Annotated in this window: 53 protein-coding genes, 1 tRNA gene and 1 pseudogene (2 of these 55 only partly in view); 20 read left to right on the forward strand and 35 right to left on the reverse strand. The window is 71.7% G+C overall.

Going from position 1 to position 55,692, the window contains the following annotated elements; translation table 11 throughout:
• Positions 1-155 carry the start of a M15 family metallopeptidase gene (locus C7S10_RS02440; RefSeq protein WP_108342797.1) on the reverse strand. The gene continues 355 nt to the left of window position 1, outside the view, so 155 of the gene's 510 nt are visible here — the first part of the coding sequence; its start codon is at positions 153-155; its stop codon lies beyond the left edge, outside the window.
• A 154-nt stretch (positions 156-309) separates the two neighbouring features.
• On the opposite strand from C7S10_RS02440, the gene C7S10_RS02445 reads away from it, so the two are divergent.
• A complete protein-coding gene (locus tag C7S10_RS02445) occupies positions 310-975 on the forward strand; it encodes a response regulator transcription factor (protein ID WP_108342798.1) in 666 nt (221 codons plus the stop codon).
• A complete protein-coding gene (locus tag C7S10_RS02450) occupies positions 972-2,054 on the forward strand; it encodes a sensor histidine kinase (protein ID WP_108342799.1) in 1,083 nt (360 codons plus the stop codon). Before C7S10_RS02445 ends, C7S10_RS02450 begins: the two co-directional genes overlap by 4 nt.
• A gap of 73 nt (positions 2,055-2,127) precedes the next feature.
• Here C7S10_RS02450 and C7S10_RS02455 read toward each other — a convergent pair whose 3' ends face one another.
• Positions 2,128-3,330, reverse strand: coding sequence for a homogentisate 1,2-dioxygenase (locus tag C7S10_RS02455; protein ID WP_108342800.1), 1,203 nt, complete (start codon positions 3,328-3,330; stop codon positions 2,128-2,130).
• A gap of 63 nt (positions 3,331-3,393) precedes the next feature.
• On the opposite strand from C7S10_RS02455, the gene C7S10_RS02460 reads away from it, so the two are divergent.
• A complete protein-coding gene (locus C7S10_RS02460; protein ID WP_243395156.1) occupies positions 3,394-4,257 on the forward strand; it encodes a hypothetical protein in 864 nt (287 codons plus the stop codon).
• The gene (gene fahA, locus C7S10_RS02465) at positions 4,254-5,474 is read left to right on the forward strand and encodes a fumarylacetoacetase (protein ID WP_165807026.1); all 1,221 of its coding nucleotides are present in this window, start codon (positions 4,254-4,256) and stop codon (positions 5,472-5,474) included. Before C7S10_RS02460 ends, fahA begins: the two co-directional genes overlap by 4 nt.
• A gap of 32 nt (positions 5,475-5,506) precedes the next feature.
• Here the strand turns inward: fahA and mptB are convergent.
• Positions 5,507-6,904 (reverse strand): annotated as a pseudogene (gene mptB / locus C7S10_RS22690) (polyprenol phosphomannose-dependent alpha 1,6 mannosyltransferase MptB); the annotation flags it as partial.
• A 79-nt stretch (positions 6,905-6,983) separates the two neighbouring features.
• Between mptB and C7S10_RS02475 the strand changes: the two are divergent.
• On the forward strand, positions 6,984-7,913 hold the full coding sequence (locus tag C7S10_RS02475) for a phosphodiesterase (protein ID WP_108342803.1): 930 nt from the start codon (positions 6,984-6,986) through the stop codon (positions 7,911-7,913).
• A 24-nt stretch (positions 7,914-7,937) separates the two neighbouring features.
• Here the strand turns inward: C7S10_RS02475 and C7S10_RS02480 are convergent, their stop codons facing one another.
• From C7S10_RS02480 to C7S10_RS02490, 3 genes are all read right to left on the reverse strand, one after another.
• Positions 7,938-8,681 (reverse strand): hypothetical protein, encoded by a 744-nt coding sequence (locus C7S10_RS02480; protein ID WP_133176410.1) that lies wholly within the window; start codon positions 8,679-8,681, stop codon positions 7,938-7,940.
• 84 nt (positions 8,682-8,765) lie between these two features.
• Complete coding sequence (locus C7S10_RS02485; RefSeq protein ID WP_108342805.1) at positions 8,766-10,106, reverse strand: MFS transporter; 1,341 nt, start codon at positions 10,104-10,106, stop codon at positions 8,766-8,768.
• A 64-nt stretch (positions 10,107-10,170) separates the two neighbouring features.
• A complete protein-coding gene (locus tag C7S10_RS02490) occupies positions 10,171-10,788 on the reverse strand; it encodes a TetR/AcrR family transcriptional regulator (RefSeq protein WP_108342806.1) in 618 nt (205 codons plus the stop codon).
• A gap of 105 nt (positions 10,789-10,893) precedes the next feature.
• Between C7S10_RS02490 and C7S10_RS02495 the strand changes: the two genes are divergently transcribed.
• Genes C7S10_RS02495 through C7S10_RS02505 form a run of 3 tightly spaced genes read left to right on the forward strand, consistent with a single transcriptional unit; the run spans position 10,894 to position 13,870 of the window.
• Positions 10,894-11,256 (forward strand): carboxymuconolactone decarboxylase family protein, encoded by a 363-nt coding sequence (locus C7S10_RS02495; RefSeq protein WP_243395157.1) that lies wholly within the window; start codon positions 10,894-10,896, stop codon positions 11,254-11,256.
• A gap of 45 nt (positions 11,257-11,301) precedes the next feature.
• Positions 11,302-12,771, forward strand: a complete 1,470-nt coding sequence (locus tag C7S10_RS02500; protein WP_108342807.1) for an aldehyde dehydrogenase family protein — start codon at positions 11,302-11,304, stop codon at positions 12,769-12,771.
• 28 nt (positions 12,772-12,799) lie between these two features.
• Positions 12,800-13,870: a zinc-binding dehydrogenase gene (locus C7S10_RS02505; RefSeq protein ID WP_108342808.1), complete on the forward strand. Its 1,071-nt coding sequence runs from the start codon at positions 12,800-12,802 to the stop codon at positions 13,868-13,870.
• A gap of 78 nt (positions 13,871-13,948) precedes the next feature.
• Here the strand turns inward: C7S10_RS02505 and C7S10_RS02510 are convergent, their stop codons facing one another.
• The 10 genes from C7S10_RS02510 to C7S10_RS02555 all read right to left on the reverse strand — a co-directional run bounded on the left by C7S10_RS02510 (position 13,949) and on the right by C7S10_RS02555 (position 23,053).
• Complete coding sequence (locus C7S10_RS02510) at positions 13,949-14,506, reverse strand: cysteine dioxygenase family protein (RefSeq protein WP_108342809.1); 558 nt, start codon at positions 14,504-14,506, stop codon at positions 13,949-13,951.
• Positions 14,503-15,264, reverse strand: a complete 762-nt coding sequence (locus tag C7S10_RS02515) for an enoyl-CoA hydratase/isomerase family protein (RefSeq protein ID WP_108342810.1) — start codon at positions 15,262-15,264, stop codon at positions 14,503-14,505. Before C7S10_RS02515 ends, C7S10_RS02510 begins: the two co-directional genes overlap by 4 nt.
• Positions 15,252-16,424, reverse strand: a complete 1,173-nt coding sequence (locus tag C7S10_RS02520; protein WP_108342811.1) for a CaiB/BaiF CoA transferase family protein — start codon at positions 16,422-16,424, stop codon at positions 15,252-15,254. Before C7S10_RS02520 ends, C7S10_RS02515 begins: the two co-directional genes overlap by 13 nt.
• A gap of 23 nt (positions 16,425-16,447) precedes the next feature.
• A complete protein-coding gene (locus tag C7S10_RS02525; RefSeq protein ID WP_108342812.1) occupies positions 16,448-17,188 on the reverse strand; it encodes an enoyl-CoA hydratase/isomerase family protein in 741 nt (246 codons plus the stop codon).
• Positions 17,185-18,390 (reverse strand): CaiB/BaiF CoA transferase family protein, encoded by a 1,206-nt coding sequence (locus C7S10_RS02530; RefSeq protein ID WP_108342813.1) that lies wholly within the window; start codon positions 18,388-18,390, stop codon positions 17,185-17,187. Before C7S10_RS02530 ends, C7S10_RS02525 begins: the two co-directional genes overlap by 4 nt.
• The gene (locus C7S10_RS02535) at positions 18,387-19,349 is read right to left on the reverse strand and encodes a CoA transferase (RefSeq protein ID WP_108342814.1); all 963 of its coding nucleotides are present in this window, start codon (positions 19,347-19,349) and stop codon (positions 18,387-18,389) included. The genes C7S10_RS02530 and C7S10_RS02535 overlap by 4 nt, the downstream gene beginning before the upstream one ends.
• Positions 19,346-20,194, reverse strand: a complete 849-nt coding sequence (locus C7S10_RS02540; protein WP_108342815.1) for an ABC transporter permease — start codon at positions 20,192-20,194, stop codon at positions 19,346-19,348. Before C7S10_RS02540 ends, C7S10_RS02535 begins: the two co-directional genes overlap by 4 nt.
• Entirely contained in the window at positions 20,191-21,012 is an 822-nt protein-coding gene (locus C7S10_RS02545) for an ABC transporter ATP-binding protein (protein ID WP_165807027.1), read from the reverse strand. Before C7S10_RS02545 ends, C7S10_RS02540 begins: the two co-directional genes overlap by 4 nt.
• An 8-nt stretch (positions 21,013-21,020) precedes the next feature.
• Entirely contained in the window at positions 21,021-21,806 is a 786-nt protein-coding gene (locus tag C7S10_RS02550; protein WP_108342817.1) for an IclR family transcriptional regulator, read from the reverse strand.
• Positions 21,807-21,943: 137 nt separating this feature from the next.
• A complete protein-coding gene (locus C7S10_RS02555) occupies positions 21,944-23,053 on the reverse strand; it encodes an ABC transporter substrate-binding protein (RefSeq protein ID WP_108342818.1) in 1,110 nt (369 codons plus the stop codon).
• A gap of 162 nt (positions 23,054-23,215) precedes the next feature.
• On the opposite strand from C7S10_RS02555, the gene C7S10_RS02560 reads away from it, so the two are divergent.
• Together C7S10_RS02560 and C7S10_RS02565 are read left to right on the forward strand one after the other, a co-directional pair.
• Positions 23,216-24,865: a thiamine pyrophosphate-binding protein gene (locus C7S10_RS02560; protein WP_108342819.1), complete on the forward strand. Its 1,650-nt coding sequence runs from the start codon at positions 23,216-23,218 to the stop codon at positions 24,863-24,865.
• A gap of 1 nt (position 24,866) precedes the next feature.
• Positions 24,867-26,243, forward strand: coding sequence for an FAD-binding oxidoreductase (locus C7S10_RS02565; protein ID WP_108342820.1), 1,377 nt, complete (start codon positions 24,867-24,869; stop codon positions 26,241-26,243).
• Here C7S10_RS02565 and C7S10_RS21995 read toward each other — a convergent pair.
• Complete coding sequence (locus C7S10_RS21995; protein ID WP_133176411.1) at positions 26,221-27,144, reverse strand: LysR family transcriptional regulator; 924 nt, start codon at positions 27,142-27,144, stop codon at positions 26,221-26,223. The genes C7S10_RS02565 and C7S10_RS21995 overlap by 23 nt on opposite strands.
• A 70-nt stretch (positions 27,145-27,214) precedes the next feature.
• On the opposite strand from C7S10_RS21995, the gene C7S10_RS22000 reads away from it, so the two are divergent.
• Positions 27,215-28,237 (forward strand): YeiH family protein, encoded by a 1,023-nt coding sequence (locus tag C7S10_RS22000; RefSeq protein ID WP_165807028.1) that lies wholly within the window; start codon positions 27,215-27,217, stop codon positions 28,235-28,237.
• Positions 28,238-28,291: 54 nt separating this feature from the next.
• On the opposite strand, the gene C7S10_RS02575 is transcribed toward C7S10_RS22000, so the two are convergent.
• A tRNA-Tyr gene (locus C7S10_RS02575) sits at positions 28,292-28,374 on the reverse strand.
• Between the two features lie 95 nt (positions 28,375-28,469).
• Between C7S10_RS02575 and C7S10_RS02580 the strand changes: the two genes are divergently transcribed.
• Positions 28,470-28,961 (forward strand): YajQ family cyclic di-GMP-binding protein, encoded by a 492-nt coding sequence (locus tag C7S10_RS02580; protein ID WP_108342822.1) that lies wholly within the window; start codon positions 28,470-28,472, stop codon positions 28,959-28,961.
• A gap of 51 nt (positions 28,962-29,012) precedes the next feature.
• Here C7S10_RS02580 and uvrA read toward each other — a convergent pair whose 3' ends face one another.
• Together uvrA and C7S10_RS02590 are read right to left on the reverse strand one after the other, a co-directional pair.
• Complete coding sequence (uvrA, locus tag C7S10_RS02585) at positions 29,013-31,463, reverse strand: excinuclease ABC subunit UvrA (RefSeq protein ID WP_108342823.1); 2,451 nt, start codon at positions 31,461-31,463, stop codon at positions 29,013-29,015.
• Positions 31,464-31,586: 123 nt separating this feature from the next.
• Positions 31,587-32,552, reverse strand: a complete 966-nt coding sequence (locus C7S10_RS02590) for a diacylglycerol/lipid kinase family protein (RefSeq protein ID WP_207769198.1) — start codon at positions 32,550-32,552, stop codon at positions 31,587-31,589.
• Positions 32,553-32,628: 76 nt separating this feature from the next.
• On the opposite strand from C7S10_RS02590, the gene C7S10_RS02595 reads away from it, so the two are divergent.
• Complete coding sequence (locus tag C7S10_RS02595; RefSeq protein ID WP_207769199.1) at positions 32,629-33,444, forward strand: DUF1206 domain-containing protein; 816 nt, start codon at positions 32,629-32,631, stop codon at positions 33,442-33,444.
• Here C7S10_RS02595 and C7S10_RS02600 read toward each other — a convergent pair.
• Together C7S10_RS02600 and C7S10_RS02605 are read right to left on the reverse strand one after the other, a co-directional pair.
• Positions 33,429-34,148, reverse strand: coding sequence for a phosphatase PAP2 family protein (locus C7S10_RS02600; RefSeq protein WP_108342826.1), 720 nt, complete (start codon positions 34,146-34,148; stop codon positions 33,429-33,431). The two genes, C7S10_RS02595 and C7S10_RS02600, sit on opposite strands and share 16 nt — an antisense overlap.
• Positions 34,148-34,837 carry a phosphatase PAP2 family protein gene (locus C7S10_RS02605; protein ID WP_165807029.1) on the reverse strand — a complete coding sequence of 230 codons (690 nt, stop codon included), beginning with the start codon at positions 34,835-34,837 and terminating at the stop codon, positions 34,148-34,150. Before C7S10_RS02605 ends, C7S10_RS02600 begins: the two co-directional genes overlap by 1 nt.
• A 77-nt stretch (positions 34,838-34,914) precedes the next feature.
• On the opposite strand from C7S10_RS02605, the gene C7S10_RS02610 reads away from it, so the two are divergent.
• Positions 34,915-36,651 (forward strand): phospholipase D family protein, encoded by a 1,737-nt coding sequence (locus C7S10_RS02610; RefSeq protein ID WP_108342828.1) that lies wholly within the window; start codon positions 34,915-34,917, stop codon positions 36,649-36,651.
• 4 nt (positions 36,652-36,655) lie between these two features.
• Positions 36,656-37,771 (forward strand): PPK2 family polyphosphate kinase, encoded by a 1,116-nt coding sequence (locus C7S10_RS02615; RefSeq protein WP_207769200.1) that lies wholly within the window; start codon positions 36,656-36,658, stop codon positions 37,769-37,771.
• A gap of 10 nt (positions 37,772-37,781) precedes the next feature.
• Here the strand turns inward: C7S10_RS02615 and C7S10_RS02620 are convergent, their stop codons facing one another.
• The 6 genes from C7S10_RS02620 to C7S10_RS02645 form a co-directional block, all read right to left on the reverse strand.
• The gene (locus C7S10_RS02620; protein WP_108342829.1) at positions 37,782-38,432 is read right to left on the reverse strand and encodes a cobalamin B12-binding domain-containing protein; all 651 of its coding nucleotides are present in this window, start codon (positions 38,430-38,432) and stop codon (positions 37,782-37,784) included.
• 59 nt (positions 38,433-38,491) lie between these two features.
• Complete coding sequence (locus C7S10_RS02625; RefSeq protein ID WP_108342830.1) at positions 38,492-39,130, reverse strand: cobalamin B12-binding domain-containing protein; 639 nt, start codon at positions 39,128-39,130, stop codon at positions 38,492-38,494.
• 81 nt (positions 39,131-39,211) lie between these two features.
• Complete coding sequence (locus tag C7S10_RS02630; RefSeq protein ID WP_108342831.1) at positions 39,212-40,195, reverse strand: sulfate/molybdate ABC transporter ATP-binding protein; 984 nt, start codon at positions 40,193-40,195, stop codon at positions 39,212-39,214.
• A gap of 9 nt (positions 40,196-40,204) precedes the next feature.
• Entirely contained in the window at positions 40,205-41,014 is an 810-nt protein-coding gene (locus C7S10_RS02635) for a sulfate ABC transporter permease (protein WP_108342832.1), read from the reverse strand.
• Entirely contained in the window at positions 41,007-41,888 is an 882-nt protein-coding gene (gene cysT / locus C7S10_RS02640; RefSeq protein WP_108342833.1) for a sulfate ABC transporter permease subunit CysT, read from the reverse strand. Before cysT ends, C7S10_RS02635 begins: the two co-directional genes overlap by 8 nt.
• Positions 41,889-42,947: a sulfate ABC transporter substrate-binding protein gene (locus tag C7S10_RS02645; protein ID WP_108342834.1), complete on the reverse strand. Its 1,059-nt coding sequence runs from the start codon at positions 42,945-42,947 to the stop codon at positions 41,889-41,891.
• Positions 42,948-43,146: 199 nt separating this feature from the next.
• Between C7S10_RS02645 and C7S10_RS02650 the strand changes: the two genes are divergently transcribed.
• Together C7S10_RS02650 and C7S10_RS02655 are read left to right on the forward strand one after the other, a co-directional pair.
• Positions 43,147-45,066, forward strand: coding sequence for a 2-oxoacid:acceptor oxidoreductase subunit alpha (locus tag C7S10_RS02650; protein WP_243395158.1), 1,920 nt, complete (start codon positions 43,147-43,149; stop codon positions 45,064-45,066).
• The gene (locus tag C7S10_RS02655; protein WP_108342836.1) at positions 45,063-46,157 is read left to right on the forward strand and encodes a 2-oxoacid:ferredoxin oxidoreductase subunit beta; all 1,095 of its coding nucleotides are present in this window, start codon (positions 45,063-45,065) and stop codon (positions 46,155-46,157) included. Before C7S10_RS02650 ends, C7S10_RS02655 begins: the two co-directional genes overlap by 4 nt.
• Positions 46,158-46,166: 9 nt before the next feature.
• On the opposite strand, the gene C7S10_RS02660 is transcribed toward C7S10_RS02655, so the two are convergent.
• The gene (locus tag C7S10_RS02660) at positions 46,167-46,592 is read right to left on the reverse strand and encodes a hypothetical protein (protein ID WP_108342837.1); all 426 of its coding nucleotides are present in this window, start codon (positions 46,590-46,592) and stop codon (positions 46,167-46,169) included.
• Between the two features lie 92 nt (positions 46,593-46,684).
• On the opposite strand from C7S10_RS02660, the gene rarD reads away from it, so the two are divergent.
• Positions 46,685-47,593: an EamA family transporter RarD gene (gene rarD / locus C7S10_RS02665; protein ID WP_207769201.1), complete on the forward strand. Its 909-nt coding sequence runs from the start codon at positions 46,685-46,687 to the stop codon at positions 47,591-47,593.
• Here the strand turns inward: rarD and C7S10_RS02670 are convergent.
• Positions 47,590-47,871 (reverse strand): hypothetical protein, encoded by a 282-nt coding sequence (locus tag C7S10_RS02670; RefSeq protein ID WP_108342838.1) that lies wholly within the window; start codon positions 47,869-47,871, stop codon positions 47,590-47,592. The genes rarD and C7S10_RS02670 overlap by 4 nt on opposite strands.
• Positions 47,872-47,935: 64 nt before the next feature.
• On the opposite strand from C7S10_RS02670, the gene C7S10_RS02675 reads away from it, so the two are divergent.
• Positions 47,936-48,979 (forward strand): hypothetical protein, encoded by a 1,044-nt coding sequence (locus C7S10_RS02675; RefSeq protein ID WP_108342839.1) that lies wholly within the window; start codon positions 47,936-47,938, stop codon positions 48,977-48,979.
• Positions 48,980-48,982: 3 nt separating this feature from the next.
• Entirely contained in the window at positions 48,983-49,363 is a 381-nt protein-coding gene (locus tag C7S10_RS02680; RefSeq protein WP_108342840.1) for a hypothetical protein, read from the forward strand.
• A 126-nt stretch (positions 49,364-49,489) separates the two neighbouring features.
• Here C7S10_RS02680 and C7S10_RS02685 read toward each other — a convergent pair whose 3' ends face one another.
• The 5 genes from C7S10_RS02685 to nuoK form a co-directional block, all read right to left on the reverse strand.
• The gene (locus C7S10_RS02685) at positions 49,490-50,497 is read right to left on the reverse strand and encodes a polyprenyl synthetase family protein (RefSeq protein ID WP_243395159.1); all 1,008 of its coding nucleotides are present in this window, start codon (positions 50,495-50,497) and stop codon (positions 49,490-49,492) included.
• The gene (gene nuoN / locus C7S10_RS02690) at positions 50,494-52,086 is read right to left on the reverse strand and encodes an NADH-quinone oxidoreductase subunit NuoN (protein ID WP_108342841.1); all 1,593 of its coding nucleotides are present in this window, start codon (positions 52,084-52,086) and stop codon (positions 50,494-50,496) included. The genes C7S10_RS02685 and nuoN overlap by 4 nt, the downstream gene beginning before the upstream one ends.
• Positions 52,083-53,600 carry an NADH-quinone oxidoreductase subunit M gene (locus tag C7S10_RS02695; RefSeq protein WP_108342842.1) on the reverse strand — a complete coding sequence of 506 codons (1,518 nt, stop codon included), beginning with the start codon at positions 53,598-53,600 and terminating at the stop codon, positions 52,083-52,085. The genes nuoN and C7S10_RS02695 overlap by 4 nt, the downstream gene beginning before the upstream one ends.
• Complete coding sequence (nuoL, locus tag C7S10_RS02700; RefSeq protein ID WP_243395216.1) at positions 53,597-55,504, reverse strand: NADH-quinone oxidoreductase subunit L; 1,908 nt, start codon at positions 55,502-55,504, stop codon at positions 53,597-53,599. Before nuoL ends, C7S10_RS02695 begins: the two co-directional genes overlap by 4 nt.
• Positions 55,505-55,565: 61 nt before the next feature.
• Positions 55,566-55,692: the 3' end of an NADH-quinone oxidoreductase subunit NuoK gene (gene nuoK / locus C7S10_RS02705; protein ID WP_108342843.1), read on the reverse strand. 167 nt of this gene lie beyond the right edge of the window; the window shows 127 of its 294 coding nt (coding positions 168-294); its start codon lies off the right edge, out of view — the gene reads right to left on this strand; the stop codon is at positions 55,566-55,568.

Below are 55,692 nucleotides of genomic sequence, written 5' to 3' on the forward strand. Positions count from 1 at the left end.
ATCGCCGCGCGCAGCCCCGGGTCGAGCCCGGTCGTGCCCACGCGGGTGGTCGCGTCGTCGTGCCGCACCCCGTCGAGGGTGGGGGAGGCGGCGACGCCGACCACGGCGGCGGCGATCGCGACGACGCCGGTCAGGATTCTCGAGATGGTGGTCATGCGGGGTCCCTGCGGCGTTGTTCGGAGGAGCGAAGCGGAGGAGAAGAACGTCGTGGGGTGCTCATGCGACCACCCAAGGGATCCGCGCGTTGCCGGGTCGTATGCGGTTTTCGATACGCCGGCGATACGCGCCGGCTCGTAGCATCGAGCCACCATGCGCGTGCTGATCGTCGAGGACGAACCCCTCCTGGCCACAGCCGTCCGTGACGGCCTGCGCCTCGAGGCGATCGCCGCCGACATCGCGCCGGACGGCGACACGGCCCTCGAGCTGCTCGACCTCAACGCCTACGACATCGCCGTCCTCGACCGCGACATCCCCGGCCCATCGGGCGACGAGGTCGCCCGGCACATCGTGGCGACCGGCAGCGGGATGCCGATCCTGATGCTCACCGCGGCCGACCGGCTCGACGACAAGGCCAGCGGCTTCGAGCTCGGCGTCGACGACTACCTCACCAAGCCCTTCGAGCTGCGCGAGCTCGTGCTGCGCCTCCGGGCGCTGGACCGTCGCCGCGCTCACGCCAGGCCACCCGTGCTGGAGCTCGCCGGCCTGCGCCTCGACCCGTTCCGCCGCGAGGTCTTCCGCGACGGGCGCTACGTCGCCCTCACGCGCAAGCAGTTCGCCGTGCTGGAGGTCCTGCTCACCGCCGGCGGCGGCGTGGTCAGCGCCGAGGCCCTCCTCGAGCGAGCGTGGGACGAGAACGCCGACCCCTTCACCAACGCGGTGCGGATCACCGTCTCGGCGTTGCGCAAGCGGCTCGGCCAGCCGTGGATCATCGCGACCGTGCCGGGTGTGGGCTACCGGATCGAGGCGGGAGGATGAGCAGGCCGCCCGGGATGAGCGTCCGGCTCAAGCTCACGCTGAGCTACGCCGGGTTCTTGATGGTGGCCGGCGTGCTGCTGCTTGCCGTCGTGTGGGTCTTCCTGCTGCGCTACGTGCCCGACGTGATCGACGCGGGCGGCATGTTCGTCCCCAACCGCTCCGACCTGCAGCGGGCGTTCGTGCCCAAGGCCGCCGCGGCGCTCGTCCTCCTGCTCGCCTTCGGCCTCGCCGGCGGGTGGGTGCTTGCGGGGGCGATGCTCGCGCCCCTCGACCGGATCACGCACGCCACCCGCCAGGCCGCCGGCGGGTCGCTGTCGCACCGCATCCTGATGGAGGGCCCGACCGACGAGTTCCGTGAGCTCGCCGACGCCTTCGACACCATGCTCGCCCGGCTGGAGGCGCAGGTCGCCGAGCAGCAACGCTTCGCCGCCAACGCCTCGCACGAGCTGCGCACCCCGCTCGCCATCACCCAGACCCTGCTCGACGTGGCGCGCCGGGACCCGGGACGCGGCACGGCCGAGCTCGTCGAGCAGCTGCACGCGGTGAACGCGCGGGCGATCGACCTCACCGAGGCGCTGCTGCTGCTGAGCCGCAGCGACCAGCGCGCCTTCACCCGTGAGCGGGTCGACCTGTCGCTGGCGGCGGAGGAGGCGACCGAGACCCTGCTGCCGCTCGCCGAGGAGCGCGCCATCACCCTGGAGACGACGGGCGACGTCGCCGCGGTCCTCGGCTCGCACGCCCTGCTGCTGCAGCTGACGACCAACCTCGTCCACAACGCGATCGTGCACAACGACCGGGGCGGACGCGTGTGGGTCACCACCGCCGCCGGGCGCGACGACGTCGAGCTGCGCGTCGAGAACACCGGCGCCGTCCTCGCGCCGTCGCTGGTCGCGACCCTCACCGAGCCGTTCCAGCGCGGCAACCGGCGCGCCCGCAGCGACGACTCCGGAGTCGGGTTGGGCCTCGCCATCGTCGCGAGCATCGTCCGCGCCCACGACGGGACGCTCGCGCTCGCCGTACGCGAGGGAGGCGGGCTGGTCGTGACCGTCCGACTTCGCGCCGACTCGGCGGCCGGCTAGGGCCGACTCGGCAGTGGTTTCACGCCGACTCGGCACCGAGTTCGCGCCGACTCGGCGCCGAGTTCACGCCGACTCAGCTGTTGCTGAAGACCGCGGGGTCGTCCGGGCCGCGGCCGGCCCAGGTCCACGCGTAGGCCGGGTCCTCGACCGCGAGGCCGCCCTCGCCGAGGTCGAGCGGGGCGAAGGTGTCGACCATGACGGCCGACTCGTCGAAGTACTCCGCGCCCAGCGACGCCTCGATGGCGGCGGGCTGGGGGCCGTGGGCGTAGCCGCCCGGGTGCAGCGAGATCGAGCCGAGGTTGATGCCCGAGCCCTTGCGCGCCTCGTAGTCGCCGCCGACGTAGAACATGACCTCGTCGCTGTCGACGTTGGAGTGGTAGTAGGGCACCGGGATCGAGAGCTCGTGGTAGTCGACCTTGCGAGGCAGGAAGTTGCAGATCACGAAGTTCCAGCCCTCGAAGACCTGGTGCACCGGCGGCGGCTGGTGGATCTTGCCGGTGATCGGCATGTAGTCGTCGATGTTGAACGTGTAGGGATACAGGCAACCGTCCCAGCCGACGACGTCGAAGGGGTGCGTCGCGTAGGTCATCCGGGTGCCGACCACGCCCGCGCTGGTGCGGTGCTTGACCAGCACGTCGACGTCCTCGCCCTCCACGAGGTACGGCGACGTCGGCCCGTGCAGGTCGCGCTCGCAGTAGGGGGCGTGCTCGAGCATCTGCCCGAACCGCGAGAGGTAGCGCTTGGGCGGGTGGATGTGGCTGTTGGCCTCGATCGCGTAGAGCCGGCTCGCTTCCGCCGGCACCCAGCGATGGGTGGTCGCACGCGGGATGACGACGTAGTCGCCGGCGCGGTAGGGCACGACGCCGAAGACCGACTCGACGGTGCCGGTGCCGGACTCGACGTACACGCACTCGTCGCCGATGGCGTTGCGGTAGAGCGGGCTGGACTGGCCGCCGGTGACGACGTAGGTGAGGCGGACGTCGTTGTTGCCGAGCACCAGCCGACGGCCCTCGACCGGGCAGGAGCCGGTCTCGAGCGAGTGCAGCTTGAGGTGGCGCGCCTTGAGCGGGTGGTTGGGCGTGCGGGTCTGGTCGGAGAGCTCCCAGACCTGGCTGTTAACGAGGGCCGACGGCACACCCCGGTGGTAGAGCAGGGAGGAGTCGGAGGAGAAGCCCTCCTCCCCCATCAGCTCCTCGTAGTAGAGCGCGCCGGACTCGTCGCGGTGCTGGGTGTGACGCTTGGGCGGGATCGTCCCGACGCTGCGGTAGAAGGCCACGGTCGCTCCGTTCGGAAATCGGACGCAATCGTCCGTTATGTGACTCATGACTAGAGTAACCCCGTGCCCGCTCCCCTGCCAGATCCAGTGCCGGCCACCTGGTCCGGCTTCTTCGACGACGCGGCCGTCTTCCCGCCCGGCAACGCCGCCCTGCCCGACGCGGTCGCGGCCTTCACGGCCCGCCGTGACGAGTGGTACGCCGACCTGGCGGCCTCCCTTGTCGTCACCGACCAGCAGGTGCCGGACGTGGGCGCGCCGAACGTCCCGCTCTCCATCGTCGTCACCGCCGGGGCCGGTGCGGTCCCCGGGGCGCTGCGCCTGGCCGGCCGGGCGGGCAACCCCGTGGCCGGCCTCGAGATCGCGCTGCGCGACCTCGACGACCTGGCCGGCAACGCCCGCCGCGTGGTCGCCGCCGTCGACGCGGCCCGCGGCGAGGGGGCCCTCGACGACGAGACCCCGGTGTTCGTCGAGCTGCCTTCCGCCGACGTGACCTACGGGTGGGAGGCGGCCGCCGACGAGGTGGCTGCGGCCGAGCTGCGGCTCAAGTTCCGCACCGGCGGGGTCGAGGCCCACCTGTTCCCGACCGCCGGGCAGGTCGCCGCGTGGATCGACGCCGCGCTCGACCGCGAGCTCTCGTTCAAGTGCACCGCCGGGCTGCACCACGCCGTACGCCACGAGGACCCGCAGACCGGGTTCGTGCACCACGGCTTCCTCAACCTGCTCGTCGCGACGGCCGAGGCCGACGCCGTGCTGGACGAGGAGGGCGTCGCCGAGGTGCTCGAGCTCCGCGACGAGGCCCCGCTGCTCGACCTCGCCCGCGGGCTCGACCTCGGCAAGGCCCGCCGCTGGTTCACCGGTGTCGGGTCGTGCTCGATCCTCGAGCCGCTCGCCGACCTCATCGACCTCGGACTGCTGGAGACCCCGTGACCGACACGCAGAGCTGGGTGCCCGGCGCAGCCGGTTCCCCCTTCGACCTCGACCACCTGCCCTACGGCGTGTTCTCCCGGTCCGGTGACCAGCCCCGGGTGGGCGTGCGCATCGGCGACCACGTGCTCGACCTCGCGCCGGTCGCGGAGATCGGCGACCCGGCGAGCGCGCTCGCCCGGGCCTGGCGCACCCCGAGCCTCAACGCCTTCATGGCGATGGGACGCGACCAGTGGGCGATCGCGCGCGAGTGGATCGAGGAGGTGCTGCGCCACGACGTGCACGAAGCGCGCACGGCACCTCACCTCCACCCGCTGGCCGACGTCGAGCTGCACCTGCCCGTCGAGGTCGGCGACTACGTCGACTTCTACGCCTCCGAGCACCACGCCTCCAACGTCGGTCGCATCTTCCGGCCCGACCAGGAGCCGCTCCTGCCCAACTGGAAGCACCTGCCCGTCGGCTACCACGGCCGCGCGGGCACGATCGTGCCCAGCGGCACCGGGATCGTCCGGCCGCAGGGTCAGCGCAAGGCACCGACCGAGGACGCCCCGACCGTCGGGCCGTCGCGACGGCTCGACATCGAGGCCGAGCTCGGCTTCGTCGTCGGCGTCCCGTCCGCGCTCGGCGACCGGGTCACGACCGGCGACTTCGCGCGCCACACGTTCGGCGTCGTCGGGCTCAACGACTGGTCCGCGCGCGACATCCAGGCCTGGGAGTACGTCCCCCTCGGGCCGTTCCTCGGCAAGTCGTTCGCCACGACCATCAGCCACTGGGTCACTCCGCTGGCCGCGCTCGACGCCGCGTGGACCGACCTGCCCGGCCAGGACCCGCGGCCGCTGGACTACCTCCAGGTCGACGGGCCGGCCGGCCTCGACATCTCCGTGGAGGTCGTGCTCAACGGGACCGTGGTGTCGCGACCGCCGTACTCCTCGATGTACTGGTCGCCCGCCCAGATGCTCGCCCACACCACCGTCAACGGCGCCAGCGTGCGCACCGGCGACCTGTGGGCGTCCGGCACGATCTCCGGCCCCGAGCCCGACCAGCGCGGCTCGTTCCTCGAGCTGTCGTGGGGCGGCAAGGAGCCGTTCCTGGTGGACGGCGAGGAGCGGAGCTTCCTCGAGGACGGCGACGAGGTGACGCTGCGATACACCGCGCCCGGCACCTCCGGCGGACGCATCTCGCTGGGCGAGGTCACCGGCAGGATCCTGCCCGCCACCTGAGTCCCGACGATCTTCTCGAGCCGCTCGCGCGCGCTGCGGGTGGCGAGCAGGACCAGCACGACCGCCGTGGCGAGCAGCGACCCGACCACGATCGCGACGTAGGCGCCGTGCAGCGAGGAGTCGAGCGGCGCGACGACGCCCGAGACCACCGCAGCGGCGAGCAGTCCGAACGACCCCAGCCGCGGCAACCGCGTGACCGCCAGGAACGGCAGGGCCCAGAGGAAGTACCAGAGGTGCACCACGGGGCTGAGCACGATCAGCGCCCCCGTCACGGCGGCGACGGCGCGCACCGCCTGTGCGCGGTCCCCCGTCGTCCACGTCAGCGCCACGCGTACGGCGAAGCCGAGCGCCACGACCTGCGCGAGCGCGCGGACCAGGTCGAGGAAGGTGTCCGGCGCGAGGCCCGCGCCGAGCCAGCCGGCGACCAGGTCGAGGAAGCCGCCCAGCACCGTCGGCATCGACAGCGGGACGTTCACCGAGCCGGGGACGCCGAGGGCGTGCACCCACCCCACGCCGAGGCCGGCCAGCAGGCCGGGCCCGACGAGGACCGCGCAGGACACGGCGCCGACCTGCACGAGCCGGCGCACCCGGTGCCCGAGGGAGGCGGCGGCGGGCAGGGCGACCAGCGCGATCCCGATGCACACGAGCCCGCCGGGCAGCTTGACCGCCGCGGCGAGGCCGCCGAGCGCCGCGCCCCACACCCAGCCCCGCTCCACCGTGACCACCAGCGCGGCCGCCATCAGCCCGACCATCAGCAGGTCGTTGTGGAGGCCACCGACCCCGTGGGCCAGCATCAGCGGCGAGCAGAGCACGACCGACGACGCCAGCGCCGGGTCGACGCCCGCCCACGCGGCCAGCCTCGGCACCGCCCAGGCGAGCAGGGCGAGCCCGAGCAGCGCGACGAGGCGGTGCGCGACGACGAGCAGCCACGGGTTGCCGGTGACGCCCGCGACGGCGTCGCCGAACAGCAGCGGGACCGGCCCGTACGGCGCGGCGGTCTCCATCCAGCGCGGGTCGACGCCCTGCACGATCGGCCCGACCAGCACGCCGGGGCCGAACTCGTACGGCGAGATGCCGACGTGCGCCAGCACGCCCTGGGCGGCGTACGACCAGCCGTCACGGGAGAAGAGCGGCGGCGCGAGCACGAGCGGCGCGGACCACACGACCGTCGCGTGCCGCACCAGCGCGATCGCGTCGTCCCGCTCGCGGCCCTCGGCCCGCGCGACGTCGCGGCACAGGCGCAGCCACGCGGCGGCGTGGAGGCCGAGGCCGAGCAGCACGACGGACAGCCCGGCCATCCGACCGGCCTCCGAGCCGCGGAGCGCCTGCAGCACCGTGACCTGCATCAGCGCGGTCGACGCGGGCAGGGTCGAGATGACGATGCCACCCAGGAGGACCAGCAGGCTGCCGGCGAACCCCCGAGTCACCATGCGGGGAGGCTAGGTCCGTCGTCCGACGCGTCCCCCACGAGCAGGTGAACCGGGGCCCAACAGCTCTAGAGTTCGAGCCGTGAAGCAGCTCGGTCAGTACGCCCCGCCCCGCCACGTCGTCGCCCACCTCTCCGACCCGCACCTGCTGGCGCACGGGATCAAGCAGTACGGCGCGATCGACACCGAGCAGAGGCTGCGCCTCGTCCTCGACCGGCTCGCCGCCGTCGACCCGCCGCCGCAGGCGCTGGTCTTCACCGGCGACCTCGCCGACAAGGGCGAGCCGGACGCCTATGCACGCCTGCGCGAGATCGTCGAGCCGGCCGCCGAGGCGATGGGCGCGGAGGTGGTGTGGGTGATGGGCAACCACGACGAGCGCGCCGACTACGCCCGCGGACTCTTCGACTCCGACGACGACGGACCGCAGGACCGCGTGCACGTCGTCGACGGGCTGCGGATCATCTCGCTGGACACCAGCGTCCCGGGCTACCACCACGGCGACCTGACCGACGAACAGCTCGCGTGGCTGGCCGACGAGCTGGCGACACCGGCCGAGCACGGCACCCTGCTCGCGATGCACCACCCGCCGCTCCCGCTGCCGATGCTGCGCGCGGCGGAGCTGATCGAGCTGCTCGAGCAGCCCCGGCTGGCGGCGGTCGTCGAGGGCTCGGACGTGCGCGGGATCCTGGCGGGACACCTGCACTTCTCGACGTACTCGATGTTCGCCGGCGTGCCCGTCTCGGTCGCCTCGGCGAGCTGCTACACCAGCGACCCGGCGCCCGTCGACCGCTTCGTGTCAGGCGTCGACGGCGGCCAGGCCTTCACGATGGTCCACGCGTACGGCGACCGGCTGGTGCACACGATCGTGCCGCTGGAGCGCGGCCCCGAGGTCAGCGGCGTGGGCCTCGACATCCTGGCCGCCGTCGAAGAGCTGAGCCTCGAGGATGCGCGTGAGCTCGCGTCCAGCAAGACCTCGGCCTTCAACGCGACCCACGAGGACCACGACCGCTGACATGTGACAGGACCCTCCGGGGGGTCAGGACCTGTCGGAGGAGTCGCCGGTGACGACGACGTAGAAGCGCTTGCGGTTGCCGTTGGTCGTGGGGCTGCCGTCACTGTTGCGCGGGCTCACGACCAGCGTGTTGGTGTTGCCGGTGTTGGGCGGCGCGCAGTTGACGGTGCCGGGCTGGCACATGGCCACCGCGACCTCGCCCGAGAACTCCGGGTTGCTGTCGGCGCCGGGGGCCCGACCCGAGGTGATCGCGTCGCCGTTGAGGTCCACGGTGTTCTGCAGCGCGATCGTCGCCAGCACGCCGTTGTTGGCGAGGTTCTCGCCGGCGTTGATGTAGACGTTGCCGTTGGCGCGCAGCCCGGCGGCGTCGGTCGCGGTGGGGGCCAGCGTCGGGTAGGCCGCCGTGATGGTGAAGCCACCCGACTGGGCCACGATGGTGCCGTCGGCGTCGACGAGGGCCCAGCGACCCACGCCGGCAGGACCCGCCGGGCCGGCCGGGCCGGCAGCGCCGTCCAGGATGCCGGGCGCGAGGTCGTTCTTCTTGACGGTGCCGTCACGCAGCTCCCAGCCGCCGAGCGAGCCGTTCTTGATGTCGCGACCCTTCAGGGAGTTGTCCTTGATGTCGGCGGACTTGAGCGAGTCGTTCTTCACGTCGTCGGATCCGATCAGCCCCGCCGCGGCGACGGAGGTGCCGCTGGTGGCGATGACGAGGGCGAGGACGGACACGGCCATGGACGGCGAAGGACGCCGCAGTGCAGGGAATCGCATGGTCTGAACCTTTCGGTGCGGCGCGCCCGGGCGGCGGCCTTGCAGGAGGTTCGGCGTGACCTGGATCACGGATTGGCGGAGATCTCAGATTCCTTCGGTGCCGATGCCCGGATGCACGAAGGGGCGCCCGGCGCGCATCTCCTCGACCGCCCCCGGGTGCACCCGACGGAGGTGGTCGAGGCCGCGCCGGCGGTAGCGCAGGATCTGCACGATCCCGAGGGCCCAGAACGGATACTGCACGGCCATCGCGAGCCGATAGTCGTCGAGACGGTAGGCAGCCATCCCGCCGGGCTGCGACAGGTCGAGGACCACCCCGATCAGCGCCATCGTCAGCAGGGCGGCGGTGAAGCCACCGACGTTGACCAGCCCGTTGGCGCGACCGATCGCCTGCACCGGCGTGAACGAGCGGGCGAGGTCGAAGCCGACCATCGCGGCCGGGCCGCCGCTCGCGACCGCGAAGGCCATCACGACCACGATCCAGTGCGGCGCGACACCGGGCCACAGCAGCACCGCCGTCCAGGCCGTCGCCATGGTCACGACGATCCCGATCACGATCCAGGAGCGGTAGAGCGGGAACCGGGCGACCAGGCGCGCGAGCAGCAGCCCGCTCAGCACCGCCCAGGCGGTCATCGCCATCAGCAGTCCGCTGGCGGCGCCCTCCGACCAGCCGAGGCCGCGCACGAGGAACGGGAAGCCCCACAGCAGCGCGAAGACGGTGCCGGAGAACTGTGCGGTGAAGTGGGACCACATGCCCAGCCGCGTCCCCGGGTTGCCCCACACGGTCCGCACCGACTGCGCGAGGGCGCGCAGCTTGATGGCCACGACCTCGTCGCTCCTGTACGGCGAGTCCTTGACCAGCACGACGACGGCGACGAGCAGCACGACCCCGATGGCGGAGACGGTGGCGAAGGCGCGCGTCCAGCCGAGCCGGTCGAGCAGCAGCGTCAGCGGAGCAGCCGCCACGATGGCGCCGAGCTGGCCGGTCATGCCGGTGAGCTGGGTGACCAGCGGCGCCTGGCGGACCAGGAACCACACGCTGACGATGCGGATCACGCTGACGAAGATCATCGCGTCGCCGGCGCCGAGGACCGCGCGGGCGGCCACGGCACCGGCGAAGGTCGTGCTGAACGCGAAGCCGAGCTGCGCGAGGGTCATCAGCACCAGTCCGCCGACCAGCATCGCGCGCGACCCGAAGCGGTCGAGGAGGACGCCGACGGGCACCTGCATCGCGGCGTACACCACGAGCTGGAGGACGGTGAAGGTCGCGAGCCGCGTGGCGGTGATGTCGTAGCGCTCGGCGGCCAGGATGCCCGCCACCCCGAGCGAGCTGCGGTGGAACACGGCCAACATGTAGACCGCGAGCGAGACGCCCCAGATGGCCCACGCGCGCCGCCGGCCGATGTCGTGGACCTGCTCGGCGCTCATGGCGCCAGCATCGCAGGGACGCCGGCGAGCCTCGGCGCTGCCCTCGCCGGCCGTGACGCGCGTCCTACTGCCGGCCCAGCGCCGCGTCGAGGACCAGCCGGCCGGCCGAGCGGGCCGCCTCGAAGGAGCCCTCCTGGGGCCGCATCGCGGCGGAGACCAGGGACCCGTCGTAGAGCACGACGAGCGCCTCGGCGGTCGCCACCGGATCGGCCGTGCGACCACGCAGGCTCGCCTCGAGAACCCCCTTCACCGCGTGCTTGTGGGTGCGGGCCCACCGCACGGCAGGCCCCGTCTCGTCCGGCAGCTCGGCGACGGCCACGGCGAAGGCGCAGCCGCGGAAGACCTCGTCGTTGGAGCGTCTCTCCGCCACCGACATCAGCGCGTCGAAGACCTGGTGCGGGTCGGTCTCGTCGACCTCGGCCACGGCGTCCTCGATGACCGCGATCGTCCGCTCGTGGCGACGCTCGAGATAGGCCTCGACGAGCTGCTCCTTGGTCTCGAAGTGGCCGTAGAGCGTCCCGCGCGCGGCGCCCGAGCGTTCGAGGATCCGCTGCACCGCGGTCTGGGCGATGCCCTCCTCGTAGAGCACCTCGTCGGCGGCGGCGAGCAGTCGTTCGAGTCCCGGGCGGCGCCGCGTACGGCGCTCCGGCACGGGCGCGACGGTCGTGTCCTGAGCTTCCACGGGATCGATCCTAGGCCCACTCTTGACGGATAACTAGACACAATGGTCTATTTAAGCCGCCGGTCGCTCCCGTGACCGGCGTCACCTTCTGAGAGGAACGTCCCTGTGTGCTACCACGAGCCCGGCGACCGCAAGTACGCCGCTCACCTCCGCCGCGGCGCCCCCACGATGCAGGCGGCCTACGCCGCCTTCGGTGAGGCCGTCTTCAAGAGCGAGGACGCCGCGATCCCGACGAAGTACCGCGAGCTGATCGCCGTGGCCGTCGGGGCGACGACGCAGTGCCCGTTCTGCATCGACAGCCACACCCGCGCGGCCGTCGACGCCGGCGCCACCGCCGAGGAGGTGTCGGAGGCCGTCATGGTCGCCGCGGCGATCCGCGCGGGCGGCGGCGTCACCCACGGCTTCCTGGCCATGAAGGTCTTCCAGGACGCCACGTCGGCCCAGAAGAACGACAGCGTCCCGGCCTGACCGGCCTCCATCCGCCAACGATCGACGAAGGGTGCACCCCACCGCATGACCACCACACTGGAAGCGACGCCCCAGCAGGCTGCTCTCCCCGGACGCGACGACGACGTCGTCGTCGTCAACCCGACCACCGGCGAGACCGTCGCCACCCTCGCACCGACCTCCGCCGCCGACCTCGACGAGGCCGTCGCGCGAGCGAAGGTCGCCCAGAGGACCTGGCGCTCGATGTCCGGCGACGCGCGCAGCCAGGTGCTGTGGCGCTGGTCGGAGCTGATCGAGGCCCACGGCGAGGAGCTCGCCACCCTCGACTCCCGCTGCACCGGCAAGGTGCTGCGCGACGGCCTGTCGGAGAACAAGAACGCCGCCCGCTACGCACGCTGGTGGGCCGGTCGCACCGACAAGCTCTTCGGTGAGCAGCTCGAGGACGCCGCCGGCCGCTTCAGCTACACCATCCGCGAGCCGCTCGGGATCTTCGCCGTGGTGCTGCCGTGGAACGCGCCGGCGCTCGGCAGCGTCTCACGGACGCTGCCTCCCCTGGGCTGCGGCAACGCCGTGATCGTCAAGCCGTCCGAGTTCTCGCCGCTGTCCGCGCTGCGGATGGCCGAGCTCGCGCTCGAGGCCGGCATGCCCGAAGGGCTCTACCAGGTGGTCACCGGCCACGGCGCCGTCGGCGCGGAGCTGGTCGAGCACGAGGGCGTCGACGGGATCTCCTTCACCGGCTCGGTGACCACCGGCCGGCGCGTCAACCTCGCCGCCGCGGCCGGCTTCAAGAAGGCCACCCTCGAGCTGGGCGGCAAGAGCCCGGTGGTCGTCTTCCCGGACGCCGACCTCGACGACGCCGCCCTCGGCATCCTGATCGGCATCCTGATGAACGCCGGCCAGATCTGCGCCGCCAACAGCCGGCTGCTGGTGCACGAGTCGATCGCCGAGGAGTTCACGGCCAAGCTGATCGAGCGGGCCGCGAGGGTCAAGGTCGGGGACCCGATGGACCCCGAGACCCAGGTCGGACCGGTGGTCTGCCAGCGCCAGTACGACAAGGTCATGGACTTCATCGCCTCGGCCGAGGCCGAGGGTGCGACCGTCAGCGCCGGCGGTGGCCGCCCGGTGCACCTCGCCGAGGGAAAGGGCCTGTTCATCGCGCCGACCATCATCACCGGCGTCAGCGCCGACATGTCGGTCAACCGTGAGGAGGTCTTCGGGCCGGTGCTCGCGGTCGGCACGTTCAGCACGGAGGAGGAGGCCGTCGCCCAGGCCAACGACAGCGAGTTCGGTCTCGCCTCCTACATCTGGACCTCCGACGGCGCGCGGATCCACCGGATGGCCGAGCAGATCGAGGCCGGCGTCGTGCACGCCAACACCTACCTGGTGATGGACGTGCAGCTCCCGTTCGGCGGCTTCAAGCAGAGTGGGGTCAGCAACGCGTTCGGCAACGAGGCGATCGAGGCCTGCACGCAGGTGAAGCGGATCACCATCCGCACCGGCGACGGTCCGCTGCCCAGCCCCTGGCCGGGCGTGTGAACCCCATCGACGAGCAGGAGGACACGAGATGAGCACCACCACGAGGGCCTGGTTCCAGCGTGAGCAGGACGGCCCGCTCGAGCTGGCCGAGGTCACCTTGGCCGACCCGGGTCCGCACGCCGTGCGCGTGCGGATCCAGGCCACCGGCGTCTGCCAGAGCCAGGCCTACTGGATGGGCCAGCCGCGCCCGATGCCGCTGCTGTTCGGCCACGAGGGCTACGGCGTCGTCGAGGCTGTCGGCGACGAGGTCAGCCGGACCGCCGTCGGCGACACGGTGATGGTCACCTGGCTCCCCAGCCCCGAGAGCGCGACCCGCGCGCCGGGTCGCACCGAGGCCACGCTGGCCGACGGCAGCACGGCGTTCTGGACCAACGTGAGCACCTGGCAGGAGCAGACGGTCGTCGACGAGCAGTACGTCGTCACGTTGGACGAGGGCCTGCGCGACCCGGCCATCGCGCTGGTCGGCTGTGCGGTGCCCACCGGCGCCGGCGCCCTGATCAACGCCGCCCGCTTCACCGAAGGTGACACCGTCGCCGTCATCGGCCTCGGCGGGGTCGGCCTGTCGGCCGTCGCCGCGGCGTCGATCCTGGGTGCCGGGTCCGTCATCGCGATCGACCTCACCGACGAGAAGCTCGCCTTCAGCAAGCAGTTCGGGGCGACCCACACGGTCAACTCCGGCCAGGAGGACCCGGTCGCGGCGGTCAAGGCGCTGGCGTCGGGCCGCAGCGGCAACCCCGGTGTCGACGCGGTGATCGACTGCGTCGGCCTCCCGAGCACCATCGCCCAGTCAGTGGCGATGGCCGCGGACGGCAAGGTGTCGCTGCACCGAGGTGGCACCGTCGCCGTCGTCGGGGTGCCCAAGTCCGGGATCGAGCTCGACCCGATCGAGCTGCTGACGAAGGAGAAGGCGCTCGTCGGCACCCTCGGCGGCGGTGCCGGTCACGACCAGCTCCGGCTGTTCTGCGACTGGACCCGGGACGGTCGCCTCGACCTGCCCGCGATGATCACCGACACCTACTCCTTCGAGCAGGTGCCGGAGGCGATGGAGGCGCTCAAGGCCGGGAAGATCCTCGGCCGCTCGATCGTCACGATCGACTGACGCACCGCCACACGGACGAAAGGCCGGGTCCCCCACGCGGGGACCCGGCCTTTCGTCGTACGGCGCTCGCTGAATGCCTCAGGCGGGGACGCCCCAGGTCGACACGAAGGTCTTCACCGCGCCGGTCTCCACGTCGAAGCTGCGGCGGGGCAGCGTGCCGATGTCGGCGCCGTACACGTGGATGCCCACGCACGGCACGTCGGACGCCGCGGCGACCGCGTGCACGTCGGCATCGCTGGTGCAGCAGACCTCGACGTCGCCGGGCTCGAGGTGGTCCTCGCCGAGGAACGTCAGCCCGGACTCGCCCGGGACGTAGCGCTGCTCGAGCTCGCGGCCGGACACGATGCCGATCACGCCCCAGGTGCCGTGGTCGTGGACCGGGGTCTTCTGGCCGACGTTCCAGACGGCCGACGCGATCGAGAACGCGCCGTCGGGGGCGACGTAGAGGGGATACATGACGTAGTGGTCGTCGCGGGGGGCGCGCAGCGGCGCCGGGATCTCGACGCCCTCGGCGAGCCAGGTCTCGAGGTGGCCGGCGACGGCCTGGGTGACGGCCTGCTCGTCGTCGCCGACGGCAGCGACCTCGGCCGCCACGGCCTCGACGAAGCGGTCCAGTCCGGGGTTCTCGGTGGTCATGATGCTTCCTCTCGGGATGTGTGGGTGGTGCGGGACTGCGCGCGGAACCTCAGGAGGTCCTCGCGCAGGGTGGGTCGGGTGGCCAGGGAGCGGGCGAGGTCGGCCAGCGCGGCCGGGTCGACCGGCGCCGGGTGGGCCGCCGACTTCAGCGCGGCCAGCACGGCCGGGTCGCGGCGGCTGGCGGCGACGGAGATCGAGGCGACGGCGTCGGTGACCGAGTCGGGGGCGCACAGCACGTCGAGCAGCCCGCACGCGCGGGCGCGCTCGGCGTCGACGCGCTCGCCGGTCGAGGCGAGACGCACGGCGGTGGACTCGCCGACCAGCGCGGCGAGGCGGCGGGTGCCGAGCACGACGCCGAACGCCGAGCCGGGGAACGCGAAGGACGCCCGGTCGGTGCCGACGCGGACGTCGCAGGCGGCGGCCAGGTCGGCCCCGGCGCCGACGGCGGCGCCGGTCACGACGGCGACGGTGAGCATGGGCGAGGCCCGCACCCGCTCGAGCAGCAGCCCGATCCGCAGGAACCGCCACGCCAGGTCGGCGGTGCTCTCCTGCTCCGGGTCGAGGTCGAAGCCGGCGCAGAACTGCGGTTGGTCCGAGCGCAGCTCCAGCACCCGGCAGCCGGCGGCCTCGGCCTCGGCCAGCCGGTCGAGCAGTCCGTCGACCATCGCGCCCGTGAGCGCGTTGGCCCGCCCGGGCCGGGACAGGGTCAGTCTCGCGACCCCGCCCCCGACCGCCAGCGCGGTGGTCAGCTCGTCCACTCGGCGAGGACCTCGTCGTTGTGCTCGCCCAGCAGGGGCGGGCGGCGGGTCGGCACCGACTCGGCGCCGCTGATCCGCGCCGGGAAGGCGAGGTCGGAGACCTCGCCGATCACCGGCGCGGTGGTGCGGATGAGCAGGCCGGTGTCGACCACGTGCGGGTCGGCCAGCACCTCCTCGAAGGTGTTGATCGGCCCGCACGGCACGCCGTACGAGCTGAGCAGGGTGACCCACTCGTCGGCGTCACGCGTCATGAAGCTCTCCTCGAGGAGCTCCGCGAGCGCGACCTGGTGGGCGACCCGGCCCTCCTGCGTGGTGAAGCGAGGGTCGTCGAGCAGCTCGGGTCGCTCGACCGCGGTCGCCACCGACTGCCACAGCCGGTCGTTGCCGGCGGCCACGGTGAAGTAGCGGTCGCGGCCGCGGAACGCCTGGTACGGCGCGTTGCGCGGGTGGGCGCTGCCGAGCGCGCTCGGCGTGCGACCGGTGCCCCAGAACTCGCTCACCTGGAGGGCCGAGGTGGCCAGCAGGCAGTCGAGCATCGGCACGTCGACGTGGCGCGAGGTGCCGCTCTCGCGCACCTGGTGGACCAGCGCCGCGACGGTCATCGCCGCGTAGAGACCGGTGATGAAGTCGGCGACGGGCACGCCCGCCTTGACCGGCGGCCCCCCGTCGGAGCCGGTGACGCTCATCAGGCCGCTCATCCCCTGGATCACCACGTCGTAGGCGCCGCGGTCGCGGTAGGGACTGCGCAGCCCGAAGCCGGAGATCGAGCAGAACACGACGCCGCGGTGGTCCTCGGAGATCGCCTCGTAGCCGAGCCCGAGCTTGTCGAGCACCCCGGGCCGGTAGTTCTGGACGACGACGTCGGCCTCCAGCATCAGCCGGCGGATCGCGGCGTTCTGCTCGGGGTCCTTGAGGTCGGCGACGACCGAGCGCTTGTTGCGGTTGAGCGAGGTGAAGTTGTAGCTGAACTTGTTGTCGTCCTCGTCCCGCTCGATGGGCGGCCACGCGCGCATCTGGTCGCCGTTGGGCGGCTCGACCTTCACCACGTCGGCGCCCAGGTCGGCCAGCAGCATGCCCGCGAACGGACCCGCCGCCACGTGGCCGAACTCGACGATCCGCACCCCGTGGAGCGGCAGGTCGGAGCGATCCCCCTGAGCCATGCTCTCGTCCTCTCTCGTGCTGGTCATCGGCCGGTGAACCTCGGCTCGCGCTTCTCGCGGAAGGCCGCAATGCCTTCCTGCATGTCCTCGCTCTGCGACACCTCGCGCAGCAGCCGCATCGTGCGGACCTGCTCCTCGACGGCAGCCCGGCCGACATGGTCGTCGATTAGGCGCTTGGCGGTGCGGATCACGAGCGGCGCCGAGGCGGCCAGCCGGTGCGCCCAGCTCATCGCCAGCTCGACGTGCTCGCCGGGCGGGACGACCGCGTTGATCATCCCGACGTCGTAGGCGCGGGCGGCCGTGATCGGCTCGCCGAGCATCAGGAACTCGGCCGCGACCTTGCTGGGCACGCGCGAGACCACGCCCGAGGCGAGGCCGCCGAACGCACCGACCTTGCCCTCGGGATAGCTGAACCGCGCGGTCTCGGAGGCGACGATCAGGTCGGAGTACTGCGCGAGCACCCACCCGCCACCGATGCAGTGACCGGTGATCGCGGCGACCACGGGCTTGTCGAGGTCGACCGACAGGTTGGGCACGCAGCGCCACATGTCGAGCGAGACGTCGCCGAGGTCGATGCCTGCGCAGAACGCACGGTCGCCCTCCGAGGTGAGCACGGCGCAGCGCTGGTCACTGGACGCGTAGCGGGCCCAGGCCTCCTCGAGCCCCGTGATCATCGCGGGACTGAGCGCGTTGAGCTTCTCGGGCCGGCGCAGGGTCACCACGGCGACGTCGCCGTCGACCTCGTAGGTCACGGTCCCGCTCATCGCAGTGCCACCTCTCGGAGCTCGTCGAGCGCACCGAGCACCTCGTCGGTGTGCTGCCCCAGCAGGGGCGCGGGTCGCGCCGGCACGAGGGCCGCGCCGTCGATGCGGATCGGGAGGCCGGGGTAGGCGTGGCGGCCCGCGGCCGGGTGGTCGAGCTCGGTGAAGAACCCCGCCGCCCAGAGCTGCTCGTCGCGGGACAGCTCGGCCGGGCCGGTCACGAAGCCGGCCGGCACGCCGGCGAGCTGCAACCTGGCCACCAGGGCCTCGGCGTCCGGCTCCTCTGCGAGGGCCGCGGCCACCGCGGCCTCCAGCCGATCGAGGTCACCTCGACGTCCCTCGCTCGTCGCCCAGGCGGGGTCGTCGAGGAGGTCCCTTCGGACGAGACCGGCCACCAGGGCGGCGTACTGCTCGTCGGTGTGGACACCGATCGCGACGTGCCGGCCGTCACCGGCCGGGTGGATGCCGTGCGGGGCTCCGGTCGCGTCGCCGTTGAGGCGCTCCGTCGACTCCTGGCCACGTGACTCAAGGACGAACTGCTCGCCGAACAGCGGCATCATCGCCTCGCTCTGCGGGATCTCGACGTGGACGCCGCGACCGGTCACCCGGCGGCGCTCGAGCCCGGCCACCACGGCACTGGCGGCGAACAGGCCGCCGACGGGGTCGCCGATGGCGAAGCCCGTCAGCACCGGTCCGGTCTCGTCGCCGGAGAGCCAGGTGTTGCCGCTGGCCGCGTCGAACTGCGCACCGAAGCCGGCGGCCCGCGCCTGCGGGGAGGTCGAGGGGAAGGCGGTCATCTCGACCACGACCACCGTCGGGTTGACCTCGACGAGCTGGTCGAAGCCGAAGCCCATCCGCGACAGCACGCCGGCGCGGTAGTTGGAGACGACGACGTCGCAGGTGGCGACCAGCTCGAGCGCCGTCGCGCGGTCGTCCTCGTCCTTGAGGTCGAGCTGGACACTGAGCTTGCCGACGTTCTGGGTGTTGAACCAGGCGTTGCGGTCGAGACGGTGCTCACCGCCGTACTCCTGGTCGGGATAGCGGAGCCGCAGGTCGTTGCCGGTGCCGCGGAGCAGGTCGGGGCGGTTGCGGTTCTCGATCTTGATCACCTCGGCACCGAGCGCGGCGAGCACGCGGGTGCCCATCGGGCCGGACCAGACGTGGGTGAGGTCGAAGACGCGAACTCCCTCGAGGGGCAGGGTCATGCGCTGAGTCCTTCCGAGACGACCAGGTGGGGGATGGACGGGGCCAGGCCGCCGCCGCGGGCCTCGCGGAACGCGCCCCGGGACCGCAGGTCGGGGTCGTCGAGCACGTCGCGGGGCGAGCGGACGACGGAGGCGGCGACGTCGTGGAGGGCGGCCTCCGCCAGCGCCTCGGCGACGGTGAGGCGGGCGCCCCACTCGTCGAAGAGGTCGCCGAGCTCGCGCACGTGGCGGAACCGCTCCCCGAGCTCGACGAAGCGTGCGTCGCCGAGCAGGTCGGCCCGGTCGACGAGACCGACGATCGCCGGCCAGGCGAGCCCGGCGTAGACCACGACCCACCCGTCGCGGCAGGCCACGACGAAGCGCGGTCCGGACTGCTCGAGGATCGAGTCCGAGCCGTTGTAGGCGAACTGCGTGGTGGGGTAGGGCAGCAGGCTGGCGACGGTCTCGAACACCGACACCGCGACCTCCTTGCCGCTCTCCCGCCCGCCGCCGGAGAGCTCGGCGACCAGGGCGGTGAAGAGGTAGAGCCCGGCGAGGTACTGGTAGCGGTAGCCGAACCCGTAGACCGGCGCGCCGGTCCGCGACCGGGTGTAGCCGGCGGCACCACCGAGCGCGGCGGTGACGAGCTCGTCGCCGACCCAGCCGGCCCGTGGCCCGTGCAGGTCGAAGTCGGACGTCACGCCGACCAGGCCGGCCGGCGGCAGCCCGGCGAGGGCCGTCGGCACGGTGCCGGTGTCGCGCAGCAGCACGTCGACCCGGGCGGGCTGGTCCGCGGACCCGACCTTGCCGGTGTCGAGGAAGTCGCGGGCCGCCTCGGTGACCTGCCCCGACGTGTCGGGGCTGGGGCGGTCGAGGACCGTGGCGCCGTTCTGGACGAAGAGCCAGCCCGCGTAGCGGGTCGCCGGGGTCGTGCCCGCGTCGACGACGACGAGGTGCTCGAGCCAGCGCGTGGCGCTCATCGGGGGACGACGCTGCGTGGCAGGACCCGGCGCAGCAGCACGACCAGCGCCTGCAGCACCACGCCGATCGCCGCGAGGACCACCAGGGCCGCGAAGATCGCCGGGGTGTCGCCGAAGGCCTGGCGCTCGACGAGCACGTAGCCCAGTCCCTCCCGCGCCCCGACCAGCTCGGCCGCGACGGCGCCCAGCAGCGCGACGATCAGCGCGACGTCGAGCGACGGGAAGAGGTAGGACATCGCGTTGGGCATCCGCAGGTAGCGCATCTCGTGCCAGCGGCTGGCCCCGATCGAGCGCATGAAGTTGTGCTCGTCCTTGTCGATCTCGGTGAAGCCGGCGATCGCCGCGGTCATCACCGGGAAGTAGGCCAGCGAGGCGGCGACCGCGATCTTCGGCGACATGCCGTAGCCGAGCGCGACCACCAGCAGCGGAGCGACGGCGATCTTCGGGAACGACTGCAGCGCGATGATGTAGGGGTAGAACGCGATGCGGCTGATGGCGCTGTAGGCGAAGAGGGCGCCGAGCAGCAGGCCGGCGACCACGCCGATCCCGAAGCCGATCACCATCTCGGTGAGCGTGACGCGGATGTCGCCCCACCACAGCCCCTGGATGATGCCGGCGTCGAGGGCCGACCAGACGTCGGCGGGCGCGGGAAGCAGCAGCGGCGAGACCATGTCGCGGCGGGTCACCAGCTCCCAGGCGCCGACGAGGACGACGCCGACCAGGAGCGGCAGGCCGATGCGCAGGCCCAACGACGGGCCCTTCCTCTGCTTGCGCGTGGCCCGGCCGCCCGGCTGCGGGAGGGCGGTGCCCGCGCTGATGTCGCGGTCGAGCATGGTGGCGGTCATCGGTTGGTCCCCTCGTGGTGGTGCCCGATCAGCCCGCGGATGCGGCTGACGAGCTCGTAGAAGTGTTCGTCCGAGCGCAGCTCGGGGCCGCGTGGGCGGGCGAGCGGCACGTCGACGATCTCCTTGAGCGTCCCGGGACGACTGGTCATGACCCCGACGCGGTCGGAGAGGTAGACGGCCTCGGCGATGTTGTGGGTGATGAAGACGACGGTCTTGGGGCTGTCGGTCCACAGGCGCATCAGCTCGTCGTTGAGCCCCTCGCGGGTGAACTCGTCGAGGGCGCTGAAGGGCTCGTCCATGAGGAGCACGTCGGGGTCGCCGACCAGGGCGCGCACGATGGAGGCGCGCTGCTGCATGCCGCCGGACAGCTCGCTGGGGTAGCGCTTGCGGAAGTCGGCCAGGCCCGCCAGCTCGAAGAGGTGGTCGGCACGAGCCCGGGTCTCGTCGTCGAGCCGCTTGGCGATCTTGCTGGGCAGGAGCACGTTCTCCTCGATGGTCAGCCACGTGAGCAGCGTGGCCTTCTGGAAGACGATGCCGGTCGCGCGGTCGGGGCCGGAGACGGTGCGATCACCGATGCGGGTCTGCCCGGTCGAGGCGTCGAGCAGGCCCGCCACGACGTTGAGCAGCGTCGACTTGCCGCAGCCGCTGGGGCCCACCAGCGAGAAGAACTCGCCGGCACGCAGCGTCAGGTCGACCGAGGTGAGGGCGGTGACGGGGGCGCCGCCGCCCTTGACGTCGTACGTCTTGGAGACGCCGTCCAGGACGATGGCGCGCCCGGTCGGGGGCGTCGTGGCGGGCGGGGCGTCGTGGGTCGTCATGACGGAGCTCATCGGGCTTCCTTCTCGGTGGTGGGCTGCATGAACGGCGAGCCGGCGACCGCGTCGCGCAACGCGCCGAGGAGCACGTCGAGCTTGGCCGCGATGCGGGTGTCGGGGCCGGAGAAGCCGAGTGCGACGCTCTCCCCCGTCGGTCCGCTGACGACCTCGACGGCGATGCCGCCGACGCCCGATCGCCACTCGCTGTTGTTGACGGCGTAGCCGCGCTCGCGGCACTCGGCCAGCTCCGCGCGCAACGCGTCGGGATCGGTGATCGTGTGCTCGGTGTGCGCCTCGAGGCCGGCGGCGATGACGCGCTCGATCTCGGTGGGCGACTGGGTGGCCAGCAGCATCTTGCCGGTCGCGACGCAGTAGGCCGGGGCGGTGCCGCCGAGCTCCGTGTAGCTGCGGATGGGCTGCCAGCCGTCGGCCTTGTCGATGTAGGTCACGTGGCCCGGCTCGTACGCGGCGAGGTGGACGGTCTCGCCGTGCTCGGCAGCCAGCGTACGGACCACCGGGGCGAGCGTGTCGCGCACGTCGGTGAGCCGGAACGACTGGCTGGCGATCGTCCACACCTTGGTGGTGAGGGAGTAGTTGTCGCTGGAGTCGCGCTCGACCCAGCCCTGGGCGGCCAGGGTGCGCAGCAGCCGGTAGACGGTCTGCCGGGGCAGGCGCAGCTCCTCGCTGAGGTGGCGCACGCTGGTGCGGCCGGCGGCCAGGCTCTCCAGCACGACCAACCCGTTGGACAGGGTGGACAGCACCGGTCCGTCCGGACCCGAGCTCGAGGAAGTCGTCATCGCTCCATCACAATCTGTTGATGCTTCATCATTAGTTGTCGAGAGTCTGCGTGATCGCCGTCACCCGGTCAAGGGTGTGCCGAGGACCGCGCCGGCGAGATGGCCCGGCGGACCCGAGGGGCCGCCGGGCCAGCCGCTCAGGAGACCGAGCCCTTCGCGGCCTCGGCCTCGACGGCGGCGTGGTCGTAGTCGTCGGCGTCCTCGGACACGCTGAGGTCGAAGGTCTTGGCGATGTCGATCTCGCCCTCGACGATGCCGGCGTCCTGGTGGAACTCGACCGCCTTCTTCACGGCCTCGTCGGACAGCACGCCGTAGGAACCCTCCGGACCCATGTTGGCCAGCTTGGACCAGTAGGCCTTGACCAGGGCGGTGGTGTCGCTCATGGCCTGCTCGTCGGAGACGTCGCGGGGCTTGACGTCCGGGTTCTCCTCCCACAGGTAGTCGATGATCGCGTCCGGGTCCTGCTGGGCCAGGATCGCCGTCTTCGACATGCCCTGCATGAACGTCACCAGCTCGTCACGGTGGTCCTCCAGCACCTTCGCGTTGGCGATCCACGCGCCCGAGCCGTCGAGCTCGTCCAGCGGCGAGGGCAGCAGTCGCATGCCGCCCTCCGTCAACCCGTCCACGACCTCGAACGGGCCGTCGTACGTCGCGAACGCGTCGACCTTGCCGGAGTTGAGGGCCTCGGCGGCCTGGGCGCCGGTACCGATCGGCAGCCAGGTGACGTCGTCGTCGGGGTCGATGCCCTCGAGGTTGAGTGCAGCGCGGTTGTAGAGGTACATCCCGGTGTTCAGCGCCTGCACGCCGATGGTCTTGCCCTTGAGGTCGGTGAGCGACTGCACGTCGCTGTCGTTGGGGACGGCCAGGTGCCAGATGTTGCCGCCGGTGATGGCGATGATCTTGACCTCCGGGCTCTGCGCGGCGACGGACAGCGCGGAGCTGAGCCCGACCACGCTGACGTCGGCCTTGCCCGAGGCGACCAGCTGGGCCGACTGGGTGCCGCCCTGGGTGAACTCGACGTCGACGTCGATGCCGTCGTCCTTCCAGATGTGGTCCTTGGCCCAGGAGGAGTACGGCGCGTTGAAGGCCGAGATCGTCTGGGCGCCGTCGGCCAGGACGAGCGAGGTGCCCCCGGAGGAGGCGTCGGAGTCGCCACCGCACGCCGTGGCGGTCAGGGCGACAGCCGCGGTGAGCGCGACGAGGAGCCGGGTCCGACGACCGGACCGGTTCGAGATGGTGAGTCGCATCGGCAGGGAGCCTTTCGCTGAAACATCACACTGTGATGAGGCCTAGTTAAATGGTGGTGAGACCGTATGATGGCCGTCACATAACGTCAAGGCCTGCTCACCATACGATCTGGCCGCCGACCCAGAGACCCAGCCCCCACGGGCGAGATCGGAGCAGCTCACATGCACTACCACCAGGCACTGGCCCACGCCCTGCGCGGAGCGGGGACCGAGGTCGTCTTCGGCGTCCTCGGCGACGCCAACCTCTTCGCGATGGACTCCTTCGTCCGCGAGACCGGTGGACGCTACGTCTCCTTCGCGCACGAGGGCGGAGCGGTGCTCGCCGCCGGTGGCTTCACCTCGGCCTCCGCCGGCCGACTCGGAGTCGCGACCGTGACCCACGGGCCCGCCCTGACCAACTGCGTCACGGCCTTGGTCGACGCCGCGCGCAGCCGCACCCCGCTCCTGCTGCTCGCGGGCGACACCGCCACCGGCGACCGCGACAACCTCCAGAACATCGACCAGGCCGCGGTGGTCTCCCCGACCGGCGCCCTCTTCGAGCGGGCACGCACGGCCCAGAGCGTGGTCGAGGACGTGCAGCGGGCCGTGCGGCTGGCGTGGAGCGAGCGACGGCCCGTCGTGCTCGACGTCCCGGTCGAGCTCCAGTGGCAGGAGGTCGACCTGCCCTCGTCGGCCTTCGACCTGCGGACCGTGACCGCGCGGCCGCTCGCCGTGCCCGAGACCGCGAGCCTCGAGGACGCGCTCGGCATCCTGGCGTCGGCCCGGCGACCGATCGTCCTCGGCGGGCGCGGGGCCGCCGACGCCCGTGCCGAGCTCACCGAGCTGGCCGCCCAGCTCGGCGCACCGGTCGCCACCACCCTGCGCGGCAAGGGCCTGTTCGCGGGACATCCCGTCGACCTCGGGATCTTCGGGACGCTCTCCCACGACCTCGCCAGCGAGACGATCGCCCGCGCGGACGTCGTGGTCGCCTTCGGTGCCGGCCTCAACGCGTGGACCACCTCGAAGGGCGAGCTGGTCGCCGGCAAGCGTGTCGTCCACGTCGACCACGACCCGAGCACGCTGGTCACCGGCATCGGCGCCACCGTGTCGCTGCTCGGCGACGCGGCGATGACGGCGCGTGCCCTCCTCGACGGGCTCCGCGAGGCCGAGGTGGAGCCGACGTCGTTCGCGGACGCAACCCTCGAGGCCGCGCTCGAGGAGCGGCAGGCCGCGCTGGTCGTCACGCCCGACTCGCTGCCGACGACGGCGGACGGTCTCGACGTCGAGCTGTTGTGGCGCCAGATCGACCAGGCGCTGCCGGCCGATCGCACGCTGGTCGTCGACGACGGCCGCTTCATCATCACCGCCTACCGCGAGCTCGGGGTCGCCCAGCCCGCGGCGTACGTCCACACCTGCAGCTTTGCCTCCATCGGCCTGGCCGTCGCCACCGCGGTCGGCGCACACGCGGCGGCTCCCCAGCGCCCGATCCTCGTGGTCTGTGGCGACGGCGGGTTCATGAGCGCCGGCCTCACCGAGGTGAGCACCCTGGTGCGCGCGGGCGTCCCGGCCCTGCTCGTCGTCCTCAACGACGGGGCGTACGGCGCTGAGCACATGCAGTTCCGTGCCCGCGGGATGGACCCCACGATCTCCACCTTCGACTGGCCCGACCTCGCCCCCGTGGCCGAGGCGCTGGGCGCCCGCGGCTTCACCGTGCGCACCCACGCCGACCTCGCCGCAGCCCTGGCCGAGGTGGTCGTCGACGGCGCGGTGACCGGGCCGGTCCTCCTCGACGTCAAGGTCGATCCCGACCGCGTCCCGACGCCGGGCTACTGAGATGGGCCCCGCGACGACCGGGATCCTCGACGACCTGGCCGCCGGTCTCACAGGCGGGCGGCTGGTGGTCGCCGAGGCCTCGCTCGAGGCCTACCGCCACGACTTCGTCCCGGATCCGGACGCCGGCCGGCCGCTCGCAGCCGCACTCGTCACCTCCGTCGAGGAGGTCCGGCACTGCCTGCGCTGGGCCACCCGGCACCGGGTACCGATGGTGCCCCGCGGTGCCGGGACGGGTCTGTCCGGCGGCGCGACCGCGGTCGACGGGTGCCTCGTCCTCGTCCTGGACGCGATGACCGCCATCTCGATCGACCCCACCGCCCGGGTGGCCACCGTCGAGCCGGGGGCGCTCAACATCGCGGTCAAGGAGGCCGCGGCCGCGCACGGCCTGCACTACCCGCCCGACCCCGGGTCGTTCCGGATCTCGACGATCGGGGGCAACATCGCGACCAACGCCGGCGGGCTGTGCTGCGTGAAGTACGGCGTGACCGCGGCGTACGTCCTCGGCCTCGACATCGTGCTCGCCGACGGACGCCTGCTGGAGCTGGGCGGCTCGACGATCAAGGACGTCGCCGGCCTGCCGCTGCTGCCCCTGTTCGTCGGGAGCGAGGGCACCCTCGGGGTGGTCGTCGGCGCGCGTCTGCGGCTGGTCCCCCAGCCACCCCCCGCGGCGACGGTCGTCGCCGTCTTCTCGACGACGCGAGCCGCGGGCGAGGCCGTGGTGGCCATCGGGCGCACCTGCACGCCGTCACTGCTGGAGCTGCTCGACAACCGCACGATCAACAACGTCGAGGACTACCGGCCCTCCGGCCTCGACCGGACGGCGGGAGCGCTGCTGATCGCCCAGAGCGACGCCCGGGGCGCCGCGGCCGCCGCGGAGGCAGAGACGATCGCGGAGCTGTGCCGCGCCGCCGGGGCCGACGAGGTGCACGTCAGCGACGACCCCGAGGAGGGCGAGGCCCTGGTCGAGGTGCGGCGGATGACCGGGCCGGCCGTCGAGGTGCGGGGCGCCCTGCTGCCCGAGGACGTGGGCGTGCCGGTCGACCGGCTGCCCGACCTGCTGACCGCGATCGAGGCCGTCGCTGCCGAGCTGGACGTCGAGATCCCGGTGGTGGCGCACGCCGGCGACGGCAACGTGCACCCGACGATCGTCTACGACCCGGCCGACGTCGCGATGGTCGCCCGGGCGCGGGTGGCCTTCGAGCGCATCCTCGCGCTCGCGCTGGAGCTCGACGGCACCATCACCGGCGAGCACGGCGTCGGCCGGGCCAAGAGGTCGGCGCTGGCCGCGCAGGTCGGCGACGACGTGCTGGAGGTCAGCCGTGGGATCAAGGCCGTGCTCGACCCCCTCGGGCTGCTCAATCCCGGCGTGCTGCTCTGACCTCACGGCCGGTCGAGCGCTGCGCGATGGACAGGAGCGCGGCGGCCGGCCGGTCGAGCGGGCGGTCACGCCGCCAGATCGCGGTGAGGGGTCGCTCGAGGTCGAGGTCGTGACGGACCTCCACCAGCTCGCCGACCTCGAGCGAGGAGCGCACGGCGTGCGGCGTGACGACCGCGGGTCCGACGCCGGCGAGCACGGCCCCGACCATCGCCGTGGTCGACGTTGCGACCATGGCGATGCGTGGCTCGGCGGCGATCGCGCGCTCGAAGGTGGACCGGGTGCCGCTGCCCTCCTCGCGCACGACGAACTCGGTCGCCAGCAGCTGCTCGCGCGACACCGGCACCGACCGCCGCGCCCAGGGATGCGACGCCGGGACCACCAGGACCAGCCGGTCGGTGCCGACCACCCGCCGCGCGAGGTCCGGCGACACGACCATCGACTCGACGAAGCCGATCGCGCAGTCCCCCGAGTGCACGAGGTCGTCGACGCGGTCGGAGTTCTGCACCTGCAGGCGCAGGTGGACGTCGGGCAGCATCGCCCGCAGCTCGCCGATCCACCGGGGCAGCACGAACTCCGCCACCGTCAGGCTGGCCGCGACGCCGAGGTCGCTGCCCTCGCGGCTGCGCTCGGCGCTCAGCGCAGCCAGGCCGCCGCGGACGGTGTCGATGGAGTGCAACACCTCGCGTGCCCAGGCCGCCACGGTGACCCCGTCGGGCGTCAACCGGGTGCCCCGGGGCGAGCGATCGGCCACGCGCAGCTGCCACCGGGTCTCGAACGCGCGCAGGCAGGCGCTCGCCGCCGGCTGCGTGATGCCGAGGTGGCGCCCGGCCGCGCCGAGGCTGCCGCCCTCCTCGAGGTGGACCAGCAGCCGCAGCGCCTGGACATCGAGCTCCTTGCTCATCACCACAGTTTATGGGCTGGGTAGACACTGCTGTCTACCCAGCACGCCCGTCCGGTCCGAGCCTTGGGACGTGACCACACCGACGATCCCCGCCCCCGCCCGCACCACCACCCCGGCGAGGTCGTGGGCGCCGTACGCCCGTCGTGCGCTGCTCGCCGCTGCCGTCGCCGGCGTCGCCCTCGCGGTCAGCCGGGTGGTCCCGCTGCTCGGTCCCCTGCTGGTGGCCATGGCCATCGGGGTCGTCGCCGCCAACACTCCCGGCATCAGCCGCCACGTGGTGGGCGCCTCGCCGCGCGCCGACAAGCTGCTGCTCCGCTCCGGCGTGGTGCTCCTCGGGCTCAAGGTCGCCATCAGCGACGTGCTCGCCCTCGGGGTCTCCGGCATCACCGTGGTGCTGGTGACGGTTGCCGCGACGTACGGCGCCACCCAGCTCGCCGGACGGATGCTGGGCGTCGAGCGCGAGCTCACCACGCTGGTCGCTGCCGGCTTTTCGATCTGCGGCGCCGCCGCCGTGGCTGCCGTCGAGTCGTCGATCCGCGCGCGGGCACAGGACGTCGCCCTGGCGGTCGCGATGGTGACGGTCTTCGGCACCGCGATGATCGCAGTGGTGCCCGGCGTCGGGCACCTGGTCGGGCTGACCTCGGAGCAGAACGCCCTCTGGGCCGGGGCGAGCATCCACGAGGTCGCACAGGTGATCGCCGCCGCGTCCCTGATCGGTGCGGGCGGCTCGGTGGTGCTGGCGACCGCCACCACGGTCAAGCTGGCCCGGGTCGCGCTCCTCGCGCCGGTCCAGCTGCTCTCGGCGCGGGTCTGCCGCCAGGACGCCGAGCGGCGCGGACCGCTGGTCCCGCTGTTCCTCGTCGGCTTCCTCGTCGCCGTCGCGGTCCGCTCGACCGGGCTGCTCCCCACCTCGGTGCTCGACCTCGCGGGCGCGTTGACCACGCTGCTGCTCAGCGCAGCGATGTTCGGCCTCGGCACGGGCATCGTGGCGCGCCAGCTGTGGCCGGTGCCCGGCCGGGCGATCGCCCTCGCCAGCATCTCCACCCTGGTCGCGGCCACCACGTCGCTGGTGCTGGTCCTGCTGATCGGCTGAGCCGGGCGTACGGACAGCAGAACCCTCGGCCCAGCAGGGCCGAGGGTTCGTCTGTGGCAGATGAAGGATTCGAACCTTCGAAGGCGTAAGCCGACGGATTTACAGTCCGCTCCCATTGGCCGCTCGGGCAATCTGCCGTGCTGACTCCCGGGCAAGGGCGAGCTTGGTCCGGGAGCAACGAGAGACGAGGATAGCGTCAGACCGACCCAGTGAGAAAACCGGAGGTGCCCCCATGGCCGACTCAAGCTTCGACATCGTGAGCAAGCTCGACCGCCAGGAGGTGGACAACGCGCTGAGCCAGGCGGCTCGCGAGATCGCCACCCGTTTCGACTTCAAGGGCACCGGCGCCTCGATCGAGTGGAAGGGCGAGCAGGCGATCGAGATCGTGGCCTCGGCCGACGACCGCGCGAGCGCCGTGCTGAGCGTGTTCCAGGACAAGCTGATCAAGCGCGACCAGAGCCTGAAGATCCTCGACGCCTCCGACCCGCGCCAGTCGGGCCAGGTGTCCAAGATCGACATCGTGCTCAAGGAGGGCATCACCTCCGAGGACGCCAAGAAGATCTCCAAGCTGATCCGCGACGAGGGCCCCAAGGGCGTCAAGGCGCAGATCCAGGGCGACGAGCTCCGGGTGTCGTCGAAGAAGCGCGACGACCTCCAGGCCGTGCAGCAGCTGGTGAAGTCGCAGGACTACGACTTCGCGGTGCAGTTCACCAACTACCGCTGACGGCGCGGGGTCGACCGGGCCCGCCGTCGCCGGCGCGGCTGGCGTCCTGGCTCATGCGTCGGCTCGGGGACGCTGGGCCAGCCGGCGCGCGAGGTACGGCGCGGTGGCGCTGCCCTCGACCGACGCAACGTCGCGCGGGGTGCCGGTGGCGACCACCCGTCCACCCGCATCACCACCGCCCGGGCCGAGGTCGATGACCCAGTCGGCGGTGGCGATCGTGTCGAGGTCGTGCTCGACGAGGACGACGGTGTTGCCGGCTTCCACGAGCAGGTGCAGCTGTCGCAGCAGCAGGGCGATGTCGGCCGGGTGGAGGCCCGCCGTCGGCTCGTCGAGCAGGTAGAGCGCGTGGCCGCGGCGAGCTCGCTGCAGCTCGGTGGCCAGCTTGATGCGCTGCGCCTCCCCGCCGCTGAGCTCCGTGGCGGGTTGGCCCAGCCGCAGGTAGCCCAGCCCCACCTCGCGCAGCGTCTCGAGGCTCCGGGAGGCCGCAGGCACGTCCGCGAGGAACGTCGCCGCGTCGTCGACCGTCATCGCCAGCACGTCGGCGACGGTCCTGCCCTCGTGGGTCACCTCGAGCGTCTCGGCGTTGTAGCGGGAGCCGTGACAGGTCGGGCACGCCGCGTAGGTGCCCGGCAGGAACAACAGCTCGACCGCCACGAACCCCTCGCCCTGACAGGTCTCGCACCGCCCGTCGGCGACGTTGAACGAGAAGCGACCGGCGCCATAGCCTCGAGCCTTCGCCTCGTCGGTCGCGGCGAACAGCCTGCGCACGGCGTCGAACATCCCCGTGTAGGTCGCCAGGTTGGACCGCGGGGTGCGCCCGATGGGGCGCTGGTCGACCAGGACGAGACGGTCGAACGCCTCGAGACCCGACACGTCCTCCACGTCGACCTCGAGGTCGGCCTGGTCGGGGTCGTCGGGCGCCCGGCCCAGATGGCACCGCACGAGCTCGGCAAGCACCTGCGTGACCAGCGTCGACTTCCCCGACCCGGAGACCCCGGTCACCGCCGTCAGCACGCCCAGGGGGACGTCGACCGAGACGTCGACGAGGTTGTGGCGGGACACACCGCGCAGGTGCAGGTGGCCGTGCGCGGCGCGCGGGGTGTGGTCGAGGGGCTCGGCGCGCCCGAAGAGGTACGTCCCGGTGGCGGACTCCTCGACGTCCTCCAGGCCGGCCACCGGTCCGCTGTAGAGCACCCGGCCACCCCCCTCCCCCGCGCCCGGGCCGATGTCGACGACCCAGTCCGCGCGGCGGACGACGTCCATGTCGTGCTCGACCACGAACAGCGAGTTGCCCGACGCCTTGAGCCGGGCCAGCACGTCGAGCAGCGGCTCGGCATCGGCCGGGTGAAGGCCCGCCGAGGGCTCGTCCAGCACGTAGACGACCCCGAACAGGCCGGACCGCAGCTGGGTCGCGATCCGCAGCCGCTGAGCCTCACCCGGCGACAGCGTCGTCGAGGAGCGGCCGAGCTTGAGGTAGCCCAGGCCGAGGACCAGGAGCACGTCGATGCGCGCGACCAGGTCCCCGCAGATCCGCACCGCCACCTCGTTCGCCTCCGCGGGCAGTTCGGCGACGGGACGCAACACGGCCACGACGTCAGCGAACGACATCGCGTTGACCTCCGCGATCGAGAGGCCGGCCACGGTGACCGCGAGGGCCTCCGGCCGCAGCCCGCTCCCGTGGCACTCGGGACAGGGCACGCTCCGCACGAACCGCAGCGCCCGCTCTCGCATCCGCTCGCTCGTCGAGTCGGCGAGCACGTGCATCACGTGCTTGCGAGCGCTCCAGAACTTCCCGTAGTAACCGTGGTCGATGCGATCTCGCTGGGGCTTGATCAGCACCGACGGCTGCTCGTCGGTGAAGAGCAGCCAGTCCCGGTCCTTCTTCCGCAGCCTGCTCCACGGCCTCTCGATGTCGATGTCGAGACCGCTCACGATGCTGCGCAGGTTGGCCCCCTGCCAGGCGCCCGGCCATGCCGCGATCGCGCCCTCGCGGATGCTCAACGACGGGTCCGGGACCAGGAGGTCCTCGGCCACGTCGTGCACGACACCGAGACCGTGGCAGCGCAGGCACGCACCAGCGGCGGTGTTCGGCGAGAAGGCCTCGGCGGCCAGGTGCGCGGCGCCCGGCGGGTAGGTCCCCGCTCGCGAGTAGAGCATCCGGAGCAGGTTCGACAGCGTCGTGATCGTGCCGACCGTCGACCGGGAGCTGGGCGCACCACGCCGCTGCTGGAGGGCCACGGCCGGCGGGAGTCCGGTGATCTCCTGCACGTGCGGCGCGCCGACCTGCTGCAGCAGCCGACGGGCGTACGGCGCGACCGACTCGAAGTAACGGCGCTGCGCCTCGGCGTACAACGTGCCGAACGCGAGTGACGACTTCCCGGATCCGGAGACCCCGGTGAAGGCGACCATCGCGTCGCGCGGGATGTCGACGTCGACGTCTCGCAGGTTGTGCTCGCTGGCGCCCCGCACGTGCACGAAGGTGTCACTCGGGTCGTAGGTCACGACCCATCTTGACCCTCGGCTTGCGTGGCGGAGAATCGCGGGACGCAGCCCCGTCCCGGTCCCTGCACGCCAGAGGGTGTCGTCGAGGAGCGCGACCGGCGCTGGGGTCGTGGTGCCCCGTGGTCAGCCCTCGTCCTCGTCCCGGGCGACCCGGACCACCAGGCACCCGGGCTGCACCACGAAGCGCAGCCGCGACGCGTCCGTCAGCACGTCGCCGTCGACCTCGCACAGCTGCTGCGGCTCGACCCGGACGGTGAGGTCGCGTCCCCGGTCGCGATCGAGCGACGGTCCCTCGCCCCGCCCGGTCAGCACGCGGGCGGCCATCCCGAGCCAGTCCTTCAGCCCGCCGGGGCTGATGACGGCCACGTCGAGGAGGCCGTCGTCGACCACGGCGTCGGGCAGCAGCTCCATCCCGCCGGTGAGCTCGCCGCAGTTGCCGACGACGACCCCGCGGGCCTCGCTCGTCGAGCTGGTGCCGTCGACGGACAGCTCCAGCTCGAAGGGGTCGTCGGTCAGGTGCTGGCCGCCGCTCGCGACGTACGCCGCCCAGCCGGCCTTGTCCTTCACGCCCTCGGGCGCGTCGTCCATGATCTGTGCGTCGAAGCCGAGCCCGGCCATGACCGTGAAGCAGTGCACGTTGTCAGCGCCGGTGTCCAGGTCGCCCAGGGCGCCCTCGAGCTGGTCCTCGGTGGGGTCGACGACCATCCACCCGACGTCGATGCTGCGGTCCCGCCCCGAGAACGCCGCCGCGGCCGCGTCGGACAGCGAGTCGATCGGCAGGCCGAGGTTGCGGGCGAGCAGGTTGCCGGTGCCGCCGGGCAGGAGGCCGAGCGGGACGCCGGTCCCGACGAGCTCCTGCGCCACCGCGCGCACGGTCCCGTCGCCGCCGAGCACGCACACCAGCGCGGCGCCGTTGCGCACCGCCTCGCGTGCCTGACCGAAGCCGGGATCGTCCTCGGTGGTCTCGACGAGCGTCGGCTCCTCGAGGCCCGCCGCGGAGGCCGCCGCCCGAAGGTCGTCGCGCACGTCCTCGAGATCGAACTTCACCGGATTGACGACGACCACGACACCCTCGCGCTCAGCGTTCATTCGCGTACTGTTGCACGGCGCCCACCGGGTTGGCTGGAGGAGTGGCTGCGTGCGTCTGCACGCCAGGGAGGACAGCATGAACAGCATCAGTGGTCAGGCCGGGGACATGAACGACTCCGCCAAGCAAGCAGCCTCCAGGGCAGGTGACAATCCGGTCGTCGAGTGGGGCGCCCGTCTCGGCTACGGCGCCAACGGCGTCCTGCACTTCCTCCTGGCCTGGCTGACCGCGCAGGTCGCCCTCGGTGGCAGTGGCGACGACAAGCAGGCCAGCCAGTCCGGGGCGCTCGCGACGTTGGCGCAGGAGAGCATCGGCCAGCTGCTGCTGTGGGTCCTGTTCGCCGGCTTCGTGCTGCTCGCCATCTGGCAGGTGACCGAGCTGTTCACCCAGAGCGAGGTCTTCGACAAGGCCAAGGCCGGCGGCAAGGCCGTGCTCTACGCAGCGCTGGCGTGGACCTCCTTCACCTTCGCCTCCGGCGGCCGCTCCTCGAGCAACAAGCAGAGCAAGGACTTCACCCAGACCCTGATGGACGCGCCGGCCGGGCAGGTGCTCGTCGGCGCGGTCGGCGTCGGGATCCTGGGGATCGCGGGCTACCACGTCTACAAGGGCTGGAAGGAGAAGTTCCTGGAGGACCTCCAGGAGCACCCCGGCCGGTGGGCGGTCATCGCCGGACGGGTGGGCTACATCGCCAAGGGAGTGGCGCTCGCGGCGGTGGGCGTCCTGTTCATCACGGCCGCGATCAAGCACCAGTCGGGCAAGGCGACCGGGCTCGACGGGGCGCTGCACTCCCTGCTCGACCTGCCCGCCGGTCCGGTCATCCTGGTCCTGATCGCGCTCGGCCTCGCGGCGTACGGCGCCTACTCCTTCGCCCGGGCCCGCTACGCCCGGGTCTGATCCGCTGCCTGATCCCCGGCCTGCTCGCGGCGCAGCCAGCACCACGCGAGCAGCGCGGCGATGCTGCCGTTGACGATGGCCACGAGCACGTCGCTCAGGTGGTGCATGCCGCGGTAGAGCCGCGCGGTCGCGACGAGCAACGGGATCGCCACGCACACGGCGACCACGAGGCGGCGCAGCGCGGGGCTCTTGATCTCGAGGGCCATCAGCGCCAGCGTGAAGTAGAGCCCGGTGGCCGCACCGGTGTGCCCGCTCGGGAAGCTGGAGGTCGGCGGCGAGTCGTCGAGCTTCTCGACGTCGGGTCGCTCGCGGTCGATCAGCAGCGTGGTGAAGAAGAAGACCAGCGCCTGGAGGCTGATGGCGATGAGCGGCACCACAGCGAACCACCACTGCCGGGTCCGCCACCAGACCACCGCGACCACGACGAGGCACAGGCCGACGATGCTCACCGTCGCCCCGGTCCACGAGAAAACGAGCGTGACGGCGTCCCAGAACGACGTCCGCGACGACTCCAGGCTCCGGTTGACGCCCTCCTCCTCGATGCCCACGTCCTTGAGCGGACCGTCGGTGAGCAACCAGCCGATCCCCAGCACGACCAGCCACCACACGGCCATCGGGGCGGCGGCTCGCAGTGCGAGGTCGCGGCCGGCCTCCTTGGCGGAGGGGCGGGACGTGTCGTCCTGCCACCGGGTGCGAAGTGCCATCAGCTCGACCTTTCCGACGAGGACGGGGCCGGCGGTCGCCAGCCCGTGAAACCGGCGTACGACGCCGCCGCGAGACCGCATCCCAGCACGACACCGGCGACCACGTCGGACAGGAAGTGTGCACCGGCGAAGAGCCTGTCGGCGCAGGTCGCGACCACCCACAGGGCGCCGAGGCCGACGAGCAGCCGCCACACGGTCCGATGCACGAACGGTCGCACCATCAGGAGCACGACGGTGACCACGATCGCGTTGTTGGTGGCGTGCCCTGAGGGGAACGAGAACCCGAGGTGCTGGGAGAAGGGGTCGTCGATCACGGGGCGGGTGCGCCGCACGAGCAGCTTGAGCAGCGCTGCGATGGCCCACCCCCCGGCCATCGTGGCGATCCCCCACCAGGCACGGGTGCGCCGGTGCTGCCCGAACCAGACGTAGAGGCTGACGGGCAGGCCGAGGAAGAGGTACATCACGAACGGCTGGCTGATCACCTCCCAGGTCTCGACGAGGCGCCGGAAGCCGTCGTGGTCGCGTGTGTAGCCGGTCGCCGCGTCGATGACGTCCTGGTCGAACGAGACGAGCGGGTCGAAGTTGGTGCGGACGAGGAACGCGAGCAGCGCGAGGGGTACGGCGACGACCACCGCGTAGACCACCGCACGTGTCATCCGTCGCCAGCGGGACGAGGCGACGGGATCCATGCGCGGCATCATTGCACTGACCGGTCCCCGGCAGGGGCGGCAACGCGCCTGCTTGACACGAGGGCCAAGATGACGCCGTGGACGTGCAGTCGTGGCTCCTGACCAGTGCCGAGCGGGAGAACCCGCACACCCGGATCGACGAGGTGCGCGACGACGGCACCGCGTGGAGCTGTGGCAACACCGTGCGGGCGATCGTCCACGGTCGTCCCTACTTCGCCGAGCTGCACGAGCGGATCAGCGCACTGGGCCGGGGCGATCATCTCTACTTCGCCGACTGGCAGGGCGATCCCGACCAGCAGCTGACCGACGACCCGGCCTCCACCCTCAGCAACACCCTCGTCGCCGCGGCGAAGCGCGGCGTCGACGTGCGCGGGCTCCTGTGGCGCTCCCACTGGCACCGGCTGGGCTTCAGCGCCCACCGGCACCGCTACCTCGGCGAGGAGATCGGCGAGGCCGGCGGGGAGTGCCTGCGCGACATGCGCGTGCGCACCCGCGGGGCGCACCACCAGAAGTTCGTGGTGATCCGCCACCGCGACGACCCGGCCCGGGACGTGGCCTACGTCGGCGGGATCGACCTGTGCCACGGGCGCCGTGACGACCACGACCACCGCGGCGACCAGCAGGCGGTCGAGCTCGCCAAGGCCTACGGCCCCACCCCTGCCTGGCACGACGTCCAGGTCGCGATCCAAGGACCGGCCGTGCACGACGTGGAGACCACCTTCCGCGAGCGCTGGGAGGACAGCACGCCGCTCACCCTCAACCCGGGCCGGATCCTGTCCAGTCTCCTCCACCGCGAGGACCTGTCGCCCGACCCGCTCGGCGTGCAGGCCCCGGCGCCCCAGCCGAGGATCGACGGGCACGACATCGTCCAGGTCGTCCGGACCTTCCCGGTGATCTATCCCAAGACCTTCGACTTCGCGCCCGACGGCGAGCGCTCGGTCATGCTGAGCAACACCAAGGCCATCGCGAACGCCGACCGCCTCGTCTACGTCGAGGACCAGTACCTCTGGTCCGAGGACGTCGGCAAGCACTTCGCGTCGGCGCTGCGGGACAACCCCGAGCTCCGCCTGGTGGTGGTGCTGCCGATGGTGCCCGACCGCGAGGGCGCCATGGCCGAGGTGCCCCAGCTCTACGGACGGTCGCTGGCGATGAGGACCATCCTGGAGGCCGGGGGCGACCGGGTGGCGGTGTTCGGCCTGTGCAACGAGGCCGGGCTGCCGATCTACGTGCACTCCAAGACCTGCGTGATCGACCACCGCTGGGCCAGCGTCGGCTCCGACAACCTCAACCAGCGGTCGTGGACCAGCGACAGCGAGATCGCCTGCGTGGTCGTCGACGAGCGCGGCGACCTCGACGACCCCGCACCGGCCGACTCCTTCCCGCGCGTGCTCCTGCGCACCCTCGTCGCCGAGCACCTCGGGTGTGAGCCCGACGACGTGCCCGAGGACCCGCACGAGCTGTTCGACGCGATGGTCGCGTGCGCCGACGCGCTGGACGAGTGGTACGCCGGGGGTGCGCCCGACAGGCTGACCGGCATCCGTGGCCTGTTGCACGGCCACCGGCCGCACCGTGTCGCCCCGGTCCCCCGGTCCGTCGCCGCCCGGATCCCGGGACACCGCAAGCGCCGCGAGCGGGTGGCGGCCGACGCGGAGGCGAACGTACGTCGCAGCACGGGCAGCGCCGTACGCCCCCCCGGTCGCCTGCGACGCCTCGCCCCACCGGAGCTCTCGGACGCCCAGCTCCGCTGGGCCCCCCGGCTCTACGAGACGCTGTTCGACCCGGACGGCCGTCCGCGGCCCGGCGAGGGGATCTGAGGACATGGGCAAGAAGAAGCGCGCCGACTCCTGGCACCGAGACCCCCGCGACCTCCTGCGGGCCGGTCCCGACTTCGACCTCGAGGCGATGGACCGCGGGGCCACACCCGGGTGGAAGGGCGACAAGTCGTCAGCGAAGTCGTTCGCGAAGGCGCGGGGCACGCTGCTGAGCGAGCTCCAGGAGCGCCTCTTCGCCGAGGGCTCGGCCGGGGGCGGGCGGTCGCTGCTGATCGTCGTCCAGGGCCTCGACACCGCCGGGAAGGGCGGCCTCGCCCGCCACGTCATGAGCAAGGTCGACCCGCAGGGCGTCGCGCTGCGCACCTTCGGCGCGCCCACCGAGGAGGAGCGCAAGCACCACTTCCTGTGGCGCCTGCGCCGGGAGCTGCCCGCTCCCGGCCTGATCGGCGTCTTCGACCGCTCCCACTACGAGGACGTGCTGATCGCGCGCGTCGACGAGCTCGTGCCGCGCACGACCTGGGAGGGCCGCTTCGACGAGATCAACCAGTTCGAGAGCCAGCTCGTCGAGTCCGGCACCACGGTGCTGAAGCTCGCGCTCATGGTCGGCCACGACGAGCAGGGGATCCGGCTGATGCGGCGCCTCGACCGGCCCGACAAGCACTGGAAGTACAGCGCCAACGACCTGCCCACGCGACGGAAGTGGGACGACTACCAGGAGGCGTACGCCGACGTGTTCCGTCGCACGTCCACGGACGTGGCCCCGTGGCACGTCGTGCCGGCGGACCACAAGTGGTACGTGCGGCTGGCGATCACGGAGATCCTCACCCAGACTCTGGTCGACATGGATCCGCAGTGGCCGTCGGTCCGCTGGGACCCGATGGTGCAGCGCCGCGAGCTGGCCGCCACCATGAGCAGCGCCGCGCTCGCCACCTCGTTGGCCGAGACCGACGAGCAAGTCGAGAAGGCCATCGAGGACGACCGCGCGGTCCGCAAGCAGGCCGCCCGAGCCGGCACGGTCGGTGACGACGCCGACCCGGTCGAGGAGGCCGAGTCGCGGGCGCGGGTGGCCGAGGCGGCCGCGGCGGCGGCCGACGCGCTGGTCGACCTCCAGCGCACCCGACGGCAGAAGGCCGACCTGCTGGCCGAGCGCGGGGACGGCTGACCGCTCCCGCTCACCCCCGGTCGAGCACGAGACCCCAGCGCCGGGGCACGACCTGCTCGAGCGCGCGCACGAGGTCGTCGTCGAGCAGCACGGCGCCCAGGACGCGTGCCACCTCGGGGTCCGCCCCGCGACCGGCGATGTAGAGCGGCCGGTCACTGCCGAGCTCGACCAGCGCCTCCCGGTCGGCCATGAGTCGCCCCGTCCTGGTCGCGGCGACCACCACGGCGTCGGCGGCGGTCGATCGCGCCGCCGACGCCAGGCTCTCGAGCGGGGTGTCGGCACCGAGGAACGTCGTGCGCCACCCGTTCTCGCCGAGCAGCAGCGCGAAGCAGAGCAGGGCCAGGTCGTGGCGCTCGCCCGGTGGACAGGCGAGGACCGCCCGTGGGCGCCGCCGGCCCTGCACCGGCAGCAGCTCGTGCCGGTGCACCAGCGCCGAGAGGCGCCGGCGGACCAGGTTGCTGGCGAAGTGCTCGTGCGCGACGGACAACGTCCCGCACTCCCAACGGTCCCCGAGCTCCTGGAGGAACGGGACCACCACGCGCTCCACCGCCTCGGGGAGCGGCACGTCCCACAACAGCCCGACGAGCGCGCCGTCGGCCATCTCCTCGTCGAACGCCTCGATGCCGGCCCACAGGTCGGGCAGCGGGCTACGGTCCTCCACCCCTGCACGATAGGCAGGCGCGTCGAACGGCGGATCGGCCCGTGGGCCGGATCCTCAAATCAGGTGACGGCTCCCTGGGCCGCGCGCCCGGCGAACACCTCGAGCGCTGCCACGGGGTCCGCGGGCAGGAGCCGTGCGCCCACCACGCGGGCGACCTCCTCGTCGGCGCCCCGCCCGGCGACGTACACCGTATGGTCGGCGCCCAGCCGGCGCAGCGCCTCGGCGTTCGCCGTGAGCGCCGTGGACCGGGTCGAGGCGAGCACGACGGCGTCGACCGACGCGGCCCGGGCCGCCGACACGACCGCGGCGTTGGGCGTATCCGCCCCCAGGAACAGCGTGCGCCACCCCGTCTGCCCGAGCAGCAGGGCGAAGCACAGCAGGACGAGGTCGTGGCGCTCGCCCGAGGGACACGCGAGCAGCGCCAGGGGACGTCGCTCGGCGCCGGCCCCGTCGGGGACCCCGCTCAGGGCCGAGAGGCGCCGGCGCAGGAGGTTGCTCGCGAAGTGCTCGTGCGCCACCGACAGCCGGCCCGACTCCCAGCGCTCGCCCATCTGCTGGAGGAAGGGGACGACGACGCCCGTGAGCGCCTCGGCCAGCGGGACGTCCCACAACAGACCGGACAGGGCCACGTCGGCGCTCTCCTCGTCGAACGAGTCGACGCTGCGCCAGAGGTCGTCGAGACGTTCCGCAGGAATCACTCGCGCACCCTAGGCGTCCACGACTTCGCGCGTGGCGGAATGCCGCGGGAGACACCCCTGCGGGTGCCTCCCGCGAGCACGTCAGCCGGCCAGCGAGGCCCGCATCGACGGGATCACGGTCGCGCCGTTCGCGGGGGTGAGCCACACCGTGGCGCCCTCGGTGAGGCCCAGGCTGCGCGCGTGGGTGCGGGTGAGCACGACCGCGACCTCGTCGCCGTCGACCGTGAGGACGGTCAGGCGCACCTCGAAGCCGATGCGGAGCATCCGCGAGATCGACCCCTCGACGGCGCCGGCGCTGTGGGGAGCGGTCGCGACCTCGATGTCGTGCGGCCGCAGCGACGCCCCACCCAGGGTGGTGACCTCACCGAGGAAGCTCATCACGAAGTCGTTGGCCGGCTGGTCGTAGAGCTCGTCGGGCGAGCCGACCTGCTCGACCCGGCCCTCGTTGATGACCACGATCTCGTCGGCGACCTCGAGGGCCTCCTCCTGGTCGTGGGTCACGAAGACCGTGGTCACCGCGACCTCGTCGTGCAGGCGACGGAGCCACTCGCGCAGCTCCTTGCGCACCTTGGCGTCGAGGGCACCGAACGGCTCGTCGAGCAGGAGCACCGTCGGCTCGACTGCGAGGGCACGCGCCAGGGCCATGCGCTGGCGCTGGCCGCCGGAGAGCTGCGAGGGCAGGCGGTGCGAGAACTGCGACAGGTGGACGAGCTTGAGCAGCTCGTCGACGCGGGCCGCGATCTCCTCCTTGGGCCGCTTGCGGATCTCGAGGCCGAAGGCGACGTTCTTGGCGACCGTCATGTGCTTGAAGACGGCGTAGTGCTGGAACACGAAGCCGACGTTGCGCTTCTGCGGCGGCAGCTTGGTCGCGTCGACGCCCTCGATCGACACGGTGCCGGAGTCGGCGGTGTCGAGCCCGGCGATGATGCGCAGCAGGGTGGACTTGCCACCGCCCGAGGGGCCGAGGAGTGCGGTCAGCTGACCCGTGGGCAGGGAGACGTTGACGTCGTCGAGGGCGACGAAGTCGCCGAAGGTCTTGTTGAGACCCGTGATGTCGATACTCATGGATGGACCTCAGGCTTCGTTCTTGGGGCGGAGGAAGGCGACGACGATCAGGCAGGCGATGCTCACGAAGATGAGCAGGAACGAGGTCGCGTAGGCCTCCGACTGCTGGAAGTTCTGGTACTTCGCCTCGACCACCAAGGTGGCGGTCTGGGTGCGGCCGGTGATGTTGCCCGAGACGATCTTCACCGCGCCGAACTCGCCCAGCGACCGGGCGAGCGAGAGGACGACGCCGTACACGACCGCCCACTTGATGGAGGGGAGGGTGATGCGCCAGAAGGTCTGCGGCGCGTTGGCCCCGAGGCTGCGGGCCGCCTGCTCCTGGTCGTCGCCGATCTCGTGGAGCACCGGCACGACCTCGCGGATGATCAGCGGCAGCGCGACGAAGCAGGTCGCCATGATCATGCCGGGCGAGTCGAAGATGACGCGGTAGCCGGTGCTCTCGATGCCCGGTCCGAACCAGCCGCTGCGGCCGTTGTAGACGAGCAGGAGGGCGAGGCCGACCACGACCGGCGACACGGACAGCGGCAGGTCGATCAGCGCCGAGAGCACCCGCTTGCCGGGGAACTCGTAGCGGACCAGCAGCAGCGAGATGCTGACGCCGAAGACCAGGTTGATCACCACGGCCCACACCGCGATCATCAGCGTGAGCTGGAGCGCGCCGGTCACCTGGTCGTCGCTCAGGGCGTCGGTCAGGGTGGTGAGACCGTCGCTGAAGGTCTCGCGGACGACGAGGGCGACGGGCCACGCGACCAGGAAGAAGATGTAGCCGAGCGCCAGGATGCGCAGCGCCCACTTGGTGGGGGTGGAGACATCAACCACGGCGCGACACCCGCCTCTGCACGAGGTCCAGCGCGACGATCACGACGAGCGCGACGAAGAGCATCACCGAGGCCAGGGCCGCGGCGGAGGCGTTGTTGCCGTTCTCGATGAAGGTCAGCACGCGCACCGACACCACCTCGGTCTCGTAGGGCCGGTTGCCCGAGAGCAGCACCAGCGAGCCGTACTCCGAGATCGCCCGGGCGAACGACAGCGCCGCGCCGGCCATCACGGCGGGCACGAGGCTGGGCAGGATGATGCGGCGGAAGATCGTGAGCCGCTTGGCGCCGAGCGAGGCGGCCGCCTCCTCGACGTCGGCGTCCAGCTCCTCGAGCACGGGCTGCACGGTGCGTACGACGAAGGGCAGCGTCACGAAGGCCAGGGCCAGCGTGACCGCGCGCTCGGTGAAGGCCCAGTGCAGGCCGAGGGGGCTGTTGGGTCCGTAGAGCGACAGCAGCACCAGGCCGGCCACGATGGTCGGCAGCGCGAAGGGCACGTCGATGATCACGTTGACGACCGACTTGCCGGGGAACCGGTCACGGACCAGCACCCACGCGATGATCGTGCCCATGACGATGTTGACCGCCGTCACGATCGCCGCCTGGGTGACGGTCAGCGTCACGGCCGCCCAGGTCTGGGAGTTGCTCAGCACGGAGAAGTAGCGGTCCCAGCCGCCCTCGGACGCCGCGGCGACCACGGCGGTCAGCGGGATCAGCACCAGGAGGCTGAACCACAGCATCGTGACGCCCAGGCCCAGGGCGGCGCCACGGGTCAGGGTGTTGCGGGGCGTGGCGCGACGCACCCGCCGGGTCCGGGATCGCGTGGATCCCGGACCGGCGGGCGGCGTGCTCGGCCCCGCGAGGAGGGCGGAGGTCATCTATTCCTCGCCGACCTTGCCCGTGTCCTGCTGGAGCTCGGTGATGATGCCGAGCGGGTTGCCGTCCTCACCGTCGCCGAAGAACTTGTCGGCGGCCTCGCCCCACCCGCCGAAGTCGTCGTCGATGGTGAAGAGCTTCTCGGGCGTGGGGAACGGGTCGGACGGGTCGTTGGCACCCTCGACGTCCTCGATCTCGACGCCGTCCACGACGGGGCGGAAGCCCGACTGGGCGTAGTCGGCCTGGGCCTCGGGGCCGGTGATGAACTCGAGGAACGCCTGGGCGGTCTCGTCGGCGTCGACGGTCACCGCGGCCGGGTTCTGGATGAGCAGGGTGTCCGGCGGGACGATGTAGTCCACGTCGGCGCCGCTCTGCTTGGCCAGGATGGCCTCGTTCTCGTAGGAGAGGAGGACGTCGCCGCTGCCGTCGGTGAAGGCGGTGGTGGCCTCACGACCGCTGCCCGGGAGGGCGATCGTGTTGTCGAGCAGCTTGGTCAGGAAGCCCTTGGCGTCGTCCTCGGAGCCGCCGTTGCCGACGATGTGCGCCCAGGCGGCCAGGATGTTCCAGCGGGCCGAGCCCGAGGAGCCGGGGTTGGGGGTGATGATCTCGACGCCCGGCTTCACCAGGTCGTCCCACGTCTCGATGCCCTCGGGGTTGCCCTTGCGGACGACGAAGACCACGACCGAGGAGGTCGCGATGCCCTTGGTCGGGGTGTCCTTCCAGTCCTCGGCGACGAGCCCGTCGCCCACGAGGCGGGTCACGTCGGTCTCGAGCGAGTAGTGCACGACGTCGGCGTCCGCGCCGGCCTCGACCGCGCGGCTCTGGTCACCGGAGGCGCCGTAGGACGTCGCGAACTCGACGTCCTTGCCCTCGTCGGTGGCCTTGAAGTCCTCGAAGACGGGCTCGTTGGCCGCTTCCATGACGGAGAAGGCGTTGACGTCGATGGTCTCGGCGTCGCCGCCCTCGTCGCCGGCGGCGTTGGTCGAGCACGCGCTCAACGCCAGCACCGAGGCGATGGACACGGCAACCAGGCCGCGGGAGGCCTTGGCGGTGATCTTCATGGGGGTGGTTCCTTCGTCGTTCGGCCCGAGAGGGACAGTTACTGACTAATCTCGAGAAGACTACATGACTATAGGCAATTACTTGCACCCGTCTCGGCGTGTCACCGATCACGTTCGGGCACCCTGCGCCGGACTACAGTGCGAACTGGGCTCGAGCGCCCGCCGAACGACGTGTTCTACGAGTGGGAAGCAGGCACAGGTGACCCAGCCGTCCAAGCAGGTCAAGCAGCTCGACCGCGTGATCATCCGGTTCGCGGGCGACTCCGGCGACGGGATGCAGCTGACCGGCGACCGCTTCACCCAGGAGTCGGCGGTCTTCGGCAACGACCTGGTCACCCTGCCCAACTTCCCGGCCGAGATCCGGGCTCCCCAGGGCACGCTGCCGGGCGTCTCGTCGTTCCAGGTGCACTTCGCCGACCACGACATCCTGACCGCGGGCGACGCCCCCGACGTGCTGGTCGCGATGAACCCCGCCGCCCTGCGGGCCAACCTCGGCGACCTCCCCAAGGGCGCGACGATCATCGTCGACACCCACGACTTCACCGCGCGCAACCTCACCAAGGCCGGCTACTCCGCCAACCCGCTCGACGGCGACGACCTCGCCGAGTTCGCGGTGCATCCGGTCGACCTGACCGGGATGACCGTCGAGGCGGTCAAGGAGTTCGGGCTCTCCCGCAAGGACGCCGCGCGCGCGAAGAACATGTTCGCCCTCGGGCTGCTGTCGTGGATGTACGGCCGCCCGACCGAGTCCACCACGGCGTTCCTGACCAAGCGGTTCGCCAAGGTCCCCGACATCCGCGACGCCAACATCACCGCGTTCAAGGCCGGCTGGAACTTCGGCGAGACCACCGAGGCCTTCGTCGTCCGCTACGAGATCAAGCCCGCCCCGATGAACGCCGGCACCTACCGCAACATCACCGGCAACCTCGCGCTCGCCTACGGGCTGATCGCCGGCGGCGTGCAGTCCGGGCTGCCGCTGTTCCTCGGCTCCTACCCGATCACCCCGGCCTCCGACATCCTCCACGAGCTCAGCAAGCACAAGGCGTTCGGCGTCACCACCTTCCAGGCCGAGGACGAGATCGCCGGCGTCGGGGCCGCGATCGGCGCGTCCTTCGCCGGCAGCCTCGGCGTCACCACCACGTCCGGCCCCGGCATCGCGCTCAAGTCGGAGGCCATCGGCCTGGCCGTGATGACCGAGCTGCCGCTGCTCGTCGTCGACGTGCAGCGCGGCGGCCCCTCGACCGGCCTGCCCACCAAGACCGAGCAGGCCGACCTGCTCCAGGCGATGTTCGGGCGCAACGGCGAGGCGCCGGTGCCGATCATCGCCCCGCAGTCACCCGGCGACTGCTTCGACGCCGCCCTCGAGGCCGCCCGGATCGCGATCACCTACCGCACGCCGGTGATGCTGCTCTCCGACGGCTACCTCGCGAACGGCTCCGAGCCGTGGCGGATCCCCGAGGTCGACCAGCTGCCGACCATCGACCCCGCCTTCGCCACCCACCGCAACCACGGCGAGGGCGACGACGCCGAGTTCTGGCCCTACGAGCGCGACGCCGACACCCTCGCCCGCCCGTGGGCCATCCCCGGCACTCCCGGCCTCGAGCACCGCATCGGCGGCCTGGAGAAGGGCGACGGGCACGGCAACATCTCCTACGACCCCGCCAACCACGACTACATGGTCCGCACCCGGCAGGCCAAGGTCGATCGCATCGCCGACTCGCTGCCGCCGCTCGCGGTCGACGACCCCGAGGGCCCCGACGGACGCAGGGCCCGCGTGCTGGTGCTGGGGTGGGGATCGACGTACGGCCCGATCGGCGCCGGCGTGCGCCGCGTCCGCAAGGCCGGCTACCACGTGGCCCAGGCCCACCTGCGCCACCTCAACCCGTTCCCCCACGACCTCGGTGAGGTGCTGAGGCGCTACGACAAGGTGCTCGTCCCCGAGATGAACCTCGGCCAGCTCTCCATGCTGCTGCGCGCGAAGTTCCTCGTCGACGTCGTCGGCTACAACGAGGTCCGCGGCCTCCCCCTCAAGGCGGCCGTGCTGGCCGACGTCATCGGCGGGCTCGTCGCCGAGGCCGAGGGCATCGAGGTCGACCTCACCCCGAAGGAGAACGCATGACCACCGACAGCACCGCCGACCTCGGCCTCCCCGGACTGCGCTCGGGCGTGGAGCTCGTTCCCACCCTCGACGAGGGCAGCGCGCCCCAGACCGGCAAGGAGTTCACCTCCGACCAGGAGGTGCGCTGGTGCCCGGGCTGCGGCGACTACGCCGTGCTCAAGGCGGTGCAGAACTTCCTGCCCGACCTCGGCCTGCGTCGCGAGAACATCGTGTTCGTCTCCGGCATCGGCTGCTCCTCGCGCTTCCCCTACTACCTCGACACCTACGGCATGCACTCGATCCACGGCCGCGCCCCGTCGATCGCGACCGGCATCGCCACGGCCCGCGAGGACCTCTCGGTCTGGGTCGTCACCGGCGACGGCGACGCGCTCTCCATCGGCGGCAACCACCTGATCCACGCGCTGCGCCGCAACGTGAACATGACGATCCTGCTGTTCAACAACCGGATCTACGGCCTCACCAAGGGGCAGTACTCCCCCACCTCCGAGCCCGGCAAGGTCACCAAGTCCACCCCGATGGGGTCGGTCGACCACCCCTTCAACCCGGTCTCGCTGGCGCTCGGCGCCGAGGCCTCGTTCGTGGCCCGCACCATCGACTCCGACCGCTTGCACCTCACGAGCGTCCTGTCGGCGGCGGCCGCTCACCGCGGCACCTCGTTCGTCGAGATCTACCAGAACTGCCCGATCTTCAACGACGGTGCCTTCGACGCCATCAAGTCACCCGAGACCAAGGCCGACGCGATCATCCCGCTCGTGCACGGGGAGCCGATCCGGTGGAGCGACAAGGCGCTGGTCCGCGACCGGCAGGGCGGCGGGGTCCAGGTCGTCGCGGCCGCCGAGGTCGCCGACGCCGACGTCCTCGTCCACGACGCGCACGCGCCCGACCCGTCGACCGCGTTCGCGATCTCGCGGCTGACCGACTCCGGCTACCTCAACACCTCGCCGATCGGCATCTTCCGGCAGGTCGAGCGGGCGACGTACGACGACGAGGCGCGCGCCCAGCTCGAGACGGCACGAGGGGCCGCCACCGGCGACCCCTCGCAACGTCTTGCCGCCCTGATCGGTGCGGGCGACACCTGGACGATCGTGTGACCCGACAGGTCAGTTGAAGAACAGCGTCCAGGTCTCACCCTTGGTGGTGCCGTAGCCGTTGCTGCCCTTGACCTTGACGCGCCACTTCCAGCGGCCGGTCTGGGGGGCCTGGATCCTCGTCTTGTACTTGCCGGCGTCGTTGGTCTTGAGCTGGCGGACCGTCTTCCACTTGCAGCTCTTCTTCGGGCACGCCTTCTTCTGCAGCTGCACCTTCTGCTTGGCGTAGGGCAGGTAGGTCACCCCGTCGACCTGGAGCTCGCTGACGACGCCGGTGAGCTTGAAGGTGTTGAAGTTGATCTGCTTCTCCGCCGGGGGCACCTCGGTGATGGTGCGCTTGGGCAGCGACCCCTGCGCCTGGACCGGAGCGGCTCCGAGGGCGCTCAGGCTCAGCAGGGCGGCCAGCATGGCGACGATGACGGTGCGGATGACCCGCATGGTTCCCCCTAGGGACGTGTGAGAAGGACGTGTGCATGGTAGACGCCGACCGCGGCCGGTTGGTTGCCGAGACCGGGACCTAGGATCGGCGGGTGCCTGAGGCTCGCAAGGGGATCGTGTTCGGGGCACTCGCCTACGCCCTGTGGGGCCTCTTCCCGCTCTACTGGCCCCTGCTCGAGCCCGCCGGGGCGGTCGAGATCCTGGCCCACCGCATCGTCTGGTCGGCCGTGACGATGGCGATCATCGTGGTCGCCCTCCGCCGGGGCGCCGCCGTGCGGGCCGTGCTGCGCAACCGCCGCCAGCTCACGCTGCTGAGCGTCGCGGCGGTGGTCATCTCGTTCAACTGGGCGACCTACATCTACGGCGTCAACAACGACCGGGTCGTCGAGGCGTCGCTGGGCTACTTCATCAACCCGCTGGTCACCGTGCTGATGGGCGTCTTCATCCTCTCCGAGCAGCTGCGCCGGCTGCAGTGGATCGCCCTCGGGATCGCCACGCTCGCCGTCGTGGTGCTGACGATCGACTACGGCCGGCCGCCGTGGGTCGCCCTCGTCCTCGCCTTCTCCTTCGGCACCTACGGCCTGGCCAAGAAGCAGGCCGGTGTCGGTCCGGTCGAGAGCCTGACGATCGAGACCATGGTCCTCGCGCCGATCGCGGGGGCGTACGTCGCGTGGCTGGTCGCCACCGGCGGCTCCCACCTCGGCGCGGAGGGGCTGGGGCACGCGCTGCTCTTCACCACGACCGGGATCGTCACCGCGATCCCGCTGATGCTCTTCGGCGCGGCAGCGATCCGGGTGCCCCTGGTCGCGCTCGGACTGCTGCAGTACCTCGCACCGATCATCCAGTTCGCACTCGGCGTGCTGGTCTTCCACGAGGACATGCCCTCGGGCCGCTGGGTCGGCTTCGGGCTGGTGTGGGTCGCACTGGTGGTCTTCACCGTCGAGACGATCAACCACCGCCGACGCCAGCTGCGGCTGGTGACCGAGGCGAGCGCCTGCTAGCCGGACGCCGTCGCGCGGAAGACGAGCATCATCACCACGACGACGCCCACCGCGGCGAGGCTGAGGCCGGCGAGCACCGGGTCGGCCTCCAGCGACCCCTTGGCGACGTACCTCCTGCGCGCCACCTCCCAGAAGACGGCGATGAACGCGAACCCCAGGCCCGCGCTCAGCCACCGCACGATCGCGGGCTGGTCGGGCACGACGGTGGCGACCTTGACCAGGCACAGGACGGCGAGGACGCCGAAGAGACCGGAGGCGACGACGAACAGGGCGCGCATGCAGGCATGGTTGCACGCCCCGCTGGGTAGGCCTGCCACCACACGACGCAGAGGGAGACGAGCAGTGCGCCTGGAACCGAAGAACATCCACGAGCTCGCGGCGGACCGCATGAGCGACCAGGCCGGGTGGGTGGGCGTCGCCAAGACGTCCTACATCCCCAACAACCTGGCCTCGTTCGACCCCGGCAACGAGGGGCTGATCGGGATGCTGATGCACCAGCACGACGGCAACGTGCAGCAGATGCTCGACAACGCCGCCGCCGGCCAGCGCCTGCTCGAGACGGTGTCGGGCAAGCTCGACGAGCTGTTCGCGCTCTACGAGGCGACCGACGACGACGAGGCCGTGCGCTTCGGCCACCTGCTCGACGGCCTCGGCGGCGACCCGCAGTTCCAGTCCGGCCCGCCGCTGGGCACCCCCGGCTCGCCGGCCAGCTTCCCGCCCGACCCGCCCAACCTGCGCCGGGCCGTGCCGATGGAGGGCATCCCCGACCCGGTGATGATGCTGATCAAGATGGGCGGCGACTTCGTCAGCCCGTCGTTCTACATCCTGGGCATCATCAAGCTCGCCTGCGGGGTCGACCCGATCCAGTGGTTCACCAGGGAGATGATCGGCGACTACCAGTCCGTCTCCGAGGCGGGCGACGCGGTCCGCGCGCTCGGCGAGTTCTACGCCCAGCTCTCGGGGCACCTCACCACCGACGCCGGCATCCTCTTCGACCGCTGGCAGGGGGTGGCCGCCGACGCCGCGACCCCCTACTGGCGCGAGTTCACCGATCTCTTCGCCCAGCAGGAGGGGCCCTACTCCGAGATGGCCGGGCAGTACGACCAGTTCGCCTGGGCCTGCTTCTTCGGCGCCCAGGCGGTCTACGACGCCATCACCATGCTCATCGACTACGCGATCGAGACCGTGCTGGAGCTGATCGCCGGCGCCGCGGGGCTGTCCACCGGCCCCGGCGACATCGCGATCGTGGCGATCTTCGAGGCGTGGAAGGCGGTCACCGCGATCCACGGCATCGTGTGCGCCTCGTGCTTCGCGCTGGTCGCGGTGATGACCGGCATCGCCGCCTCCGCGAGCAGCGTCTCCCTCTCCACCTTCAAGGACGGCTGAGGCATGGACGAGGACGACCTCGCCCCCGACCACCTGCTGGTGCAGTTCACCCGCGGCGACCAGACGCGTGCCCGCTACCTGCGGTCCCGGCTGTCGCAGGTCGCCGACCGCACCTCCGACCCCGAGCTGGCCGACGCGCTGCGCGACGTCGCCGCCGGCCGGCGCTCGATGCGCGAGCTGGGCCAGAGCGAGGTGTTCGGCCGGCACGGCGCGGTGGCCCACGACAAGTACGTCGAGCGCACCGCCGACCGCTCCGCCCAGGACCGGCTGCGCGACCAGAACCTCGCGGCCGAGGAGATGCAGCACGTCATGGGCGTGCGGCTCGAGGAGATCAGGCGGCGGTTCGAGGAGAGCGTCGGCCGGCGGGTCGAACCTCCGGACTGACGCTGCGGTCGGGTGCCGTCACCGCGGTGGTGGCGGCACATCACGCCGTACGGCGACGTTCACTCGCGATCTGCCGCCACCCGCTCTCGGACCGGCGCCATCAGCGCATCCGGTGGCGCGGGTCCGCTACGCCGAGCGGGTGGCGACGGTGTCGGCGAACGACTCGAGCGCGGTGCGGACCGAACCGGGCTCGAGGGCGGCCAGCAGCGACTTGGCGGTCGTGGCCTGGGCCAGGACGTAGGCCCGGGCCTCGTCCATCGCGGGGTGCTTGCGCAGCAGGTCGAGCGCCTCGGCGTGCAGGTCGTCGTCGGCGAGGTCGGCGGCGAGCAGCTCGAGCAACCGGGCGTCGGCCGGGTCGGTGGACGCCTTGGCCATCAGCACCGGCAGCGTCGGCACGCCCTCGCGCAGGTCGGTGCCGGGCGTCTTGCCGGACTCGTCCGACTCGGAGGCGATGTCGAGGATGTCGTCGGAGAGCTGGAAGGCGGAGCCGACGATCTCGCCGTACGCCCGCAGCGCGTCACGCACCTCGGGGCTCGAACCGCCGAACATGGCGCCGTAGAGCGCGGAGGTGGCGATCAGGGAGCCGGTCTTGCCGGCCACGACCTCGAGGTAGTGGGCGAGCGGGTCCTCATCGGGACCGGGCTCGACGGTCTCGAGGATCTGGCCCTCGACCAGGCGCGTGAAGGTGCGGGCCTGGATGCGCACGGCGTCGGGTCCGAGGTCGGCCGTCAGCTCCGAGGAGCGGCCGAACAGGAAGTCGCCGGTCAGGATGGCGACGTGGTTGTCCCAGCGGGCGTTGGCCGTGTCGGCGCCGCGACGCAGGTCGGCCTCGTCCATGACGTCGTCGTGGTAGAGCGAGGCGACGTGGGTCAGCTCGACGACGCAGGCAGCGGTGAGGACCTCGTCGCTGGCCGGGGTCGGGCCGGTCTCCGCGGCGAGCAGCACCAGCAGCGGGCGGAACCGCTTGCCGCCGGCCGCCATCAGGTGCTCGGCGGCCTTCGAGACGTAGTCGATCCGGCTCTGGCAGTGCTCGGCGAGCATCTCCTCGACCCGCGCGAGGCGACCGGTGAGACGCTCGGCGAGCTCCGCGTCGTCGACAGGAAGCGCCAGGGCGGAGCTGGGAGAGGTGGTCACCTGAGGAATTGTCCCGCAAGCCCGGCCAGATCGAGCAACGGGCCCGGCACGATCCCGAGCATGAGCGTCGCGGCTGCCCCCAGCGCGATGGTCGTGGCGGTCAGGACGGACGGGTAGACGACGCTCGGGCCGTCGCCGACCGGCTCGTCGAAGTACATCGCCTTGATCACCCGGATGTAGAAGAAGGCGGCGATGATGCTGGCCAGGATCCCCACCACGACGACCGGCCATGCCCCGGCCGCGAGCGCCACGGAGAAGACCGCGAGCTTGCCGACGAAGCCGGACGTCAGCGGGATGCCGGCCATCGCCAGCAGGAAGAACGCGAAGGCCGCGGCCACGACCGGCGACTCCTTGCCCAGCCCGGCCCAGCGGTCGAGCGAGGTGACCTCGCCGCCCGAGTCGCGCACGAGGCTGACGATGGCGAAGGCGCCGAGCACCACGAAGCCGTACGTCGCGAGGTAGAACAGCACCGCCTGCAGCGCGCTCACCTCGCCGGGCGCCAGGTCCGCGCTGGCCTGCACGCCGAGGAAGCCGGTCAGGATGAAGCCGGTGTGCGCCACCGAGGAGTAGGCCAGCATCCGCTTCACGTCGTTCTGGGTGATCGCCAGGATCGCGCCGACGATCATCGTCAGGATCGCGACGATCCACATCATCGGCTGCCACGACCAGCGGTCGGCCCCGAAGGCGACGTAGAACAGGCGCAGCAGCGCACCGAAGGCCGCGACCTTGGTCCCGGCGGCCATGAAGGCGGTGACCGGGGTCGGGGCGCCCTGGTAGACGTCGGGCGTCCACGCCTGGAAGGGCACGGCGCCGATCTTGAAGAGCAGGCCGACGCTGAGCAGGCCCATGCCGATCAGCAGCAGCGAGGAGTTGCCCGTGTCGTTGCGCACGGACTCGTTGATGGCCGTGAAGTCCATCGACCCGGCGTAGCCGTAGACCAGCGCGACGCCGTACAGGAAGAAGCCGGAGGAGAAGGCGCCGAGGAGGAAGTACTTCAGCGCCGCCTCCTGGCTGAGCAGGCGGCGACGACGCGCCAGTCCGCAGAGGAGGTAGAGCGGGAGGGAGAGCACCTCGAGGCCGACGAACATGGTCAGCAGGTCGTTGGCCGCCGGGAAGAGCAGCATGCCGAAGACCGCGAACATCAGCAGCGGGTAGACCTCGGTGTGGTCGAGGCCCCTCGAGCCGGCCTCGCGCTCGGCCTCCGAGCCGGGCAGCGCGGCCGCCTGGCCGGCGAACGCCGAGACGCCGCCGTCGAGGTGGCGCTCGGCGAAGAGCAGCACGCCCGCGACGGCGAGGACCAGGATGACGCCCCACAGGAACAGGGTGGGGCCGTCGACGGCGATGGTGCCGCCGACCGCGAGGATGCCCCGGGCCGCACCGTCGGCGTACACCTCGACGTCCTGGCCGATCAGCACGACCGCCACGAGCGCGCCGATCAGACCGGCGAGGGCGAGCACGACCTGGGCGACGTAGCGCGCGGAGCGGGGCGCGAACGCCTCGACGACCACGCCGAGGCAGGCGACACCGAAGACGACGAGCAGCGGGAGCAGCTCGAAGTAGTCGATGACTGGCTTCACGAAGTCGGTCACGGCTGGCCTCCCTGCGCGCCGTCGGTGACGCCGACGCTGGTCATGATGTCGTCGACGTGCGGGTTGATCACGTCGAGCAAGGGCATCGGCGCGAAGCCGAAGAGCAGCAGCGCGAGGACGAGCGGCGCGAGCGTGCCGACCTCACGGGCGTCGAGGTCACGCATCCCCTCGACCCCGACGAAGTCGCCGCCCGGGCCGGTCATCGAGCGCTGGTAGGCCCAGAGGACGTAGATCGCGGCCAGCACGATCGCGGTGACCGCGACGGCGCCGACCCACCACGCGTGCTCGAAGGCCGCGATGATGACCAGCATCTCCGAGACGAACGGCGAGAGGCCGGGCAGGCCGCAGGTCGCGAGACCGGCGATCAGGAACATCCCCGCCAGCACCGGCGCGACCTTCTCGGCTCCGCCGCCCATGGCCCGGATCGAGGCGGTGCCGCGACGGCGGATGAGGTAGCCGGCGACCAGGAACAGCGCGGCCGTGCCGACGCCGTGGTTGACCATGTAGAGGATCGAGCCGGAGATGCCCTGGTTGTTGAAGACGAAGATGCCGAGCACGATGAACCCGAAGTGCGACAGCGACGTCAGTCCGATCAGGCGGAGCAGGTCGTCCTGGCCGATGGCCACGAGTGCGCCGTACACGATCGAGATCAGCGCGAGCACGACCACGACCGGCGTGGCCCACTGCGACGCGTCGGGCAGCAGGCCCAGGCAGAAGCGCAGCATCCCGAAGGTGCCGATCTTGTCGAGCACGCAGATGAGCAACACCGAGGTGCCGGTGGTGGCCTTCTCGGTGGTGTCGGCCAGCCAGGTGTGCACCGGGAACAGCGGCGCCTTGATCGCGAAGGCGACGAAGAAGCCGACGAACAGCCAGCGCTGTGTGATCGGGTCGATGTCGAGCGCGGCGAGGTCGCTGATCAGGAACGACGGCTTGCCGGCGTCGGCGGAGACGACGTAGAGGCCCACGACGGACGCGAGCATCACGAGGCCGCCGGCCAGCTGGTAGATCAGGAACTTCATCGCCGCGCGCCCCCGACCGGAGCGACCGAAGCCGCCGACCAGGAAGTAGGCGGGGATGAGGGTGGCCTCGAAGACGACGTAGAAGAGGAAGACGTCGGTGGCGGTGAAGACGGCCAGCGACATCGCCTCGAGGGCGAGCACCCAGGCGACGAAGCCCGAGCTCCCGCCGTTGCCCTCGTCGTCGGCCTCGTGCCACGACGCGATGAGCACGATCGGCACCAGCGCGACGGTGAGCAGCACCATGACGAGCCCGAGGCCGTCGACGCCGAGGGCGTAGTGCACCCCGAGCGCCTCGATCCAGCTGTGGGTCTCGATCAGCTGCATGCCGCCGTCGAGGTCGTAGGAGGAGAAAGCGGCGATCGCGGCCCAGACCAGCGCCGCGCCGGAGGCGCCGAGGCCGACGAGCCGGGCCGTGGCACCGGGCAGGAAGGCCGACGCGATGGCTCCCACCAGGGGGATCGCGATCAGGATCGTCAGGAGCGGAAGGTCGTTCATGCGAGGTTCACCGCCAGCAGGGCCAGGACGACGAGGAGCACGCCGCCCAGCAGGGACAGGGCATAGGAGCGGACGAACCCGTTCTGGACGCGACGCAGGATCGTGGACAGGCCACCGACCCCGGCCGAGCCGCCCTCGACGACGCCGTCGACGCCGAACCGGTCGAAGGACGTCAGCCCCCCGACCAGCGAGCGGCCGGGCGAGACCACCAGGCCCTCGTTGATGGCGTCGCCGTACAGGTCGGCGCGCGCCGCGCGGGTGGCGAAGGAGACCTCGGTCGGGGCGACGCGCGGGATCTCCCGCCGCCCGACCAGCACCCAGGCGGCGCCGACACCCACCGCGACCACCGCCACTGCGAGGAGGGTGATCACGATCGCGGGCAGCGGCGGCTCGTGGTGCTCGGCCGCGCCGGTGACCGGGGCGAGGAACTCGACCACGAAGTCGCCGAGCAGCAGGACGCCGCCGAGGACCGACAGGGCCGCGAGGACGATGAGCGGGACCGTCATCAGCCTGGGCGACTCGTGCGGGTGCACGCCGTCCTCCCAGCGCTTCTCGCCGAAGAAGGTCATCAGCATCAGCCGGGTCATGTAGAAGCCGGTGATGCCGGCGCCCGCGAGCGCGCAGAGTCCGACGACCCAGTTCTCGGCCAGTGCGGTCTCGATGATCTTGTCCTTGGACCAGAAGCCGGAGAAGCCGGGGAACCCGATGATCGCGAGGTAGCCCATCGCGAAGGTCAGGAAGGTGACCGGCATGTAGGTCCGCAGGCCGCCGTAGTGGCGCATGTCGACGTCGTCGTTCATGCCGTGCATGACCGACCCGGCGCCGAGGAACATGTTGGCCTTGAAGAAGCCGTGGGTGAGCAGGTGGAAGATCGCGAACGGGTAGCCCGCGACGCCGAGCCCGGCGGCCAGCATCATGTAGCCGATCTGGCTCATCGTGGAGCCGGCGAGGGCCTTCTTGATGTCGTCCTTCGCGCAGCCGAGGATCGCGCCCCACAGCAGCGTGACCGTCGCGACGATGACCACCACGGTCTGCGCGACCGGCGTCAGCTCGTAGATGAAGTTGGAGCGGACCACGAGGTAGACGCCGGCGGTGACCATGGTCGCCGCGTGGATGAGGGCCGAGACCGGGGTCGGGCCCTCCATCGCGTCGAGCAGCCAGGCCTGGAGCGGCACCTGCGCGGACTTGCCGCACGCGCCCAGGAGCAGCAGCAGTCCGAGCGCGTTGAGCGTCGACTGCGACGCGCTGCCGGTCTGCTCGCTGATCACCGCGAAGTCGGTGCTGCCGAAGGTGGTGAACATCAAGGCGATGGCGAGCGAGAGGCCGATGTCGCCGACGCGGTTGATGACGAAGGCCTTCTTCGCGGCCGCGGCGGCGGAGTGCTTGTGCTGCCAGAAGCCGATCAGGAGGTACGACGCCAGGCCGACGCCCTCCCAGCCGAGGAACACCACGAGGTAGTTGGCGCCCAGGACGAGCACGAGCATCGCGGCGACGAACAGGTTGAGGTAGCCGAAGAAGCGGCGGCGGCGCTCGTCGTGCTCCATGTAGCCGATGGAGTAGACGTGGATCAGCGACCCGACGCCGGTGATCAGCAGCAGGAAGAGCGCGGACAGCGGGTCGTAGAGCAGGTCGAGGCCGACGTCGAGCCCGCCGACCTGGAACCAGGTGAAGAGGTGCTGGCCGATCTGGCGCTCGCTCTCCTCCCGGCCCAGCAGGGAGACGAACAGCGTCAGGCTGAGCGCGAAGGAGCCGACCGCGGTCGCGGTGCCGATCCAGTGGCCGACCTTGTCGAGGGCGCCCTTGGCCAGGGCGCCGCCGGCGAGGAGCACGACGGCACCGAGCAGGGGCAGGGCGATGATCAGCCACAGCCAGGAGAAGACGCCGTCGGCGGCGATCGGGTGCACGACCGGGATCTCGTGTCCCTCGGCGGCGCGCGCGATTGTTTGCAGTGTCACGTCAGGCCCCTCAGTACTTCAGCAGACTGGCGTCGTCGACCGAGGCCGAGCGTCGGGTGCGGAAGATGGTCATGATGATCGCGAGGCCGATCACGACCTCGGCGGCAGCCACCACCATCACGAAGAAGGCGGCGATC

Source organism: Nocardioides currus, from assembly GCF_003057875.1.
GTDB classification, from domain to species: Bacteria; Actinomycetota; Actinomycetes; order Propionibacteriales; family Nocardioidaceae; genus Nocardioides; species Nocardioides currus.

Bases quoted from the DNA above. Each gene is read 5' to 3' on its own strand.
- C7S10_RS02480 (WP_133176410.1), bottom strand. From the start codon at position 8,681: ATGCGATTCCCTGCACTGCGGCGTCCTTCGCCGTCCATGGCCGTGTCC.
- C7S10_RS02565 (WP_108342820.1), top strand. From the start codon at position 24,867: ATGGGCCCCGCGACGACCGGGATCCTCGACGACCTGGCCGCCGGTCTC.
- C7S10_RS02520 (WP_108342811.1), bottom strand. From the start codon at position 16,424: ATGGCTCAGGGGGATCGCTCCGACCTGCCGCTCCACGGGGTGCGGATC.
- C7S10_RS02535 (WP_108342814.1), bottom strand. From the start codon at position 19,349: ATGAGCGCCACGCGCTGGCTCGAGCACCTCGTCGTCGTCGACGCGGGC.
- C7S10_RS02580 (WP_108342822.1), top strand. From the start codon at position 28,470: ATGGCCGACTCAAGCTTCGACATCGTGAGCAAGCTCGACCGCCAGGAG.
- C7S10_RS02550 (WP_108342817.1), bottom strand. From the start codon at position 21,806: ATGACGACTTCCTCGAGCTCGGGTCCGGACGGACCGGTGCTGTCCACC.
- C7S10_RS02545 (WP_165807027.1), bottom strand. From the start codon at position 21,012: ATGACGACCCACGACGCCCCGCCCGCCACGACGCCCCCGACCGGGCGC.
- C7S10_RS02660 (WP_108342837.1), bottom strand. From the start codon at position 46,592: ATGCGGGTCATCCGCACCGTCATCGTCGCCATGCTGGCCGCCCTGCTG.
- C7S10_RS02595 (WP_207769199.1), top strand. From the start codon at position 32,629: ATGAACAGCATCAGTGGTCAGGCCGGGGACATGAACGACTCCGCCAAG.
- C7S10_RS02540 (WP_108342815.1), bottom strand. From the start codon at position 20,194: ATGACCGCCACCATGCTCGACCGCGACATCAGCGCGGGCACCGCCCTC.
- C7S10_RS02655 (WP_108342836.1), top strand. From the start codon at position 45,063: ATGACCACCGACAGCACCGCCGACCTCGGCCTCCCCGGACTGCGCTCG.
- C7S10_RS02505 (WP_108342808.1), top strand. From the start codon at position 12,800: ATGAGCACCACCACGAGGGCCTGGTTCCAGCGTGAGCAGGACGGCCCG.
- C7S10_RS02670 (WP_108342838.1), bottom strand. From the start codon at position 47,871: ATGCGCGCCCTGTTCGTCGTCGCCTCCGGTCTCTTCGGCGTCCTCGCC.
- C7S10_RS02530 (WP_108342813.1), bottom strand. From the start codon at position 18,390: ATGACCCTGCCCCTCGAGGGAGTTCGCGTCTTCGACCTCACCCACGTC.
- C7S10_RS02485 (WP_108342805.1), bottom strand. From the start codon at position 10,106: ATGAGCGCCGAGCAGGTCCACGACATCGGCCGGCGGCGCGCGTGGGCC.
- cysT (WP_108342833.1), bottom strand. From the start codon at position 41,888: ATGACCTCCGCCCTCCTCGCGGGGCCGAGCACGCCGCCCGCCGGTCCG.
- C7S10_RS02600 (WP_108342826.1), bottom strand. From the start codon at position 34,148: ATGGCACTTCGCACCCGGTGGCAGGACGACACGTCCCGCCCCTCCGCC.
- C7S10_RS02645 (WP_108342834.1), bottom strand. From the start codon at position 42,947: ATGAAGATCACCGCCAAGGCCTCCCGCGGCCTGGTTGCCGTGTCCATC.
- C7S10_RS02605 (WP_165807029.1), bottom strand. From the start codon at position 34,837: ATGGATCCCGTCGCCTCGTCCCGCTGGCGACGGATGACACGTGCGGTG.
- C7S10_RS02680 (WP_108342840.1), top strand. From the start codon at position 48,983: ATGGACGAGGACGACCTCGCCCCCGACCACCTGCTGGTGCAGTTCACC.
- C7S10_RS02445 (WP_108342798.1), top strand. From the start codon at position 310: ATGCGCGTGCTGATCGTCGAGGACGAACCCCTCCTGGCCACAGCCGTC.
- C7S10_RS02590 (WP_207769198.1), bottom strand. From the start codon at position 32,552: ATGAACGCTGAGCGCGAGGGTGTCGTGGTCGTCGTCAATCCGGTGAAG.
- C7S10_RS02450 (WP_108342799.1), top strand. From the start codon at position 972: ATGAGCAGGCCGCCCGGGATGAGCGTCCGGCTCAAGCTCACGCTGAGC.
- C7S10_RS02500 (WP_108342807.1), top strand. From the start codon at position 11,302: ATGACCACCACACTGGAAGCGACGCCCCAGCAGGCTGCTCTCCCCGGA.
- C7S10_RS21995 (WP_133176411.1), bottom strand. From the start codon at position 27,144: ATGAGCAAGGAGCTCGATGTCCAGGCGCTGCGGCTGCTGGTCCACCTC.
- C7S10_RS02525 (WP_108342812.1), bottom strand. From the start codon at position 17,188: ATGAGCGGGACCGTGACCTACGAGGTCGACGGCGACGTCGCCGTGGTG.
- C7S10_RS02630 (WP_108342831.1), bottom strand. From the start codon at position 40,195: ATGAGTATCGACATCACGGGTCTCAACAAGACCTTCGGCGACTTCGTC.
- C7S10_RS02560 (WP_108342819.1), top strand. From the start codon at position 23,216: ATGCACTACCACCAGGCACTGGCCCACGCCCTGCGCGGAGCGGGGACC.
- C7S10_RS02695 (WP_108342842.1), bottom strand. From the start codon at position 53,600: ATGAACGACCTTCCGCTCCTGACGATCCTGATCGCGATCCCCCTGGTG.
- C7S10_RS02615 (WP_207769200.1), top strand. From the start codon at position 36,656: ATGGGCAAGAAGAAGCGCGCCGACTCCTGGCACCGAGACCCCCGCGAC.
- C7S10_RS02555 (WP_108342818.1), bottom strand. From the start codon at position 23,053: ATGCGACTCACCATCTCGAACCGGTCCGGTCGTCGGACCCGGCTCCTC.
- C7S10_RS02510 (WP_108342809.1), bottom strand. From the start codon at position 14,506: ATGACCACCGAGAACCCCGGACTGGACCGCTTCGTCGAGGCCGTGGCG.